The sequence below is a fragment of the Amycolatopsis sp. NPDC003861 genome (assembly GCF_053605405.1).
On the sequence record NZ_JBSGJD010000021.1, the window covers coordinates 1 to 56,080 of the forward strand.

The 56,080-nt window shown below is 70.5% G+C and carries 53 protein-coding genes (1 of these 53 cut by a window edge); 34 read left to right on the plus strand and 19 right to left on the minus strand.

Annotated features, from left to right (window positions below; translation table 11 throughout):
• Window positions 1-73: 73 nt before the first annotated feature.
• Entirely contained in the window at window positions 74-1,681 is a 1,608-nt protein-coding gene (gene aceB / locus ACWEVN_RS08280) for a malate synthase A (protein ID WP_449681565.1), read from the plus strand.
• 181 nt (window positions 1,682-1,862) lie between these two features.
• On the opposite strand, the gene ACWEVN_RS08285 is transcribed toward aceB, so the two are convergent.
• Complete coding sequence (locus ACWEVN_RS08285; RefSeq protein ID WP_452050729.1) at window positions 1,863-2,396, minus strand: TetR/AcrR family transcriptional regulator; 534 nt, start codon at window positions 2,394-2,396, stop codon at window positions 1,863-1,865.
• Window positions 2,397-2,486: 90 nt separating this feature from the next.
• Here ACWEVN_RS08285 and ACWEVN_RS08290 point away from each other — a divergent pair, with 90 nt between their 5' ends.
• A complete protein-coding gene (locus ACWEVN_RS08290) occupies window positions 2,487-2,945 on the plus strand; it encodes a nuclear transport factor 2 family protein (protein WP_449681563.1) in 459 nt (152 codons plus the stop codon).
• A 45-nt stretch (window positions 2,946-2,990) separates the two neighbouring features.
• On the plus strand, window positions 2,991-3,782 hold the full coding sequence (locus ACWEVN_RS08295; protein ID WP_452050730.1) for a class I SAM-dependent methyltransferase: 792 nt from the start codon (window positions 2,991-2,993) through the stop codon (window positions 3,780-3,782).
• 4 nt (window positions 3,783-3,786) lie between these two features.
• On the opposite strand, the gene ACWEVN_RS08300 is transcribed toward ACWEVN_RS08295, so the two are convergent.
• Entirely contained in the window at window positions 3,787-5,064 is a 1,278-nt protein-coding gene (locus tag ACWEVN_RS08300; protein ID WP_452050731.1) for a glycosyltransferase family 4 protein, read from the minus strand.
• A gap of 112 nt (window positions 5,065-5,176) precedes the next feature.
• On the opposite strand from ACWEVN_RS08300, the gene ACWEVN_RS08305 reads away from it, so the two are divergent.
• Complete coding sequence (locus ACWEVN_RS08305) at window positions 5,177-6,940, plus strand: glycoside hydrolase family 2 protein (protein ID WP_452050732.1); 1,764 nt, start codon at window positions 5,177-5,179, stop codon at window positions 6,938-6,940.
• Between the two features lie 163 nt (window positions 6,941-7,103).
• Here ACWEVN_RS08305 and ACWEVN_RS08310 read toward each other — a convergent pair whose 3' ends face one another.
• Genes ACWEVN_RS08310 through ACWEVN_RS08320 form a run of 3 tightly spaced genes read right to left on the minus strand, consistent with a single transcriptional unit; the run spans window position 7,104 to window position 9,879 of the window.
• Window positions 7,104-7,592 carry a glutathione peroxidase gene (locus ACWEVN_RS08310; protein ID WP_452050733.1) on the minus strand — a complete coding sequence of 163 codons (489 nt, stop codon included), beginning with the start codon at window positions 7,590-7,592 and terminating at the stop codon, window positions 7,104-7,106.
• Between the two features lie 11 nt (window positions 7,593-7,603).
• The gene (locus ACWEVN_RS08315; protein WP_452050734.1) at window positions 7,604-9,109 is read right to left on the minus strand and encodes a 1,4-alpha-glucan branching protein domain-containing protein; all 1,506 of its coding nucleotides are present in this window, start codon (window positions 9,107-9,109) and stop codon (window positions 7,604-7,606) included.
• Window positions 9,106-9,879: a methyltransferase domain-containing protein gene (locus tag ACWEVN_RS08320; protein WP_452050735.1), complete on the minus strand. Its 774-nt coding sequence runs from the start codon at window positions 9,877-9,879 to the stop codon at window positions 9,106-9,108. Before ACWEVN_RS08320 ends, ACWEVN_RS08315 begins: the two co-directional genes overlap by 4 nt.
• A 53-nt stretch (window positions 9,880-9,932) precedes the next feature.
• Between ACWEVN_RS08320 and ACWEVN_RS08325 the strand changes: the two genes are divergently transcribed.
• Window positions 9,933-10,358, plus strand: coding sequence for a hypothetical protein (locus tag ACWEVN_RS08325; protein WP_452050736.1), 426 nt, complete (start codon window positions 9,933-9,935; stop codon window positions 10,356-10,358).
• On the opposite strand, the gene ACWEVN_RS08330 is transcribed toward ACWEVN_RS08325, so the two are convergent.
• The gene (locus ACWEVN_RS08330; protein WP_449681556.1) at window positions 10,336-11,181 is read right to left on the minus strand and encodes a DegV family protein; all 846 of its coding nucleotides are present in this window, start codon (window positions 11,179-11,181) and stop codon (window positions 10,336-10,338) included. The two genes, ACWEVN_RS08325 and ACWEVN_RS08330, sit on opposite strands and share 23 nt — an antisense overlap.
• A gap of 243 nt (window positions 11,182-11,424) precedes the next feature.
• On the opposite strand from ACWEVN_RS08330, the gene ACWEVN_RS08335 reads away from it, so the two are divergent.
• From ACWEVN_RS08335 to ACWEVN_RS08350, 4 genes are all read left to right on the plus strand, one after another.
• The gene (locus tag ACWEVN_RS08335) at window positions 11,425-12,210 is read left to right on the plus strand and encodes an electron transfer flavoprotein subunit beta/FixA family protein (protein ID WP_449681555.1); all 786 of its coding nucleotides are present in this window, start codon (window positions 11,425-11,427) and stop codon (window positions 12,208-12,210) included.
• Window positions 12,211-12,238: 28 nt separating this feature from the next.
• Complete coding sequence (locus ACWEVN_RS08340; protein ID WP_452050737.1) at window positions 12,239-13,198, plus strand: electron transfer flavoprotein subunit alpha/FixB family protein; 960 nt, start codon at window positions 12,239-12,241, stop codon at window positions 13,196-13,198.
• A gap of 159 nt (window positions 13,199-13,357) precedes the next feature.
• A complete protein-coding gene (locus ACWEVN_RS08345) occupies window positions 13,358-14,140 on the plus strand; it encodes a GNAT family N-acetyltransferase (protein WP_449681553.1) in 783 nt (260 codons plus the stop codon).
• The gene (locus ACWEVN_RS08350; protein ID WP_449681552.1) at window positions 14,137-15,021 is read left to right on the plus strand and encodes a lysophospholipid acyltransferase family protein; all 885 of its coding nucleotides are present in this window, start codon (window positions 14,137-14,139) and stop codon (window positions 15,019-15,021) included. The genes ACWEVN_RS08345 and ACWEVN_RS08350 overlap by 4 nt, the downstream gene beginning before the upstream one ends.
• A 51-nt stretch (window positions 15,022-15,072) precedes the next feature.
• Here the strand turns inward: ACWEVN_RS08350 and ACWEVN_RS08355 are convergent, their stop codons facing one another.
• The gene (locus ACWEVN_RS08355) at window positions 15,073-15,975 is read right to left on the minus strand and encodes an NADP-dependent oxidoreductase (RefSeq protein WP_452050738.1); all 903 of its coding nucleotides are present in this window, start codon (window positions 15,973-15,975) and stop codon (window positions 15,073-15,075) included.
• A 155-nt stretch (window positions 15,976-16,130) separates the two neighbouring features.
• Here ACWEVN_RS08355 and ACWEVN_RS08360 point away from each other — a divergent pair, with 155 nt between their 5' ends.
• The 4 genes from ACWEVN_RS08360 (at window position 16,131) to mnmA (ending at window position 21,180) form a co-directional block, all read left to right on the plus strand.
• Window positions 16,131-17,411: a helix-turn-helix transcriptional regulator gene (locus tag ACWEVN_RS08360; protein ID WP_452050739.1), complete on the plus strand. Its 1,281-nt coding sequence runs from the start codon at window positions 16,131-16,133 to the stop codon at window positions 17,409-17,411.
• Between the two features lie 44 nt (window positions 17,412-17,455).
• Window positions 17,456-18,823 carry an MFS transporter gene (locus ACWEVN_RS08365; RefSeq protein ID WP_452050740.1) on the plus strand — a complete coding sequence of 456 codons (1,368 nt, stop codon included), beginning with the start codon at window positions 17,456-17,458 and terminating at the stop codon, window positions 18,821-18,823.
• 64 nt (window positions 18,824-18,887) lie between these two features.
• Window positions 18,888-20,084, plus strand: coding sequence for a cysteine desulfurase family protein (locus tag ACWEVN_RS08370; protein WP_452050741.1), 1,197 nt, complete (start codon window positions 18,888-18,890; stop codon window positions 20,082-20,084).
• Between the two features lie 4 nt (window positions 20,085-20,088).
• Window positions 20,089-21,180: a tRNA 2-thiouridine(34) synthase MnmA gene (mnmA, locus tag ACWEVN_RS08375; protein ID WP_452050742.1), complete on the plus strand. Its 1,092-nt coding sequence runs from the start codon at window positions 20,089-20,091 to the stop codon at window positions 21,178-21,180.
• Here mnmA and ACWEVN_RS08380 read toward each other — a convergent pair whose 3' ends face one another.
• The 5 genes from ACWEVN_RS08380 to ACWEVN_RS08400 all read right to left on the minus strand — a co-directional run bounded on the left by ACWEVN_RS08380 (window position 21,181) and on the right by ACWEVN_RS08400 (window position 25,555).
• On the minus strand, window positions 21,181-22,449 hold the full coding sequence (locus ACWEVN_RS08380) for a DUF222 domain-containing protein (RefSeq protein WP_452050743.1): 1,269 nt from the start codon (window positions 22,447-22,449) through the stop codon (window positions 21,181-21,183).
• Between the two features lie 192 nt (window positions 22,450-22,641).
• A complete protein-coding gene (locus ACWEVN_RS08385; protein ID WP_452050744.1) occupies window positions 22,642-23,094 on the minus strand; it encodes a GNAT family N-acetyltransferase in 453 nt (150 codons plus the stop codon).
• 10 nt (window positions 23,095-23,104) lie between these two features.
• Window positions 23,105-23,506 (minus strand): GNAT family N-acetyltransferase, encoded by a 402-nt coding sequence (locus ACWEVN_RS08390; RefSeq protein WP_452050745.1) that lies wholly within the window; start codon window positions 23,504-23,506, stop codon window positions 23,105-23,107.
• A gap of 76 nt (window positions 23,507-23,582) precedes the next feature.
• Window positions 23,583-24,626, minus strand: coding sequence for an MBL fold metallo-hydrolase (locus tag ACWEVN_RS08395; protein WP_452050746.1), 1,044 nt, complete (start codon window positions 24,624-24,626; stop codon window positions 23,583-23,585).
• A 104-nt stretch (window positions 24,627-24,730) separates the two neighbouring features.
• On the minus strand, window positions 24,731-25,555 hold the full coding sequence (locus tag ACWEVN_RS08400) for a phospholipid scramblase-related protein (protein ID WP_452050747.1): 825 nt from the start codon (window positions 25,553-25,555) through the stop codon (window positions 24,731-24,733).
• A gap of 121 nt (window positions 25,556-25,676) precedes the next feature.
• Here ACWEVN_RS08400 and ACWEVN_RS08405 point away from each other — a divergent pair, with 121 nt between their 5' ends.
• The 4 genes from ACWEVN_RS08405 (at window position 25,677) to ACWEVN_RS08420 (ending at window position 29,977) form a co-directional block, all read left to right on the plus strand.
• Window positions 25,677-26,714, plus strand: a complete 1,038-nt coding sequence (locus tag ACWEVN_RS08405; RefSeq protein ID WP_452050748.1) for a methionine synthase — start codon at window positions 25,677-25,679, stop codon at window positions 26,712-26,714.
• 85 nt (window positions 26,715-26,799) lie between these two features.
• Window positions 26,800-27,504, plus strand: a complete 705-nt coding sequence (locus ACWEVN_RS08410) for a hypothetical protein (protein WP_452050749.1) — start codon at window positions 26,800-26,802, stop codon at window positions 27,502-27,504.
• Window positions 27,505-27,515: 11 nt separating this feature from the next.
• Window positions 27,516-29,696, plus strand: coding sequence for an NAD-dependent DNA ligase LigA (gene ligA / locus ACWEVN_RS08415; protein WP_452050750.1), 2,181 nt, complete (start codon window positions 27,516-27,518; stop codon window positions 29,694-29,696).
• A gap of 149 nt (window positions 29,697-29,845) precedes the next feature.
• Complete coding sequence (locus ACWEVN_RS08420; RefSeq protein WP_452050751.1) at window positions 29,846-29,977, plus strand: hypothetical protein; 132 nt, start codon at window positions 29,846-29,848, stop codon at window positions 29,975-29,977.
• Between the two features lie 66 nt (window positions 29,978-30,043).
• Here ACWEVN_RS08420 and ACWEVN_RS08425 read toward each other — a convergent pair whose 3' ends face one another.
• Window positions 30,044-30,697, minus strand: a complete 654-nt coding sequence (locus ACWEVN_RS08425) for an ACT domain-containing protein (protein WP_043781008.1) — start codon at window positions 30,695-30,697, stop codon at window positions 30,044-30,046.
• Between the two features lie 236 nt (window positions 30,698-30,933).
• Here ACWEVN_RS08425 and gatC point away from each other — a divergent pair, with 236 nt between their 5' ends.
• The 8 genes from gatC to ACWEVN_RS08465 all read left to right on the plus strand — a co-directional run bounded on the left by gatC (window position 30,934) and on the right by ACWEVN_RS08465 (window position 38,899).
• Window positions 30,934-31,233: an Asp-tRNA(Asn)/Glu-tRNA(Gln) amidotransferase subunit GatC gene (gene gatC, locus ACWEVN_RS08430; RefSeq protein ID WP_086842257.1), complete on the plus strand. Its 300-nt coding sequence runs from the start codon at window positions 30,934-30,936 to the stop codon at window positions 31,231-31,233.
• Window positions 31,230-32,747, plus strand: a complete 1,518-nt coding sequence (gene gatA / locus ACWEVN_RS08435; RefSeq protein ID WP_452050752.1) for an Asp-tRNA(Asn)/Glu-tRNA(Gln) amidotransferase subunit GatA — start codon at window positions 31,230-31,232, stop codon at window positions 32,745-32,747. Before gatC ends, gatA begins: the two co-directional genes overlap by 4 nt.
• Window positions 32,744-34,249, plus strand: a complete 1,506-nt coding sequence (gatB, locus tag ACWEVN_RS08440) for an Asp-tRNA(Asn)/Glu-tRNA(Gln) amidotransferase subunit GatB (RefSeq protein WP_452050753.1) — start codon at window positions 32,744-32,746, stop codon at window positions 34,247-34,249. The genes gatA and gatB overlap by 4 nt, the downstream gene beginning before the upstream one ends.
• Window positions 34,246-34,776 (plus strand): hypothetical protein, encoded by a 531-nt coding sequence (locus ACWEVN_RS08445; RefSeq protein ID WP_452050765.1) that lies wholly within the window; start codon window positions 34,246-34,248, stop codon window positions 34,774-34,776. The genes gatB and ACWEVN_RS08445 overlap by 4 nt, the downstream gene beginning before the upstream one ends.
• Window positions 34,777-35,044: 268 nt before the next feature.
• Window positions 35,045-36,115, plus strand: a complete 1,071-nt coding sequence (locus tag ACWEVN_RS08450) for a Gfo/Idh/MocA family protein (protein WP_452050754.1) — start codon at window positions 35,045-35,047, stop codon at window positions 36,113-36,115.
• Entirely contained in the window at window positions 36,112-37,032 is a 921-nt protein-coding gene (locus tag ACWEVN_RS08455; protein ID WP_452050755.1) for a DUF6807 domain-containing protein, read from the plus strand. The genes ACWEVN_RS08450 and ACWEVN_RS08455 overlap by 4 nt, the downstream gene beginning before the upstream one ends.
• The gene (locus ACWEVN_RS08460; protein WP_449681534.1) at window positions 37,029-37,757 is read left to right on the plus strand and encodes a cupin; all 729 of its coding nucleotides are present in this window, start codon (window positions 37,029-37,031) and stop codon (window positions 37,755-37,757) included. Before ACWEVN_RS08455 ends, ACWEVN_RS08460 begins: the two co-directional genes overlap by 4 nt.
• On the plus strand, window positions 37,757-38,899 hold the full coding sequence (locus ACWEVN_RS08465) for a Gfo/Idh/MocA family protein (RefSeq protein WP_452050756.1): 1,143 nt from the start codon (window positions 37,757-37,759) through the stop codon (window positions 38,897-38,899). The genes ACWEVN_RS08460 and ACWEVN_RS08465 overlap by 1 nt, the downstream gene beginning before the upstream one ends.
• Window positions 38,900-39,009: 110 nt before the next feature.
• On the opposite strand, the gene ACWEVN_RS08470 is transcribed toward ACWEVN_RS08465, so the two are convergent.
• Complete coding sequence (locus ACWEVN_RS08470; RefSeq protein WP_449681532.1) at window positions 39,010-40,218, minus strand: PQQ-dependent sugar dehydrogenase; 1,209 nt, start codon at window positions 40,216-40,218, stop codon at window positions 39,010-39,012.
• 65 nt (window positions 40,219-40,283) lie between these two features.
• Here ACWEVN_RS08470 and ACWEVN_RS08475 point away from each other — a divergent pair, with 65 nt between their 5' ends.
• Window positions 40,284-41,192: a 2-hydroxyacid dehydrogenase gene (locus ACWEVN_RS08475; protein ID WP_449681531.1), complete on the plus strand. Its 909-nt coding sequence runs from the start codon at window positions 40,284-40,286 to the stop codon at window positions 41,190-41,192.
• 37 nt (window positions 41,193-41,229) lie between these two features.
• Complete coding sequence (locus ACWEVN_RS08480) at window positions 41,230-41,805, plus strand: DoxX family membrane protein (RefSeq protein ID WP_449681530.1); 576 nt, start codon at window positions 41,230-41,232, stop codon at window positions 41,803-41,805.
• Between the two features lie 265 nt (window positions 41,806-42,070).
• On the opposite strand, the gene ilvD is transcribed toward ACWEVN_RS08480, so the two are convergent.
• Together ilvD and ACWEVN_RS08490 are read right to left on the minus strand one after the other, a co-directional pair.
• Window positions 42,071-43,915 carry a dihydroxy-acid dehydratase gene (gene ilvD, locus ACWEVN_RS08485; RefSeq protein ID WP_452050757.1) on the minus strand — a complete coding sequence of 615 codons (1,845 nt, stop codon included), beginning with the start codon at window positions 43,913-43,915 and terminating at the stop codon, window positions 42,071-42,073.
• A gap of 126 nt (window positions 43,916-44,041) precedes the next feature.
• Complete coding sequence (locus ACWEVN_RS08490) at window positions 44,042-44,482, minus strand: PH domain-containing protein (protein WP_449681528.1); 441 nt, start codon at window positions 44,480-44,482, stop codon at window positions 44,042-44,044.
• A 335-nt stretch (window positions 44,483-44,817) separates the two neighbouring features.
• Here ACWEVN_RS08490 and ACWEVN_RS08495 point away from each other — a divergent pair, with 335 nt between their 5' ends.
• From ACWEVN_RS08495 to ACWEVN_RS08510, 4 genes are all read left to right on the plus strand, one after another.
• The gene (locus ACWEVN_RS08495; protein WP_449681527.1) at window positions 44,818-46,710 is read left to right on the plus strand and encodes an acetolactate synthase large subunit; all 1,893 of its coding nucleotides are present in this window, start codon (window positions 44,818-44,820) and stop codon (window positions 46,708-46,710) included.
• Between the two features lie 2 nt (window positions 46,711-46,712).
• Window positions 46,713-47,219: an acetolactate synthase small subunit gene (gene ilvN / locus ACWEVN_RS08500; protein ID WP_003080760.1), complete on the plus strand. Its 507-nt coding sequence runs from the start codon at window positions 46,713-46,715 to the stop codon at window positions 47,217-47,219.
• Between the two features lie 34 nt (window positions 47,220-47,253).
• Entirely contained in the window at window positions 47,254-48,267 is a 1,014-nt protein-coding gene (ilvC, locus tag ACWEVN_RS08505; protein ID WP_191309919.1) for a ketol-acid reductoisomerase, read from the plus strand.
• A 71-nt stretch (window positions 48,268-48,338) separates the two neighbouring features.
• Entirely contained in the window at window positions 48,339-48,587 is a 249-nt protein-coding gene (locus ACWEVN_RS08510) for a DUF397 domain-containing protein (RefSeq protein WP_452050758.1), read from the plus strand.
• Here ACWEVN_RS08510 and ACWEVN_RS08515 read toward each other — a convergent pair.
• The 3 genes from ACWEVN_RS08515 to ACWEVN_RS08525 form a co-directional block, all read right to left on the minus strand.
• On the minus strand, window positions 48,584-49,450 hold the full coding sequence (locus ACWEVN_RS08515) for a nuclear transport factor 2 family protein (protein WP_452050759.1): 867 nt from the start codon (window positions 49,448-49,450) through the stop codon (window positions 48,584-48,586). The genes ACWEVN_RS08510 and ACWEVN_RS08515 overlap by 4 nt on opposite strands.
• Window positions 49,451-49,520: 70 nt before the next feature.
• Window positions 49,521-50,837, minus strand: a complete 1,317-nt coding sequence (locus ACWEVN_RS08520; RefSeq protein ID WP_452050760.1) for an ankyrin repeat domain-containing protein — start codon at window positions 50,835-50,837, stop codon at window positions 49,521-49,523.
• A gap of 146 nt (window positions 50,838-50,983) precedes the next feature.
• Complete coding sequence (locus ACWEVN_RS08525) at window positions 50,984-51,796, minus strand: TIGR03620 family F420-dependent LLM class oxidoreductase (protein ID WP_452050761.1); 813 nt, start codon at window positions 51,794-51,796, stop codon at window positions 50,984-50,986.
• 124 nt (window positions 51,797-51,920) lie between these two features.
• Here ACWEVN_RS08525 and ACWEVN_RS08530 point away from each other — a divergent pair, with 124 nt between their 5' ends.
• The 3 genes from ACWEVN_RS08530 to ACWEVN_RS08540 all read left to right on the plus strand — a co-directional run.
• Entirely contained in the window at window positions 51,921-52,484 is a 564-nt protein-coding gene (locus ACWEVN_RS08530) for a TetR/AcrR family transcriptional regulator (RefSeq protein ID WP_452050762.1), read from the plus strand.
• A gap of 125 nt (window positions 52,485-52,609) precedes the next feature.
• Window positions 52,610-54,208 carry a phosphoglycerate dehydrogenase gene (gene serA / locus ACWEVN_RS08535; RefSeq protein WP_452050763.1) on the plus strand — a complete coding sequence of 533 codons (1,599 nt, stop codon included), beginning with the start codon at window positions 52,610-52,612 and terminating at the stop codon, window positions 54,206-54,208.
• 230 nt (window positions 54,209-54,438) lie between these two features.
• Window positions 54,439-56,080 carry the 5' portion of a S8 family peptidase gene (locus ACWEVN_RS08540; RefSeq protein ID WP_452050764.1) on the plus strand. Its footprint extends 1,721 nt past the window's final position, so only the first 1,642 of its 3,363 coding nucleotides appear in the window; it begins with the start codon at window positions 54,439-54,441; the stop codon falls past the right edge of the window.

The following is a 56,080-nucleotide window of genomic DNA, read 5'->3' on the forward strand; positions in this document are numbered from 1 at the left end:
GCAACCCCCACCGTCGTCAGGCCGCGACCTTCCCCCTCTTTCCTTCCCTGCCCACAGCTCGCGGAGGCACCCCATGGTTGATCGGCTGAACTACCGCATCGAGGTCACCGGCCCGGTCGAGGGCCGGTTCGCGGAAATCCTGACCCCGGCGGCACTCGACTTCCTGGCCAAGCTGGACAACACGTTCGCCGGTCGCCGGCGCGAGCTGCTCGACGCCCGCCGCGTGCGGCGCGAGGAACTGCAGTCCGGCGAGAAGCCGCTCGGCTTCCTGCCCGAGACCCGCCGGATCCGCGACGACGAGTCGTGGCACGTCGCCCCGACCGCGCCCGGTCTGGAGGACCGCCGCGTCGAGATCACCGGCCCGACCGACCGCAAGATGACGGTCAACGCGCTGAACTCCGGCGCCAAGGTCTGGCTGGCGGACTTCGAGGACGCGACGTCGCCGACGTGGCACAACGTCATCGACGGCCAGCTCAACCTGTTCGACGCCATCCGCCGCAACATCGACTTCACCACCGAAGCCGGCAAGCGCTACACCATCGGCGACGACCCGGCGACGATCGTCGCGCGGCCCCGCGGCTGGCACCTGGTGGAGAAGCACATCCGCATCGACGGCCGCCCCGTGTCGGCCAGCCTGGTCGACTTCGGCCTGTACTTCTTCCACAACGCGCGCCAGCTGCTCGCCCGCGGCGTCGGCCCGTACTTCTACCTGCCGAAGCTGGAGAACCACCTCGAAGCGCGGCTGTGGAACGATGTCTTCCTGCTGGCCCAGCGCGAACTGGGCATCCCGCGCGGCACGATCCGCGCGACCGTGCTGATCGAGACGATCACCGCCGCGTTCGAGATGGACGAGATCCTCTACGAGCTGCGCGAGCACGCGGCGGGCCTCAACGCCGGTCGCTGGGACTACATCTTCAGCCTCATCAAGAACTTCGCCGCGCACGGCGCCGACTTCGTGCTGCCGGACCGCGCGCAGGTCACGATGACCGTGCCGTTCATGCGGGCCTACACCGAGCTGCTGGTGAGCACCTGCCACAAGCGCCGCGCCCACGCCATCGGCGGCATGGCGGCGTTCATCCCGAGCAAGGACCCGTCGGTCAACGAGATCGCCGTCGAGAAGGTCCGTGCGGACAAGGAACGCGAGGCCGGCGACGGTTTCGACGGCTCGTGGGTCGCGCACCCCGGCCTGGTCCCGGTCTGCCGCGAGGTCTTCGACAGTGTGCTCGGCGGCTGGCCCAACCAGCTCGGCAAGCTGCGCGAAGACGTCCACGTCACCGCCGAGGACCTGTTGGACGTGGCCAGCGCCGGCGGCGAAGTCACCGAGGCGGGCGTGCGCGCGAACATCAACGTCGCGCTGCGGTACGTCGACGCGTGGCTGCGCGGCACCGGCGCGGCGGCGATCCACAACCTCATGGAGGACGCGGCCACCGCGGAGATCGCGCGCTGCCAGGTGTGGCAGTGGATCCGCAACGGCACGAAGCTCGAGGACGGCACGGCGCTGACCCGCGAGCTGGCGGTCGAATTCCTGGACGACGAACTCGCCTCGGTGCGGGCCGACCTCGGCGCGGGCAACCGCCTCGACGACGCCCGCGAGATCTTCACCGAAACCGCGCTGGGGGAGAAGCTGCCGAGCTTCCTCACCACGGGTGCCTACGCGCGGTATCTCACGGACGCCCGGTAGCAGGGGCCCCGGCCTCCCCTACCTGACGAGGGGAGGCCGGATTCCACACTGTTGGGATGGTGTGGGTCCGGACCGGTCCGGTGACGGCGGCTCCCCGTCACCGGACCGGTTCATGTCCGTCGGAGCACGAAGACCCGCCGCGTCATGAAGGCCGCGGGCGATTCGCAGCAGGAGTCGTCACTCACAGGTGTGCTTTCAGCAGGACTTTCGCGGCCTCGCCCGCCGTGTCCGCCTCGCGCGGGTCCCCGGTGATCGCGGCGAGCACGGTCGCGCCTTCCATGAGTGAGAACAGCTGGTCCGCGACGCTCCGGTCCGGCACCAGACTGTGCAGGTAGGCCCGGACCTCATCCTTGTGCTGGCGGATCGCGGCGGCGATCCCGGGGGTGGGCTCGCCGAATTCGCCGAAGGAATTGATGAACGCGCAGCCGCGGAAGCCCGGCTCGGAGAACCAGTTCTTCAGCCAGGCGAACACGGCTAAGGGGTCGTCGCCGCGGGCGTGGACGAAATTGCGCAACGAGCCGCGCCAGCGTTCGTCGCGGCGCAGCAAGTAGGCCTCGACCAGGTCGTTCTTCGCCGGGAAGCACTGGTAGAGCCGCTTGAGCGAGACGCCGGAGCGTTCGCGGACCGCGTCCATCCCGACTGCCTGAACGCCGTGGGCGTAGAAGAGGTCCTCGGCGGCCTCCAGTAGCCGGTCGGTCGCCTCCGTTGAATCCATGTCACCTGCCCCTGGCGCTGAGAATGATCGTTCTCTAGTCTAGCGGGAGCAGCGGAGAACGCACGTTCTCCGCGCCCGGAAGGAGCCCCCATGAGCCCGCGCCCGCCGTTCCCGCCGTTCGACGAGGACACCGCCCGCCAGAAGGTCCAGGCCGCCGAAGACGCGTGGAACACCCGCGACCCGGAGCGCGTCTCGCTCGCGTATACCGAGGATTCGGTCTGGCGCAATCGCGACCAATACGTCGTCGGGCGGGCCCGGATCGTCGAGTTCCTGACCGCGAAATGGGCGCGCGAACTGGACTACGCCCTGCGTAAGGAGCTGTGGGGCTTCCGCGGGAACCGCATCGGCGTCCGGTTCCAGTACGAGTCCCGGACCGCCGAGGGGCAGTGGTTCCGCAGCTACGGCAACGAGCTCTGGGAGTTCAGCGACGAAGGCCTGATGCGCCGCCGCGAAGCGAGCATCAACGACGTCCCGATCGCCGAAGCCGACCGCCGCATCTTCGGCCCGCGACCGGAGTCGGAGCACGGCGTCCTGCTGCCGGTCTTCTAGGTCCGCCCTGAGCGGAACCGGCCGCGGCCGGCCAGGTCGGCGGGCATGGTCGGAAAAGTGACGACATCGGCGTTCGGCGGCGAAGTGAGCGAGTTCTACCAGCGGTTCCGCCGCGGCTACCCGCCCGAGGTCGCGGACGAGCTGGCGACGGCGTTCGCGCTGACCCGCGACGACCTCGTCCTCGACCTCGGCTGCGGCACCGGCCAGCTCACCCGGGCCCTGGCGCCCCGCGTCGGGGCGGTGCTGGGCATGGACCCGGAGTCGGCGATGCTGGCCGAGGCCCGGAGGGCGACGGCGGAGCCGAACGTCGCCTGGCTGCTCGGCGCGGACTCCGACGTCGCCGCGCTGTCGGCCGCCCTCGGGCCGGGGCACCTGGCCGCGGTGACGGTGGCGCAGGCGTTGCACTGGATGGACCACGAGCGGCTGTTCGCGGCGGTCCGTCCGCTCCTGCGGGCCGGCGGCGGGGTCGCGGTGGTGACCAATGGCGAGCCGCTGTGGCTGCAGGACACGGCGTGGTCGGCCGCGCTCCGGGACGCCCTCTCCGCCTACCTCGGCACCCCGCTGCACCGGACCTGCGGCACGGACGACGCGAGCCAGGAGCGGTACGTGCACGCCCTCGCGGCCGCTGGCTACGCCGTGAGCTCGACGGTCGTCGAGTACTCCGCGCCGCTGAGCGTCGAGGAAATCGTTGGTGGCGTTTTTTCGGCAATGAGCCCCGACCAGCTGCCCGGCCTCGGCGCGAGGCCGGAGTTCACCGAGCGCGTCCGGGCGGCGGTCGCCCCGCACGGTCCGCTGCGGGAACGCGTCCGGGTCCGGCTCCTGACCGGAACCCGGTGAGGACCTAGACCTCCGGGATCTCGGCCGGGACCGGCTCGAAGGCGTTGCCGGTGGCGATCTTGGGCCGGGGCAGCTCGACCGGTTCCCCCGGCTTCGTCCGCCGGTAGACCTCGGCGGTCGCCTCGGCGATCCGGCCCCAGTCGAAGTCGGCGGCCAGCCGGGACTGCGCGGCCCGCGCCCGTTCGGCCGCGGCTTCGGCGTCGGAAAGCACCGTCGTCACCGCGTTGGCCAATTCCGCGACATCGCCGGGACTGAACGCCAGCCCGGTCTCGCCGTGCACGACGACCTCGCCGAGCCCGCCGGCCGTCGACGCCACCAGAGGCGCCTTCGCGGCCGCGGCCTCCAGGGCGACGATCCCGAACGGCTCGTACCGGCTGGGCAGCACCACGGCGTCGGCCGCGGCGAGCGCCGCGCGGAGGTCGCGGTCGGAGAGGTGCCCGACGAAGTCGACCGCGCGCCGCACCCGCAGCTTCCGCGACTGTTCGACCAGCTCGTCGAAGTGTCGTCCTTTTCCGGCAACGATCACGCGGGTGCCCGGGTGACGGCGCCGGATGCGGGGGAGGGCGGCCAGCAGGTCCTGCACGCCCTTCTCCCACTCGAGTCGGCCGAAATAGAGCAACAGCGGCGCACCGGCTGGGCTGTAGACCTCGCGGGCGCGCGCGATCTCGTCCGCGGGCACCTGCCAGCCGCGCTCCTCGATGCCGTTGTGAATCACCGTGACGTCGTCCGCTTCGACCTCGAAGAGGTGCGCGACCTCGCGGCGCATCGCCTGCGAGCAGGTGATCAGCGCGTCGGCCCGGTTCGCCAGCCACCACTCGACCGAGTGGACTTGCTGGTTCAGCGGGTGCGACAGCCAGCCGGAGTGCCGCCCGGCTTCGGTCGCGTGGATCGTGCCGACCAGCGGCACGCGCGCGGCCTCGGCGATCGCGATGGCCGGATGGGCGACGAGCCAGTCGTGCGCGTGGACGACATCGGGCTGCCAGGTGCGCAGCAGGTCCTGCGCCGCGCGGATCATGGCGTGCCCCATGGCCAGCGTCCAGGCGACGAGGTCCCGTTCGAAGGTCACGTGCATCGGGTCCTCGGCGACCCGGATGATCCGCACGCCCTCGACGACGCGGTCGGTGCGCGGGTGCGTCCCGGCGTCGGTGCCCGCCGCGTGCCGGCAGAGCACCACGACGTCGTGGCCCTGGCGGGCGAGGTGGGTGGCGAGCGCGTGGACGTGCCGGGCCAGGCCCCCGATGGCCACGGGCGGGTACTCCCAGGACAGCATCAGCACTCGCATGGGCAGAGGTTACTCGCGAGTCAGAAGGCGTCGGCGCGCCCGTGCTCGCGAAGTGTTCACATGTGATCTCGATCACTGATCCGGGTGTGGATCTCTGCCACCATCGACCGGGATGACACCTCCCGAGGACCCCGGCTGGCGCCGGCTCGACCCGCCCCTGCCGACCCCGTGGAGCGGCGACGTCGCTCCGGACAACGCCCTGCCCGAGTACCCGCGGCCCCAACTGACGCGGCCTCGCTGGCTCAACCTCAACGGGGTCTGGGAGTACGCGGGTTGGCCGTCGTCGCCGGACGAACCACGGCCGTCCGGTTACGCCGAGCGCATCCTGGTCCCCTTCCCGCCGGAATCGGCGTTGTCCGGAATTCGACGACGCGACGAAGTCCTCTGGTACCGGCGCTTGTTCGAAGTCCCCGCCGACTGGCGCGGCTCGCATGTCCTCCTGCACTTAGGCGCGGTCGACCAGACGGCGAAGGTCTGGGTCAACAACCAGCTCGTCGCGACCCACGAGGGCGGCTACACGGCGTTCAGCGCGGACGTCACCGATGTCCTGCGTGCTTCGGGGCCGCAGGAGCTGACCGTCCGCGCCGAGGACCGCACCGACATCGAGCCCTTCCCGGTCGGCAAGCAGCGCAACGCGCCCGGCGGGATCTGCTACACGCCGTCGTCCGGAATTTGGCAAACGGTGTGGCTGGAGCCGGTCCCCGAGGTCCGGATCGAGCGGCTGGACCTGACCCCCGACCTGACCGGCGTGACAGTGTTCCCGCAGGTCACCGGCGGTGCCGAGGTTGTTGTCGTCATTTCGGCAAACGACGTCGAGGTCGCGCGGGCCTCGGGCGCGGCCGGGACGCCGGTGCGCGTGGACGTTCCTTCCCCACGCCTCTGGACCCCCGACGACCCGCACCTCTATTCGCTGCGCGTCCGGCTGCTCGACGAGCGTGGTTCGATTTCGGACGAGGTCGGCAGCTACGCCGGCCTGCGGACGATCGGCCTGGTCCCGGACGCGCAAGGCCGCCCGCGGATCGCGCTCAACGGCCGGGTCACCTTCCTGCACGGGCCGCTCGACCAGGGCTACTGGCCGGACGGCATCTCGACCGCTCCCACCGACGACGCCCTGCGGTTCGACCTCGAGAGGACGAAGGAACTGGGCTTCAACTTCGTCCGCAAGCACGTCAAGGTCGAGCCGGCCCGCTGGTACTTCTGGGCCGACACGCTGGGCTTGGTCGTCTGGCAGGACATGCCCTCGCTGACCGTGTCGTTCGACGGCCCGCCCGGGATCGCGCCGGACCCGGTCCCGCGGGCGCGCGAGCGGTTCGAGGCGGAGCTCGCCGAAATGGTGACCCAGCTGCGCGCGGTCCCGTCGATCGTGGCCTGGGTCCCGTTCAACGAGGGCTGGGGCGAGTTCGACACCGAGCGTGTCGCGGAAATGGTCAAAACCCTCGACCCGACGCGGTTGGTGATCGCGAACAGCGGCGTCAACTGCTGCTTCTCACGGCCGGACAGCGGCGCGGGCGACGTCTACGACGACCACACGTACGTGGGCCCGGGTACGCCGTCGGTGCGCGACGGCCGCGCGATCGTCGACGGCGAGTACGGCGGTCTTGGTTTGATTTTGGACGACCACCGCTGGCCCGGCCCGCCGAACGCGTACGAAATGACGCCTACCCGGGAGCGGCTCACCGAGCGCTACGCCGAGGTGAGTGCCGCCCTCGAGCGGGTGGTGGCCGAGCGCGGTTTGTCCGGTGCCGTCTACACCCAGACGACGGATGTCGAAAACGAGGTCAACGGGCTGCTGACCTACGACCGTCGCGTGGTCAAGGTGGATCCGGTGGTGGTCGCGAAGTGCGTGCGTGCGGTGATCGAAACGGGTTCGTCCTGATTTCGGCAATTGCGTGACGGTGCCGGGGCGGCGGCCGGCCCGGCACGGCCGGGACCTATAGGGACAACCGGAGGTGAAGGCCCAGGAGGCGGAGGTGCCGCTGTTTTCCGTCGATCCGGTGAATTTCGGCGACGGCGGGGGAACGGCGTCCCCCGCCGTGGTTTCACGCCGGCAGCGCGGCCTCGATGGCCTTGACGACCGTCTCGTCCTCGGGCTCGGTGCGCGGCCGGAACCGCGCCAGGACCTCGCCATCGGCGCCGACGAGGAACTTCTCGAAGTTCCACTGGACGTCGCCCGCGGTGCCCTCGGCGTCCGCAGTCTCGGTCAGTTCGGCGTAGAGCGGGTGCCGGCCCTCGCCGTTGACGTCGATCTTCTCGAACAGCGGGAACGTGACGCCGTAGGTCGTCGAGCAGAACGTCTGGATCTCGTCCGCGCTGCCCGGCTCCTGCCCGGCGAACTGGTTGCAGGGGAACCCGACGACCGAGAAGCCCTGCTCGCCGAAGCGTTCCTGCAGCCGCTCGAGACCGGAGTACTGCGGGGTCAGGCCGCACTTCGACGCGACGTTGACCACGAGCAGCGCCTTGCCGGCGAACTCGCCCAGCGAGCTGTCCCGCCCGTCGAGGGTCTCGAGCGGAATTTCGTGGATCCCCATGAAGGTCCCTTTCAGTCGTGCTTCAGCGCCCGGGCGTCGAGGTGCCCGAACGGTCCGTCGTCGGCGCGGTAGGCCGTGGCGAGTTCCTCGGCCCGCGCGCGATCGTCTCGGCGCAGCAGCCCGGCCAGCGCGTCGAAGCGCTCGGTGTGGACCGCCGCGCGACGACGGGCGTAGTCCGCGGCCGAGTCCTTGGTGACCATGAACGCCCAGTCGCTTTCCAGCGCCAGCATCGCCTCGGCGACGGCCTGGTCGGCGACGGTGTCGCGGGCCGTGGTCGCCAAACCGGCAACGAGGTCGAGCAGCCGCTCCTGCAACGCGCTGTTGGCGGCGACCATGTCCTTGACCTGCTCGCCGTCCCACACGCGCCAGTCCTTGCCGGATCCCCACGACGAGGCGGGCAGGTCGATCGGCTCGCCGACGTGGCCGGCTTCCATCGCGCCCTTCAGCGTCGTCACCCGCACCCCGGCCTCGGGGAGCGCGCGCAGCACGCCCTCCAGCCACGCCGGGCCTTCGTGCCACCAGTGTCCGAACAGCTCCGTGTCGTACGCGGCGACCACGAGCGCCTCACGCCCGTGTTGCCGCTTCAGCGACCGCAGCCGCGTCACCACCGTCTCGACGAAGTCCTTGACGTGCGTCCCCAGCACGTCCGCGGCGAGCGCCGGGTCGTACGGCGCCTTGTCCTGCGGCTCGACCGTCTTGCCGGTGACTCGCGCCGCCTTGAGGCCGACCTCGTGCTGCCAGGTGTGGAAGTCGCGGTAGGCGGCGTGGCCGGGGTAGCCGGCTTTCGGCGACCAGACGCGGTAGGTGACCTCGAGGTCCCGGCCGAACGCGAGGACGTCGGAGCCGCCGACCGGCCGCGCGGCCCAGGTGTCGCCGCGCAGCGACGGGCCGTCGACCAGGAACCGCCGCACGCCGGCGGCGGCGTAGTCGTTTTCCATACCAGGCGCGTAGCCGCACTCCGGCGCCCAGATTCCCTCGGGCCGCGTGCCCAGCCGCAGGGCCGTGTCGGCGAGGCCGGCGTTCAGGGCGAACGCCCGCACCCGCGGGTCCAGCAGCGGCTGGAACGGATGCGCGAGGGGCCCGCCGAGCAGCTCGATGGTCGAATTGTCGACCAGGGACCGCAGGACCGGGGAGAAGCCGTGCCGCCACCGCGTCCCGAGCTCTTCGGCCGCGCGGACGGCGGTCCGGTGCTCGGCCGCGGCGAGCTCGCGCAAAAGCGGGTCGCCGCGCCACAGCGTCGCCGCGTGCTGGGCGCGCAGCTGCCAGTGGCCGAGCCAGTCGTGGAACGCGCGGATGCTGTACGGGTCGTCGAGCTGCGCGGCGAGCACTGGCGTCACGCCCAGCGTGAGCACGTCGCGGCGGCCTTCGTCGGCGAAGCGCTCCAGGAGCTCGACCATCGGCAGGTAGGAATGCGCCCACGCCTGATAGAGCCACTCCTCACCGACCGGCCAGCTCCCGTGGTGCGGCAGCCACGGCAGGTGGCTGTGCACGACGAGGCAGAAGGTGCCCTCGCTCATCGGCGCACCGCCACGGCGATCAGGTCGAGGCACGCGTCGAGGTTGTCGCCGTGGATGTCGAACCCGGTGGCCTCGATCGCGGCGACGTCGGCGAGCAGCGCGTCCGGCCACTCGGCCTGCCCCGGCAGCTTGCCCATGACCACGTCGAGCTGGGCGTCGATGATCGAGCCGCCGTACCGCTCGTCGAGCGCGCGCACGGCCTCGCCGTGGTGCAGCCCGTGCAGGGTCTCGACGTCGAAGCCGGCGTCGGTGAGCAGCCCGGCCAGCTCGGCCGGCGCGAGCTCTCGGGTGTGGAACGGGTTCAGCGGCGTGTCGCTGTCCGGGGTGAAGGTCAGCCGGTTCGGTGTCGTGACCAGCAGTTTGCCGTTTTCGGACAACACCCGCCGGCACTCGGCGAGGAACCCGGCCTGGTCCCACAGGTGCTCGATGACCTGGAAGTTCGCCACGACGTCGACCGCGCCGTCCCGGACCGGGAGGAAGGCCAGGTTCGCCCGCGCGACGGCGACCTCGGGGTAGCGGCGGGCGACGTGTTCGGTGGTCGGGACGTCGTAGTCCAGCGCGAGCACCCGACGGGCCGTGGCCGCGAGGAGACTCGCGCCGTAGCCCTCACCGCAGCCGGCTTCGAGCACCGTCGCGTCCGCGCAGTGGGGGAGCAGGGCGGCGTACGCGGCTTCGTGGCGCCTGAACCAGTAGTTCTCCTCGGCGATGCCGGGGACGGTCCGTTCGCCGGTCAGGTGCAGCGCCTCGGCCCGGGTGGCTGGGGTGGTCACCTCCGCGACCCTAGCGGGTGTCACATCCGGTCCGGCCCTCTCGTTCCGTGGTCATGCAACGGACCATCACCCGCGTACTGCTCGTCTTCTTCGGCCTGGTCGAGGCCGTGGTCGGAATTTGGCCACTGGTCTCACCCACCGGCTTCTACCAGGACTTTCCCGGCTTCCGCACTGGCTGGGTGGCGATGGACGGGCCGTTCAACGAGCACCTCCTGCGCGACTTCGGCGGCCTCAACCTGACGCTCGCCGCGCTCCTGATCGGCGCCGCCGTGATCGGCACCACAGCGGTCGCGCGGCTCGCCGGCGTGGCGGGGCTACTGTTCGGCCTGCCGCACTTTCTCTACCACCTCGGCCACGTGTCGCATTTCGAACCAATCGACCAGGTGCTGATCATCGCGACGACCGCGCTGGGCGTCGTGGTCCCGCTGGTCGTGCTGGCGGTCCCGGGACGCCGGGTCAGCCCACCGGCGACACCGTGATGCCGAGCGCACCGGGGCCCAGGTGCGCGCCGATGACCGTGCTCGCTTCGACGACCATGCTCTCGGCCATCGCGGGTACCCGGCGTTCGATCTGCCGGCCGATCTCCAGTTCGTGGTCGCTGGCGCCGAACCGGGTCACGGCGATGTCGGCGCGGAACCCGCCGGACTTCTTGACCGCGAGATCGACCATTTTGGCCAGGGCGCGCCGCGTACCGGGGACGCGGGCGAGCGGCGCGACCTCGCCGTCCTTGACCGTGAGCAGCGGTTTGATCGAAAACGCACTACCGAGCATCGCCTGCGCGGCGCCGATCCGGCCGCCGCGGCGGAGGTACTCGAGGGTGTCGACGTAGATGAACTCGGTGCTGGTCGCGCACCGGCGTTCGGCGGCCTCGATGACCCGGCCGGCGTCCCCGCCGGCCGCGGCCGCCCGTGCGGCGGACACGGCGGCGAAGCCGAGGCTCATGCCGGTGGTCCGGCTGTCCAGGACGTGCACCGGGATGCGGACCTGCTGGGCGGCCTCCCGGGCCGCGCGGACGGTGTCGGACATGCTGCCGGAGATGTGGATGCTGACGATCGCGGTCGCGCCGGCGGCGGCAGCTTCCTGGTAGGTCCAGAAGAACGCCCCCGGGTCCGGGGGCGCCGTGGTGATCACCTGCCCGGCTCTCATGGCGTCGATCACTTCGCCGCGGTCGAAGCGGTTTTCGTCGTCGTAGTGGCTACCCAGGCTCAGCTGGATCTGGACGACACCGATGGCCCAGCGAGAAGCGACGAGGTCGGGCAGGCAGGAGCTCGAGTCGGTGATGACGGCGATGCGCGCGGGCATGGTGGGGGAGGTTAATGCCTGACACCCACCACCAGTAGGCCGTGGTTGGTCCGATCGGACGAACGGCAGTTCGGGTGGGGTAACCGGTCGACTACCGGGACGATGGTCCCAATAGATTGCGCATCCAGGTGAATGGCGTCACCTCGACGGGTCCTGCGCGCCGATTGGCCCTAATCTACCGGCCAGTAGAGCACTGTCCCGTGGTCGACCGCGGGCCACGAACCGGGAGGTCGAAGCAGACCCATGACCAACATCGTCGTCCTGGTCAAGCAGGTACCGGACACCTACTCGGAGCGGAAGCTCAACGGGTCCGACCACACCCTTGACCGCGAATCCGCCGACGCCGTGCTCGACGAGATCAACGAGAAGGCCGTCGAAGAGGCGCTGAAGATCAAGGAAGCCGGCGAGGGCGAGGTCACCGTGATCTCGGTGGGCCCCGACCGCGCGACCGACGCCATCCGCAAGGCGCTGTCCATGGGGGCCGACAAGGCCATCCACGTCTCCGACGAGGCCCTGCACGGCTCCGACGCGATCGCCACCGCCAAGGTGCTCGCCGCCGCGATCGGCAAGGTCGAGGGCTTCGACCTGGTCATCGCCGGCAACGAGTCGTCCGACGGCCGCGGTGGCGCCATCCCGGCGATCCTCGCCGAGCTGCTGGGCCTGCCGCAGGTCACCTACGTGCGTGAGCTGACCGTCGACGGCTCGACGCTCAAGGCCACCCGCGAGACCGAGGACGGCCTGACCCACCTCGAGGCGAGCCTACCCGCGATCGTGAGCGTCGGCGAGAAGATCAACGAGCCGCGCTACCCGTCCTTCAAGGGCATCATGGCCGCGAAGAAGAAGCCGGTCGAGACGTTCACCATCGCCGACCTCGGCGTCGACGCGGGCGAGGTCGGTCTCGCCAACGCCTGGTCCGCGGTGACCGAGTCCTCGCCGAAGCCGCCGCGCACCGCCGGCGAAAAGGTCGAGGACGAGGGTGACGGCGGCACCAAGGTCGCCGAGTACCTGGTCGGCCAGAAGCTCATCTGACAACGGCTCTTCGAGGAGGAACAAGAACATGGCTGAAGTACTCGTCCTCGTCGACCACGTCGACGGTGAGGTCAAGAAGGTCACGCTCGAGCTGCTGACCGCCGCCCGCGCGCTCGGTGAGCCGTCGGCCGTCGTCGTCGGCCCGACCGGAACCGCCGCCAAGGCGAAGCAGTCGCTGGCCTCGCACGGCGCCGCCAAGGTCTATGTCGCGGAAGGCGACGACGCCGCGAACTACCTGGTCACGCCCAAGGTCGACGTGCTCGCCGCGCTCGCGCAGCAGGCGTCCCCGGCCGCCGTGCTCGTCACCGCCAGCGGTGAGGGCAAGGAGGTCGCAGCCCGCCTGGCCGTGCGCCTGGGCTCCGGCCTGATCTACGACGCCGTGGGCGTCAACGGCGACGGCGTCATCGACCAGTCCATCTTCGGTGGTGCGTTCTCGGTCAAGTCCAAGTCCGCCAAGGGCGCGCCGGTCGTCTCGATCCGCCCCGGCGCGGTCGAGGCCGAGCCGGCCGAGGGCGCGGCGGCCGAGGAGACCGTCGAGCTCCCCGCGGTCGACGCGGCCAAGGCCACTCGCATCACGGGCGTCGAGCCGGTCACCGGCGGCGACCGCCCGGAGCTGACCGAGGCCTCGATCGTGGTCTCCGGTGGCCGCGGTGTCGGCTCGGCGGAGAAGTTCGACGTCGTCGAGAAGCTGGCCGACTCACTCGGCGCGGCTGTCGGCGCCTCGCGTGCCGCTGTCGACTCGGGCTACTACCCGGCGCAGTTCCAGGTCGGCCAGACCGGCAAGACCGTGTCGCCGCAGCTGTACCTCGCGCTCGGCATCTCCGGCGCGATCCAGCACCGCGCCGGCATGCAGACGTCGAAGACGATCATCGCCGTCAACAAGGACCCGGAGGCGCCGATCTTCGAGATCGCCGACTTCGGCATCGTCGGCGACCTGTTCAACGTCGCGCCGCAGCTGACCGAGGCGGTCGAGAAGCGCAAGGGCTGATTCCCCAGCTCGCAGGGGCCTTCCGGGACTTCCCGGGAGGCCCCTCGCGCGTTTTCAGGACCTGAGAGGAGCCTGAGAACCCGCCATTAACTGAACGTGCACTAATCGGTCATCGGATGGCACTCTCCGCGGCTTCCAACGCGCAGGTACACCTTGACCATGACGACGTCACAGCTCCTCGTCAGCACTGATCAGGCGGGTGCCGAGCTCCCCGCCGACGCCCCCCGGTACTCGCTTCTCGTCGCGCACGCGAACGACGAAGTGGTCGCGGCGCAGAAACTGCGCCACCGGGTTTTCGCCGAGGAAATGGGTGCGCGCCTCCACTCCCCGCGGCCCGGTCTCGACGTCGACGAGTTCGACGAGTTCTGCGACCACCTCGTCGTCCGCGACGACAACACGGGCGACATCGTCGGCTGCTACCGCATGCTGCCGCCGGAGCGCGCCGCCCAGGCCGGGAAGCTCTACGCCGACAGCGAATTCGACCTGACGGCGATCGACGGCCTCCGCCCGTCACTGGTCGAAACCGGCCGATCGTGCGTGCACCCGGACCACCGCAGCGGCGCCGTCGTCAGCCTGGTCTGGGCCGGGATCGCCCGCTACATGCTCTTGTCCGGCCACCGCTACCTCGCCGGCTGCGCGTCCGTCCCGCTGGTGGACGACGGCTCCTTCGCCGCCGGCGTGTGGGACGTCCTGCGCGCCAAGCACTACTCGGACGAGGGCACGCGCGTCACGCCGCTGATCCCGTGGGACGCCTCGGGCATCGAACGCCCGGCGCGGCCCACGCTGCCGCCGTTGATCAAGGGCTACGTCCGCCTCGGCGCCAAGGTCTGCGGACCGCCCGCGCTCGACACCGATTTCGGCGTCGCGGACTTCTTCGTCCTCCTGGACCTGCACAACGTCGACGAGCGGTACCTCAAGTTCTTCCTCGGGACCCAAGGATGAGCCACGCCTGGATGCCGGCCTCGCCGTGCGGCGACGGCTGCCTGACCACCGACGACCCGGTGGTCGGCCTTCCCCGACGGATCCTGCGCTTCGCGGCGGCGATCTCGGTCGTCGTCGCGGCGCTGGTCTCCGCGCCGCTGCTGCTGGTCGCCCCGGGCCGCCAGCGCCTGCTCCGGCTGATCTTCCGCGGCATGCTGCGGGCGTTCGGCGTCCGGTTGGACATCCGAGGGGGCGCCGACTTCCTGACCGCGCCCGCCGGCCGTGGCGCGCTGGTGGTCAACAACCACATCTCATGGCTGGACATCGTCGCGATCAACGCCCTGCGGCCGATGCGCGCACTGGCCAAGAAGGAGATCGCGGGCTGGCCGGTGCTCGGCGGCCTCGTCCGCCGAGGCGGCAGCATCTTCCTCGACCGCGAGCGGCTCACGACGCTGCCCGCCACGATGGCGGCGCTGGCCGACGCCCTCCGGACGGGTTCCCTGGTCAGCGTCACCCCGGAAGGCACGACGTGGTGCGGCCTGGCCTCGGGTCGCTTCACGACGGCGACGTTCCAGGCGGCCATCGACGGCGGCGTCCCGGTGCGCCCGATCGCGCTGCGCTACCGCCTCGCCGACGGCCGCGAGACGAGCCGCCCGGCGTTCATCGGACCGGAGTCGCTGATCGCGTCCCTGCGCCGGGTCGCGGCCCTGCGTGGTCTCGTGCTCGAGATCCACGTCTGCCCGGAGATCGCCCCGGGCCGCGCGGAAACCCGCCGCGAACTGGCCGCCCTCGCCGAGTCGGCGGTCCACTCCGCGCTGGGCACGGTGCAGATCCCGGTCCAGCAGCGCCGCCGGACGCCGCGCCGCCAGGCGGCCCCACTGGCTTCGCCTCCCGCGAAGTGATCCGGGCCCTGTCGCCGCGATCCGGCGACAGGCCCGGATTGGCCCCTTCGCTCACCCGACGGCGATGGTCAATTTTCCGCCAGGGTGCCCGCCCTCGCTTTCGACCTGCGCCGCGGCCGCCTCGGCCAGCGGATAGCTCTTGCCCTGCGCGATGCCGACCCCGCGATCGGTCACCCAGCCGGCGATCCCGGTGAGGACCTCCCGGGTCTGCTCGCCCCCGCTGGAGAACGGGATCCCCAGCTCGAACGCGGCGGCATCGGCGATGGTGACGACCCGGTCCTTGCCACCCCGCAGCTCGACGGACCCCGGCAGCACCCCGTGCCCGGCCGCGTCGAAAACGGCGTCGATCGGCCCGGACGCCGCCTCGCGGACCCGCTCCACCCAACCGTCGCCGTAGAGGACGGGCACGACGCCCAGCGACTTGAGGTCGTCAAGGCTCCGGCTTCCCCCGGTCCCGACGACGGTCACCCCCTGCGCGACGGCCACCTGAGCGGCGAACCGCCCGACCGTGCCGCTGGCGCCGTGGAGCAGCAGCGTCTCGCCCTCACGGACCCCGAGCAGCCCGAGGACGCGAAGCGCGGTCTCGCCGGCGACAGGCAGCGCGGCGGCATCCGCCCACGAAAGGCTCGCGGGCTTCGGCGCGATCGTCTGCGCGAGCGCGTACTCGGCGTAGGCGCCGGTCTCCGACCAGCCGAACACTTCGTCGCCCACGGCGAAGTCCGCGCCCTCCCCGACGGCGTCGACGACGCCGGCGACCTCGAGGCCCGGGATGTGCGGGAACGGGACCTGGAAGTTCTGCTGCATGGCGCCGTTGCGGATCTTCCAGTCGATCGGGTTGACCCCGGCGGCCCGCACGGCCAGCCGAACCTGCCCCGGGCCCGGCTCCGGCGTCGGGACGTCGGACAGCTGCAGGACTTCCGGCCCGCCGTATGCGGAGAAGGTGATCGCTCGCATGGTGATGTCTCGCTCCTTGGTTCGTGACCTTCGGTTCGAATGTCCTCCCCGGGAAGTCAACTCGCCCGCCGGAGCCGCCGAACCGTCCGGACGAGCAGTGTTCACTAGCCGGACGAGCAGGTCGCCGGAGCCTGGTCGCGCCTACCTTGGAGGCCATGGACGCTTCCTGGTCGGATCCGCGACACGTGCTGGACGTCGTCGAGCACCTCCTGTCGGCACCGCGGCCCCAGTTCCTCAGCCGGTTCACCGCCGAGCTGGGCAAGCTGATCCCGCACCGAGCGGCGGCGATGCAGACGGGCGACTGTCCCCGCAGCCCGCTCAAGTCCATCGGCGACGAAGCGATCACCCAGGCCGTGACGAGTGTCGAGCTGCAGCGGCTGGCCGACCGCAGCGAGCCGGACAAGGCCCTGCTGATCGACGGCGTCCTCGGTGGCGTCGAGCGCCGCCTGGTCCTGCTCGCTTCGACACCGGCGGTCGGCCAGGGCGCGGTGATCGCCGTGGTGCCGGAGGCCGCCGAGCCGCCGTCCGCCGACCTGGAGCTGGCGGCCCGGCTGTGGCACATCGTCAGCACCGACGCGGGCCAGCGGGCGACGGATCCGGGGCCGGACGTCCTGGCCAGCAGCCTCGCCGCGGCGTCGGCACGCGCTCAGGCGATCACCGACCTCGGCCAGACGCACGCGGCAACCCTGGTGACACTCCTGTCGGTCCTCCGCTCCGGCCGGCTCTCCGACGCCGTCGCCCGCCGCACCGCGGTCGACCTCGCCGCCGACGCCCTGCTCGAGCTCAAAGGCGTCGTCAACCGTGACCAGGCCCTGTCCGCGGAAGAGACGGCCGCGGCGTTCACCGTCCTCAAGACCCAGCTGGTCGACCTGATCCGGCACACGGAGGTCGACGTCGACCTCATCGACCCGATCGGCGACGCGTCCCTCCCGCAGGACATCGCCCACACGGCACGCACCCTGACCCGCGGCCTGGTGCTCGCGGCCTTGGACCGCCCCGCGACCACCCGCTTGAGGGCGTCTTGGCGCGTGGACGGCACGGTGTTGCGGATCACCGTCCGCGACGACTGTCCCGAAGTCGCCGACGCAGTCCCGCCCCGAGGCCTGACCGAGCGGCTCACGGCCTTGGGCGGCCACTGGGAGGTCGACGCCGTGCCGGCCTGGGGCACGACGGTCACCGCAGTCCTTCCGCTCGGCGTGGCCGAACCGCCGGAGCTGCGTCGGCTCGACCGGCTCAACCCGCGCGAACTGGAGGTCCTGTCGGGCATCTCCCAGGGCTTGCGCAACCGGCAGATCGCCGAACAACTGCAGCTCAGCGAGCACACGGTGAAGTTCCACGTCCGCAACATCCTCGACAAGCTGGACGTGACTTCCCGCGGCGAAGCGGCTGCGCTGGCTCGCGACCTGCCGCTGGAGCCGGTGCACCGGTCAGCCTGAGCCGCCTTGACCTCCAGCGGACTGGAGGTTGCACGCTGCTGATCATGGCCTCGACGATCGACTCCGCACCCCGTCGCCGCAGTGTGCTCTGGAGTGCGGAACACCGGCTGACCACGATCGCGCTGCTGCTCGTGGTCACTTTGGTCGCGTTCGAGAGCATGGGCGTGGCGACGGCGATGCCCACCCTGGTCGCCGACCTCCACGGGCTGTCGCTCTATTCGTGGCCGTTCACGATCTTCCTGATCTCCAGCGTGGTCGCCACGGTGCTTTCGGGCCGAATCGGCGACCGCCGCGGCCCGGCGCCGGCCCTGCTCGCCGGGCCGTTACTCTTCGCGGCCGGTCTCGTAGTCGCGGGGACGGCGACCGGAATGCCGATGCTCCTCCTCGGCCGTGCGCTGCAGGGCTTCGGCTCAGGGCTGCTCCTCGTCTCGGTCTCGCTTTTGATCGCGCTGACGTTCACCGACCACGAACGCCCGGTCATCTACGCCGCGAATGCGGCCGCCTGGGTCCTGCCTGCGGTCATCGGGCCGTCGGTGGCCGGAGTCGTGACGGTCAGCATCGGCTGGCGCTGGGTCTTCCTCGGCTTGGTCCCGCTTGTGGCCGTCGGCGTGCTCATGCTGGTCGTGGTCGTCCGGCGCTTGCCCGCGCACGAACCTGCCCCGGGCGGCCGACGGGCGAGCGTGGCCCAAGCGATCATCGCCGCACTCGGCGTCGCGGCGTTGACCTGGGCGGCTCAGCACCAGTCGCTGGTCGCGCTCGGCTATGGCGCGGTCGGGCTGATCGCGCTGGGTTACGCGCTCCGCACCCTGTTGCCAGCCGGGACGTTAACTGCCCGCCCCGGCCTGCCGACGGTCATCGCCTCCCGAGCCCTGATCGCCGGGGCTTACGCCGGGATGGAGGCATACCTCCCGCTGACGATGAGCGCCGTCCACGGTTACAGCCCCGCCCTAGCGGGCCTGCCGCTGACGATCACGGCTTTGGGCTGGTCCGCGGCGTCGGCGGCCCAAGGCCGCTATCTCGGCTGGTCGAGGGAGGCATCGCTGCGCACCGGATTCTGGCTGGTCGCGGCAGGCCTGGTCTGCTTCGGCCTGGTTTCGCAGCCGTGGTTCCCCGGGTGGGTCGCATTCGTGGCCTGCGCGGTGGGCGGCACGGGCATGGGGATCGCGATGCCCGCGATTTCGGTCCTTCTCCTCCGCTACTCGCCCGAAGGCGAGCGAGGATTCAACACGTCAGCGATGCAGCTCGCGGACTGGGTCGGCTCCGCCCTGCTCGTCGGCCTGGGTGGTGTGCTGCTCGGGGTGGTCGGCTCGGTTCTCGACCCGTCGCCGGCGATGGCCCTGCTCACGGTGGCATTGGTCGCTCTCGCGATGGTGGGTGTCCGGCTAACCGGGCGGTGGCCGTCAAAGGTGTGACAGCCCACTTCCAGAGCCAGGGTGGACTTCGTCACGCGCTGGAGCGGACTACCCTGGAACAGCGATGACCTATCTCGACCATGCGGCAACCACTCCGATGTTGCCCGAAGCCATAGCGGCGATGACCGAGGCGCTGTCCACCGTGGGCAACGCCTCGGCGCTGCACTCTTCGGGCCGGAGAGCTCGGCGGATGGTCGAAGAAGCCCGCGAAACCATCGCCGAGGCACTGGGGGCTCGGCCCTCCGAGGTGATCTTCACCGGTGGAGGCACCGAAAGCGACAACCTCGCGATCAAGGGCATCTACTGGGCCCGCCGCAGCGAGCGGGAGCAGCGTCGCCGCATCCTGTGCGGTGCCGCAGAGCACCACGCCGTGCTCGACACCGTGGAATGGCTCGAGGCCCACAGCGGCGCCGAGGTCACTTTGCTCGACGTCGACAGCCAGGGCCGGGTGTCGCCTGAAGTCCTCAGGGCGGCCATCGCTGCGGATCCCGAGGCTGTGGCGTTGGCCACCGTGATGTGGGCAAACAACGAGGTCGGCACGATCAACCCGATCGCCGAGCTGGCGGCAGTGTGCGCCGAGTTCGACATCCCGTTCCACACAGACGCCGTCCAGGCCGTCGGGGCTGCTCCGGTGGATTTCGCCGCCACTGGCGCCGCCGCACTCACCCTGACCGGACACAAGCTCGGCGGCCCATTCGGGGTGGGAGCGCTTCTGCTCGGACGTGACGTGCCTTGTGCCCCTTTGCTGCATGGCGGAGGCCAGGAGCGCAACGTCCGCTCAGGCACCTTGGACGTCCCGGCGATCGTGGGATTTGCCGCTGCTGTCCGAATCAGCGTCGCGACCCGACCTGAGTACGCGAAGCGCGTCGAGGAACTCCGGGACGAGCTCGTCGAGGCTGTCCAACGCGAGGTTCCCGATGCCGTACTGAACGGTGGAGACGGCGAAAGGCTGCCCAGCCATGCCCACTTCACTTTTCCCGGGTGCGCTGGAGACAGCCTGTTGATGCTGCTCGACGCCAAAGGCATCGAATGCTCGACAGGATCCGCGTGCACAGCTGGCGTCGCCCAACCGAGCCACGTTCTGCTCGCCATGGGGGCCGACCCGGCGGCGGCTCGTGGTTCCCTCCGGTTCTCTCTCGGCCACACTTCCACCGCCGCGGACGTCGAGGCCGTGGCTGCGGAGATCGGTGGCGTCGTCATGCGCGCCCGGCAGGCCGGCCTCGCCGGAATGCGCAAGCAGACCCAGAAGCAAGAGGTGTAAGACAATGCGGGTTTTGGCCGCGATGAGCGGAGGAGTGGACTCGGCGGTCGCCGCGGCGCGCGCGGTCGACGCCGGGCACGACGTCGTCGGCGTGCACCTGGCCCTGTCGGCCAAGCCGGGGACTCTGCGGACCGGCTCGCGCGGATGCTGCACGATCGAGGACTCGCATGACGCCCGGCGGGCCGCTGACATCCTCGGAATCCCCTTCTACATCTGGGATTTCGCCGAGCGCTTCACCGAAGAGGTTGTCGAAACCTTCGTCGGCGAGTATGCCGCTGGGCGCACCCCGAACCCTTGCGTCACCTGCAACGAGAAGATCAAGTTCGAAGCACTGCTCGAAAAGGCGATGGCGCTCGGATTCGATGCGGTCGCGACAGGCCACTACGCGCGTCTCGCCGTGGTCGACGGTGTGCCTGAGTTACGTCGTAGTGCGGACAGCGGCAAGGACCAGTCCTACGTGCTCGCGTCGCTCACACCGGAACAGCTCAGCCATGCGATGTTCCCCCTGGGCGGCTCATGGAAGACCGACGTGCGGGCGGAAGCGGAGCGGCGAGGCTTGTCCGTCGCCAATAAGCCGGATAGCCATGACATCTGTTTCATTCCGGACGGCGACACCAAGAAGTTCCTGGAAAATCGGCTGGGGCAGCGTCCCGGCGAGCTCGTTGACGCCGAAACGGGTGCGGTGCTCGGCCGGCACACCGGGGTGCACGGTTTCACGGTCGGCCAGCGCAAGGGTCTGGGCATCGACGCTCCGGCGCCGAATGGTCGTCCTCGATACGTTCTTTCGCTCGAACCGGTGTCGGGTTCCGTAAAGGTCGGCTCCGCGGCCGGGCTCGGCGTCAAGGTGATTGAAGCTGACCGCGCGATCTGGCCCAGCGGCCGGCCGCTGACCGAACCCACCGAATGCGTCGTCCAGGTCAGGGCTCACGGAGGCATCGTGGATGCGGTCGCCGACGTGGACAACGACACCATGACCGTGCACTTGCGCGAGCCGCTGCGCGGAGTTGCTCCGGGGCAGGTCGTCGTTCTCTACCGACCCGATCCCGACGGTGGAGACGTCGTTCTCGGCAGCGCGAAGATTTCAGGCACCCGCTGATCACTTCCGCGGCCGGTTCGACCGTCGGCCGGGGTGCATTGACGGCGGCGTTGTCGATTGGACCTGGCCCGTCGGCGTAGCGACGTTGACAGTGCCGTCTGGCGTGACTTCGTAGTCCCAGCCAGGCAGTCCCGTCAGCTTGCTGTGCCGCGAGCAGAAGGTAATTGCCTGGTCTGCAATGCCTTCGGCCTCACCCTTCGCGCGAGTCGCTCTGACCCCGCAACTCTGTGCAGGACGGGTGCATCCCGGGTGGCGGCACTCTTGGTCGCGAACCCGGATGAACTCGTTCTGATCGACCGGGTAGCGCGTCGGCGACAGTTCGGCCGCGTGACCGGTTCGCGGGTCGGTGAGCACCCGGCGCAGCGTCGTGCCAGGGCCGCCGATGATCTGTCGAGCCAGCGCAGCCGCGATGGGTCCGCGACCGGACAACGCTGCCGGAGTCTGGTTGAGGCCGAGATAGGTGGCCAGGTCGATGTGCAGGAAGACCTCGGTGCGTTCGCTCGGGCCCCCGGTACCGCTGAGCAGCAGATCGATGGCCACGTCTGCGCGGAGCTGGTCCAGTGTTCGCGGTTCGTCCGGCGTCTTCAACGCCCGGGCGGCCTGGTCGACGCGAGCGTAGGCGGCGGTCGCCTTCTCTGTCGGTGCGTTGTTGACCGACAGATGGGTCACGCCGGTGTCCTGATGGTGCAGGGTGAGCCGCCGCTCGACGAGCTTTCGCTCGTTGCGGAGCGCTGCACCCTCGGGGTCGGCCTGTGCAGCTGCGTAGGCCGCGGCACGGCGGACCTGGGTGGCATTCCGGCCCGGAACGCGGTCCTCGAGCGTCTCGTCGACGACGCGCACATGGTCTCCAGACAGCCATGACGTCGCGTCGGTGACCTTCATGGCGCGGTAGAGGTCGAGCCGGCCGTCGTCCATCAGGTTCAGCATGCGGGGAAGGCGGGCGATCAACGCGTTCGCCGCAGAAACGATGGCGCTGGCGCGGTGCTCCGTTATGGACAAGGCCAACGCGACTTCGGATGACGCGCTGGGTGCCCGTCTCCGGCGCACGCTCAGGTCGGCGATCGCTCTCAACTGAAGTGCTTGCAGCTTCGAGATTTCCGCGTCGGTGTCGCGGATCAGATCGACGACCTGTTCGTCTTTCATGCGCTGCAACGTGTTCGGGTTGGCGCGAATCGATCGCAGCACGAAGGGGAGTACGAAGGGAAGTTCGCCGTCAGCGCTTCGGGTGGGTGCGGGGACGAGGTTGCGGATCGGTTGTGAAGATGTCATGAGCACGACGGTACGACGGCTCGCAAGGAAAGTCATCGAAAGGGAGCGAACGGTCCATTCGTGCCATTCGCTTGACGAATCGCCGTTGCTTCGGGATCGTGCGCAGGTATGGACATCCGCTTCGCGAACGAAGGAGTACCAGTGTCCAAAGTGGATGAGCGCAGCCGCTGTGTGCTTGATAGTCGTTGCTGCCTAGAGCTTGAGCTTGAATCCTGTGTGGCTGGGTACGAATCCGAGGCGCTCGTAGAACCGGTGCGCTTCTGCCCGGGACGTGTCCGACGTGAGTTGCACGAGGGCGCACCCGCGCCGCCGCGATTCGTCGATCGCCCAGCGGACGAGATCGGCTCCCAGTCCGGTGCCCCGATGGTCGGCGTGGATTCGGACGGCCTCGATCTGGCCTCGGAGCGCGCCGCGCCTGGCGAGGCCTGGAATGATCGTCAGCTGCAAGGTGCCGACCGGCTTGTCGTCGAACGCGACGACGATCAAAAGCTGATGGGGATCTGCGTCGATCTCGTCGAAGGCGCGTAGGTATGGGTCGAGGTCGCCGGGGTCGTCCCGGGTGGCGCCGAGTTGGTCGTCCGCCAGCATGTGCACGATGGCGCCGATGTCTTCACGCTGTGCCTTGCGGATGGTGTAGTCGGCCACGACGCCAGTATCACAGGACGCGGGTGAATCCCTGATAGTTGTACTCGAAACCGAAGCGTGCGTAGAAGTCTCGTAGGTCGCCGCGGTTCAGCCCGGAGTCGAGATGGATGCGCGTGCAACCGCGTCGACGGGCTTCGTCGATGCCCCAGGTCAGGAGCGCGCTGGTCACTCCGCGTCGGGCGGCGCGGATGCCTTCGAGCAGGCCGCGGGGCGCGCCGTCCCAGGCGAGGCCCCGGAGCAGCGTCAGCTGTGCAGTGCCCGCGACGCCGTTGTCGTCCTCGGCGACGACCAGCGTGACGTGCGGAGTGTTCATAAGCTCCTGGAGCGCGGCCGCCAATGGTTCGCCCGGAGCGCCGAACAGGCGTACGAGCGCCTCGATGTCCGTTGCCCGGGCGCGTCTGATGACCTCCATTTCACCCAGTATGCAGCAGGTTGGAGGGTGGGCCTAGCTGCAACGGGGCGGCTACGCGCAGTGCTGACGGCGTGTCTCAGGGCAGCGCGTAACGGCGGATGCCGTCGACAACCTGGGCCTTCAGTTCTCCTTGCGACACTAGGAGGTCGAGGTGCGCCGCGGTTTCCAGGACCGCGAGCATCTGATTGAACGAGTCCATTTCGGACAGTTTGCGGTGGCGGCGGGTCCAGCCGATGCGGTGTGCGGCCTCGTACGCGCTGGTCGCGCCGGCCACGATCTGCGAGGCGATCGTCTCGAGCCGCTGCCGGTGGTGTTCCAGCAGTTCGTCGATCCGAGTGTGCACGCTTTCGGACACCGGGCCGTGCGCCGGAAGCATGCGGCGGTCCGGCATGGCCCGCACCAGGCGAAGGGAGTCGATGAAGTCGTTGAGCGGTAGCTCGGCCGGCACCGGCTGGAACCCGATCGAGGGCGTGATGTGCGGCAGCACGTGGTCGCCGGAGAACAAGAGGTCGGCAGTGTCGTCGACGAAGACGACGTGCCCGGAAGTGTGTCCCGGGGTGGCGACGACGTCGAATTCGCGCCCGGGCAGGATTGACCTCGGCCCTGGCGTCAGCCATTCGTCAGGAGCCTCCCAAAGGTCGGCTTCCGTGTGTCGGCGGTTTGTGCCGAACTGCTGGGCCAGCGCTTCCACGACTTCGCCGGCCCCGGCCTGGAACAACAGGTCGACCTGGGCTTCCATCGGCAGGCGGTCGGGATTGCCGGACGCCTTGAGCGATGGCTCTTCGTCCTGGCCGAGGGCGATCTTCGAGCCGAAGTCACGACGGAGGACCACTGCCTGCGAATAGTGGTCCCGGTGCACGTGGGTGACGAGGAACTCGCTGACGTCGGCCAGTTCGGCGCCGATCCCGCTCAGGGCTTCGGCGAGCTGTTGCCGCGCCACGGTCAACGCCCAGCCGGAGTCGACCAGGACCAGTTTCTCGCCGTTGGTGACCGCGTAGACGTTGACCGCGCGCAGGGCGTCGTTGGGCAGCGGCAACGGGATCCGGTAGACGCCGGACGAGACCTCGTAGATCCCGGGCTCGGTCCAGTTCCTGTCGCTGCTTTCCGGCAACGGTTCCACGGTGACCTCCGTCCCGGCGAGACTGCGGCGTCCCGGCCTTTCTTCACCCTGAGCCGTGCCGGGCCTGCTGTCCACCGGGAGGAGATGAGACGCCGGTCACTTGCTCAGTCGGTGTCCTGCTTCAGGGCGGTGTCGATCGTCAAGGCCGCGGCGACCACCATGCTGGCGAGCGGATCCGGCAGCGGGTGGGGGATCTCCACGACGTAGTTGTCGGCCGTGGTGAAGGCGGCTTTGAGGAACCCGCCCCAGGTCTTGGTCACCCGGGCGACCTCGGTGCCGGCGTGGTCGCGAATCGAGAAGTTCCAGGCGCGCCAGTTCTCGGCGAAGATGCCGCCGACCGTCTGGCCGTCGACGATGAAGCCGAACCGGATCTTGCCGAAGACGTTCTCCTGGACGATCTCGCCGATCGGCGTCTCGTCAGCGCGGGTGACCAGGAACCGCGACTTGAACACCTTCGCCGGCCGGGTCACCTTGAGGACGGTGCTGTGGTTGGCGTCGCGGACCTCGAACTTGTGGGTCAGGAACTGGTCGTAGTTGGTCAGCAGCCGGATCGCCTTCTTCAGCGTGCTCTGGCCTACCTCGACGACCCCGCCGAGCTGGTTGCCGTGCTGGTCGAAGACGCCGAATTCGTTGGCCATCTCGATCAGCTTGGCGCGCTGGTTGACCACGAGCACCGGTTCGCTGAACAGGGTCCCGCCCCCGGCGCGCGTGCCGCCTCGGCCGCGTGTCGCGCGATTGACCTGGTTCTGGATCCGGGCCGGGTCGTGGGCGCGCTCGATGTCCAGCTCGATCGGCTCGGAATCGCTCGGTGGTGGGAAGGCATGAGCCGGCCGGGTGCCGGCCGTCCAGGCCTGGCCGTCCCACCATCGGTGCAGACGGGGGTCCCGCGCGTCCGGGTACCAGCCCGGCTGCGGTGGCGAACTCGTCATGGCCGGTCAGCCTAACGTCGCGGACGCGCTCATGGTGCCGGTCAAGGGAAATGCGGTGAATGTCCGCATCGCGGTGCCCCGGCCGGTGTTCGTCCTCGGAGATCGACCAGAATCGGTGGTCGTGAGTGAGCGAATCTGGCCCAGCGGAGCCGCGACGGCGATCGGCTCGATGCCGGGCACCGATCCCGCCGAAGCGGCTGCGGTCGTGTTCGGGGAACTGCCCGACTTCCCGCACCTGCCCGAGCTGCCGGCTCGCGGCGTCGGCGCGGACATGCTCGGCCGCACCGCCGCCCTGCTCGTCGACCTGGCCGTCGACGTCGTGCCGAGTGGTTACCGCGTTGCCTCCCGGCCAGGGCACGAGCATCGCCGGGCCGTCGATCTGCTTCGCTGGGATCTCGACGCCGTGCAAGAGGCGCGCGAAAAGGCCGGTATCACGCCGCCGGTCTTCAAGGTCCAGGTGGCCGGGCCGTGGACCCTCGGAGCCGGAATCGAGCTGCCCCGGGGGCATCGGGTGCTCACCGACCGCGGGGCCTTGCGAGACTTCACGTCGTCCCTGCTGGACGGCCTCGCGGAGCATGTCGCGGAAGTCCGAGCCAGGACCGGCGCGCCGGTGGTGGTCCAGTTCGACGAACCGTCGTTGCCCGCGGTGCTGGCCGGCAGCCTTTCGACGCCGTCCGGATACGGGAACGTCGCCGCGGTGCCGGCGCCCGAGGCTCGTCAGCTGCTCACCACGGTCATCGACGGCGCCCGGCGGATCACCGATCGCCCGGTGATCCTGCACTGCTGCGCCGCAAAACCGCCCCTCAGTCTGCTGCGCGAGGCCGGAGCGGACGCTCTGGCCTTCGACCTCGCCGCGCTCGACGGTGCCTCCGCCGCGTTCCTCGACGAGATCGGCGAAGTATGGGACGGCGGGGCAACGCTGTTCCTCGGCGCGGTGCCGGCCACGGCGTCCGGGGCCGCACCGAGTCTGAAGGACGTCGGTGAGCCGGCGTTCGGGCTGGCCGACCGGCTCGGATTCAACCGCAGCGTCCTCGCCGAACGGGCGGTGCCGACGCCCGCCTGCGGTCTCGCCGGTGCGACTCCGGAATGGATGCGCCGTGCCCTCTCGCTCACAAGGGACCTCGGCAAAGCCTTCGTGGAACCGCCGGAGGGCTGGTGACGAAATCCGGCGACTCACCGACGTTCGCCTTGGCCGGCAAGTAGCGTTGGCGAGGTAGCCGACCGAACGAGGACCACCCGAAACCATGCGTCTGTTCCGCCGCAAGAACGCTCCCGCCGATCCGCCCGACCCGCGCACAGAGTGGCCCGAGCAACCCGTGCCCGATGACCCGGCCGCCGCCGCGGAGGCGTTCTGGCACGGTTGGTTCGAGCTGCTCCCGATGGTGAGCGCGGCTCTCGGCGAGGGGGAGCCGCACCGCGTCGAGTATGAGCTCTGCCAGCTGGTCGAGGCGCTGCACCCGCGGCTGCACTTCTCGCTCGAACGTGGTCGCCAGGCGATCTACGCCCTGGTCGTGACCGGTCAGGAAGACCCCGAAGTACGGCCGTTCACCGACGCGTGGCGCGCTGCCGCGCCGCCGGACGACGCGATCTGGGAGTACCACGACTCGGTTCCACCCGTGCCCGATCCGACCGAAGTCACGGTCAACCTCGGCGAGCACCGGATCGCGCTGGCCGACGTCCGGGTCGTCGCGCAGGTGGACGACGACGAGCACGTGGTCGACGTCGCCGTTTTCCACCCACGCTTCGGCGACCTCGACGACGCGACCCGGCGGACCATGACCTTTCTGCCGCTCGACGCGACATTGGGTGAACGGCTCGCCGCCGAACGGTTACGGCGCGTCGAGACCGCGGAGGCCGAACCGGCCGGCTCCATCACCCTTCTGGAGTTCCGTGAACTGGTCCGCGGACTGGGCAGCGGACCGGACGAAAATGTCGGTACCTCCGGCTAGGGTTACCACCCGTGAGCAGCACCGAACTTCCCCAGGACCAGGTTGCGGCGGTCGACGCCCCGGTGGCCGCGGAGGACGTCACCGACGTCCCGGCCGACGTGCGCGAGCGGCACAGCGCTCTCGCCGAGGAGTTGCGCGACCACCAGTTCCGCTACTACGTCCTGGACTCGCCGATCATCTCGGACGGACAGTTCGACGAGCTGCTGGGCGAGCTGCAGCGGCTCGAGGACGAGCACCCGGCGCTGGTCACGCCCGATTCGCCGACCCAGCGGGTCGGGGGCACGTTCTCGACGGAGTTCACCGCGCACGACCACCTCGAGCGCATGCTCAGCCTCGACAACGTATTCGACCCGGACGAGTTCCTGGCATGGGTGGAACGCGTCGAGAAGGAAGTCGGGCGCACCGAGTTCCTCGCCGAACTGAAGATCGACGGCCTGGCGATCAACCTCCTGTACGAAAACGGCCACCTGACCCGGGCGCTCACGCGCGGTGACGGCCGGACCGGCGAGGACGTCACGCTCAACGTCCGCACCCTCGACCAGGTGCCGCTGACGCTGGCAGGCACCGACGAGTTCCCGGTGCCCGCCCTGGTCGAGGTGCGCGGCGAGGTCTTCTTCCGCGTCGAGGACTTCCTCGAGCTGAACGCGAAGATGGTCGAAGCCGGCAAGCCGCCGTATGCGAATCCGCGCAACACCGCGGCCGGCTCGCTGCGGCAGAAAGACCCCAAGATCACTCGCGAGCGTCGGCTGCGGCTGATCTGCCACGGACTCGGCAAGCGCGAGGGCTTCGAGCCGCAGCGTCAATCGGAGGCCTACGACGCGCTGGCCGCGTGGGGGCTGCCGGTGTCGCCGCACAGCAAGGTTCTGACCTCGGCTGACGAGCTCACCGCGCACATCGCCTACTGGGGCGAGCACCGGCACGACGCCGAGCACGAGATCGACGGCGTCGTCATCAAGGTCGACCAGGTGGCGTTGCAGCGGCGGCTGGGCACGACCTCGCGCGCGCCGCGCTGGGCAATCGCCTACAAGTACCCGCCGGAAGAGGCGATCACCACGCTGCTCGACATCCAGGTCGGCGTCGGCCGCACCGGTCGGGTGACGCCGTTCGCCGTCACCGAGCCGGTGACGGTCGCGGGGTCGACCGTGGCCAGGGCCACCCTCCACAACCAGGAGGAGGTCAAGCGCAAGGGCGTGCTCATCGGCGACCGGATCGTCATCCGGAAGGCCGGCGACGTCATTCCCGAGGTGCTGGGCCCGGTGGTGGACGCGCGGACGGGCGACGAACGCGAGTTCGTCATGCCCACCCACTGTCCGGAATGCGGTACCGAGCTCGCCTATCAGAAGGAAGGCGACAAGGACATCCGCTGCCCGAACACGCGGTTCTGCCCCGCGCAGCTGCGGGAGCGCCTGTTCCACCTGGCCGGGCGCGGCGCCTTCGACATCGAGGTCCTCGGGTACGAGGCGGCGGTCGCGTTGCTCGACGCGCGGGTCGTCGCCGACGAGGGCGACGTCTTCGACTTGAACGAAGACAGCCTCGCCGAAGTCGAACTGTTCCGGACCAAGGCGGGGGAGCTGTCGGCGAACGCGCGGAAGCTGCTCGCCAATCTCGATGCCGCGAAGGACAGGCCGCTGTGGAAGGTGCTGGTCGCCCTGTCGATCCGGCACGTCGGGCCGACCGCGGCGCAGGCGCTGGCCCGTGAGTTCGGTTCGATCGAGCGGATCGAGCAGGCCACCGAGGAGGAGCTTTCGGCGGTCGACGGCGTCGGCCCGACCATCGCCCACGCGACTCTGGAGTGGTTCGAGGTCGCTTGGCACCGGGAGATCGTCGAAAAATGGCGACGGGCCGGCGTGCGGATGGAGGAGGAGCGCGACGAGTCGATCCCGCGCCACCTCGAGGGGCTGTCGATCGTGGTGACGGGCTCGCTCGACGGTTTCTCCCGCGACGAGGCGAAGGAAGTCATCATGGCGCGCGGTGGCAAGGCCGCCGGGTCCGTGTCGAAGAAGACGGCGTTCGTCGTCGTCGGGGATGCGCCTGGTTCGAAATACGACAAGGCGGTTCAGCTCAAGGTACCGGTGCTCGACGAGGCCGGCTTCCGCGTCCTGCTGGAGCAGGGCCCCGACGCGGCGTGGGAGGTGGCGCTGCCGACCGGCGAGGCGACCGCCGCAGAAGAAGCTGGGGGAGCTGAGGGGTGAGTCGAGGTCCTCGTCGCAGTGGACGGAGCGGGTGAGGTGCTCGGCATCGTGGCCGTCGTGCACCCGGGATCCGAGTACGCCGAGATTCCGCGTCCGGGAGGAGTCAAAGCCGTGTTCGACCTCGCACGCGCCTGGGGCTCCGGAAGGTGGTGCTGAGCAGCCTCGACCGGATGCACAGCGCGCACCGGCTCGACGAGCGTCTCGGGTTCACGCGCCTGGCCGAACGGGACTGGCGGCCGTTCCCGAACATCACGCTCATCGCCTCTCAAATCGACGTCTGACCTGGGCCTTGTCGAAAAGGGACGAACCCATGAAGGGCTCGTCCCTTTTTCGACGACGCGCGAGGGCTAACCGTCGAGGACGACCGCGACGATGCCGGCGAGGTGGGCGAGCCGGGCGACCTCGGCGGCGCGGAAGTTCGGGCCGCCGGGCCGGGCGACGAGCAGCGCCTTGCCCGGCTTGCCGAGCGGGGTCGCGGCGAGCTCGGTGCCGAGCTCCTTCCACGTCTCCGGAATCCAGGCTTCCTCGCTGTCGAGGACCGTCGCGCGTTCCAGCGGCAGCCAGGGCAGGTCGGTGATCGGGGTCTCCGGGGCCGCGCTGGACGACGCCAGCCGGACCGCGCCGGTCTCCGAATGCTCGACGATCATCGCCCAGCCGGCGCGCACGATGCGGGGGACGCCCTCGGCGAGGATGTCGAGCCCGGACTTCGGCTGCGCGGCGATTTCCTCGACGAGCTCGAGCTCGCGGTGCGTGTCCAGGACGCCCGCGTAGGGACGGACCGCGTCCACTTCGACGCCCTCGACGCTCTCCGCGGCCGTGATCAGCGCGTCGGGCAGGCGGCCCGACGGGAGCTCGACCACCAGGTCGTCGACGGCGACCCCGCTGCCGCGCTCGACGACGTCCACGCTGAGGATGTCGGCGCCTACCGTGCCGAGCGCCGTGGCGACCGCGCCGAGGGTCCCCGGGCTGTCCGGAAGGAGGACCCGGATCAGGAACGACACCACGCGCCCCTCTCACCTCTGGCGTCCCAGCCTTGCCGTGGGACGCTCGATGCCGGTCGCCGATTGTGACAGACCCACCCGGCTCGCGGGACCTGCTGTCCGCCGGGCGGGATGTGAGCGTCGCCGGACGGCAGCCGGCCTGCGCCGGGCGTAACCCAGTCGAGTCCGCCCGCGCCGCCACCATAGACTTGCAGCTTCCGAGACAACCCGCACAGCACAACCCGGGAGTCACCCGCGTGCCCAACATTTCCCGAGACGAGGTCGCGCACCTCGCGAAGCTGGCCAGGCTGGCCGTGACCGACGACGAACTCGACGTCTTCGCCGGCCAGCTCGACCAGATCCTGGACTCGGTGGCCAAGGTGAGCGAGGTCGCCGCCGCCGACGTGCCGCCCACGTCGCACGCCGTGCCGCTGACGAATGTCTTCCGACAGGACGTCGTCGTCCCCGGGCTCACGCAGCAGCAGGCGCTGGCCGGTGCTCCGGCCGCCGAAGAGGGCCGGTTCCGGGTGCCGCGGATTCTGGGGGAAGAGCAGTGACCGAGCTCATCAAGCTGACCGCCGCCGAGCTGGCGGGCAAGATCCACGCGCGCGAGGTGTCCGCGGTCGAGGTCACCCAGGCCCACCTGGACCGGATCGCCGAGGTCGACGACCACATCCACGCGTTCCTGCACGTCGACACCGAGGGCGCGCTGGCCGCGGCCAAGGCCGTCGACGAAGGCCTCGCCGAGGACAAGGCGCCCGCGTCGCCGCTGGCCGGCGTGCCGCTCGCGCTCAAGGACGTCCTGACCACCGAGGGCGTGCCGACGACCTGTGGTTCGAAAACGCTCGAAGGCTGGCTGCCCCCGTACGACGCGACGGTGACGCGCAAGCTGCGCGAGGCCGGTGTCGTCATCCTCGGCAAGACGAACATGGACGAGTTCGCCATGGGCTCGTCGACCGAGAACTCGGCGTACGGCCCGACGCACAACCCGTGGGACCACGCCCGCATCCCAGGCGGGTCGGGCGGCGGCTCGTCGGCGTCGATCGCGGCGTTCGAGGCCGCCATCGCCATCGGCACCGACACCGGCGGGTCGATCCGGCAGCCCGGCTCCGTCACCGGCACCGTCGGGGTCAAGCCGACCTACGGCGGGGTGTCCCGCTACGGCCTCGTCGCTTTTTCGTCCTCGCTCGACCAGGCCGGGCCCTGCGCGCGGACGGTGCTCGACGCCGCCCTGCTGCACGAGGTCATCGCCGGGTACGACCCGCGGGATTCGACGTCCATCGACGCGCCGGTGCCGCCCGTCGTCGCCGCTGCGCGCCAGGGCGCGAACGGTGACCTGAAGGGTGTCAAGGTCGGCGTCGTGAAGGAGTTCGGCGGCGACGGTTACCAGCCGGGCGTGCTGCGGTCGTTTGAAGCCGCGGTCGAGCAGCTGCGGACGCTCGGCGCCGAGGTCGTCGAGGTCTCTTGTCCGCATTTCGTCTACGCGCTGCCCGCTTACTACCTGATCGCGCCGAGCGAGTGCTCGTCGAACCTCGCGCGGTTCGACGCCATGCGCTACGGCCTGCGCGTCGCCGACGACGGCACGCACAGCGCCGAAGAGGTCATGTCGCTGACGCGCGAGAAGGGCTTCGGCGCCGAGGTCAAGCGGCGGATCATGCTGGGCACCTACGCGTTGTCGTCCGGCTACTACGACGCCTACTACGGCTCGGCGCAGAAGGTGCGCACGCTCATCACGCGTGACTTCGACGCCGCCTTCGAGCAGGTCGATGTCCTCGTTTCACCCACGACGCCGACCACGGCGTTCAAGATCGGCGAGCGCGTCGACGACCCGATGGCGATGTACCTCGCCGACCTGTGCACGATCCCGTCGAACCTCGCCGGCAACGCCGCCATGAGCGTGCCGAGCGGGCTGTCCGACGAGGACGGGCTGCCGGTCGGGCTGCAGATCATGGCCCCGGCGCTCGCCGACGACCGGCTCTACCGGGTCGGTGCCGCCTATGAGGCCGCTCGCGACGCCGCCGCCGGCGGGGCGCTCATCCACAAGGTCCCGGAGCTGGGAGGAACGAAGTGACTGCCGTGGCCGAGTTGATGGACTACGCCGACGTCATCGAACGCTTCAACCCCGTCCTCGGGCTCGAAGTGCACGTCGAGCTGAACACCAACACGAAGATGTTCTGCGGCTGCCCGAACGAGTTCGGCGGCGAGCCGAACACGAAGGTCTGCCCGACCTGCCTCGGCCTGCCCGGGGCGCTGCCGGCGGTCAACGGCAAGGCCGTCGAGGGGGCCATCCGGATCGGTCTTGCGCTCAACTGCGAGATCGCCGAGTGGTGCCGGTTCGCGCGGAAGAACTACTTCTACCCGGACATGCCGAAGAACTTCCAGACGTCGCAGTACGACGAGCCGATCGCCTTCAACGGCTACCTCGACGTCACGCTCGACGACGGCGAGGTCGTGCGCGTGGAGATCGAGCGCGCGCACATGGAGGAGGACACCGGCAAGTCGCTGCACGTCGGCGGCGCCACCGGCCGGATCCACGGTGCCGAGCACTCGCTGCTCGACTACAACCGGGCCGGCGTGCCGTTGATCGAAATTGTGACGAAGCCGATCGAAGGCACCGGTGAGCGGGCGCCCGAGGTCGCGCGGGCCTACGTGAGCGCGTTGCGCGACCTGCTCCGCGCCCTCGACGTTTCGGACGTCCGAATGGACCAGGGTTCGCTGCGGTGCGACGCGAACGTCTCGCTGATGGCGAAGGACGCGACCGAGTTCGGGACGCGCACCGAGACGAAGAACGTCAACTCGCTGCGCAGCGTCGAGCGCGCCGTCCGCTACGAGATGACGCGGCAGGCGGCGATCCTCGCCGAGGGCGGTTCGATCAAGCAGGAGACGCGGCACTTCCAGGAGGCCGACGGCACCACGTCGTCGGGCCGAACGAAGGAGACCGCCGAGGACTACCGGTACTTCCCGGAGCCCGACCTGGTCCCGATCGCGCCGTCGCGTGAATGGGTCGAGGAGCTCCGCGGGACGCTGCCGGAGATGCCCTCGGAGCGGCGGAAGCGGATCCAGCAGGAATGGTCACTTTCCGACGAAGCCCTGCGTGACCTGCTGAACGTCGGTGCGGTCGACCTCGTCGCGGCCACCGTCGTGGCCGGCGCGTCGCCGGACGAGGCCCGCGGGTGGTGGGTCAACACCCTCGCCCAGGAGGCCAACGCGCGCGAGGTCGAGCTGACCGACCTGCCGATCACGCCGAAGCAGGTGGCCGAGGTCATCGGGCTCGTGTCGTCCGGTGAGCTGACGAACAAGCTCGCCAAGGAGGTCGTCCAGGGCGTGCTCGCCGGTGAGGGCGAGCCGCGGGAGGTCGTCGAGAAGCGCGGGCTGAAGGTCGTCTCGGACGACTCGGCGCTGCTCGCGGCGATCGACGAGGCCCTGGCGGCGCAGCCGGACGTCGCGGACAAGATCCGCGGCGGCAAGGTCGCCGCGGCGGGCGCCATCGTCGGCGCGGTCATGAAGGCGACCAAGGGGCAGGCCGACGCCAAGCGCGTGCGCGAGCTGATCATCGAGCGCGTCGGTTCCTGACGTTGCCGGGATTCGTCAAAAGCGTCACCTGGCGCGAGTGGCTCGGCCTGGCGGCCGGGCTGCTCGCGCTGGGGTCGACGTTCCTGCCGTGGACCACGCTGACCGCCACCAGGCCGGACATCGAAGACATCCTCGCGCAGCTGCCCCAGGGCGACGTCGTCCGCGACGCGTGGCACTCGAGCTTCTTCGCCTGGTGCCCGCCGCAGCCGTTGCTGCTGGCCGGGCTGGTCGTGGTCGTTTTCGGGCGAATCCGGACCGTGCGCGTCAGCGGCCTGCCGCAGCTGTGGCTGGTCGTCGCCGCGGCTTCGCTGCTGCTGATGGTGCTGGGCTGGGTCACCCTGGACTGGGAGTTCGACGCCGACCAGCGCGGCATCTTCGAGGCCGCGGGGGTCGCCATCAGACCCGGACTGGGCCGGTTCGTCGGGTTGTTCGCGGCGCTGGTTTCCGGCGTCGTCGCTTTCCTGGACATGCGGGCGATGCGGGCGGAGAGCCGGCAGCCGCGGAAGACTCGCAGCAAGAGCGGCTGATCTTCGCGTCCCCTTCGGTAAGAATCCTGCCGCTGGAGAATTTTCGACCGGGTTCGGGAGTCGTCCGACCGGTGGATCGCGCTCGTTGACAACGTTGACATCGTGGTCGGCCGTTGCGTGAGAAAGCGCTTTCTGGAACGGTCGGAGAGGCGCAGCCCCGCCGCGGAGATCGCCGCCTCCGCAGGTGGCCGGGCTGCGCGGATCGGCGCTGCTGGGGCGTCGGAACCGTGGAGGGAGACCCCGGTTGGCTCAGGGAAAGCGCTTACGGGTGGCCGTCATCGGGACCGGGGCCATCGCGGAAAGCCACCGGACCGCCTTCGAGGTCCACCACGAAGACGTCGACATCGTGGCCGCCGCCGACGTCGACGAGGCGCGGGTCGCCGCTTTCTGCACCGGGACCGCGCACGCCAAGCCCTACCACGATATGGGCACCTTGCTGGCCGAGCAGGAACCGGACCTCGTGTCGATCTGCACGCCGCCGAGCCTGCACGTCGGGCAGACGAAGAAGGCCCTTGGCAGTGGCGCCTGGGTCTGGTGTGAGAAGCCGCCTTGCCGGTCGCTCGCCGAGTACGACGAGATGACCGTCGCCGAGCGGGATGGTGGGCCTTACGCGGCCTTCGTCTACCAGCAGCGGTCCGGATCGGCCGCCGCTCACGTCCGGGAGCTGCTTGCCGACGGAGAGCTGGGGCGTCCGCTCGTCGCGCACTGCCAGACCACCTGGTACCGCGATGCCGCCTACTACTCGGTGCCGTGGCGGGGACGCTGGGAGACCGAGGGCGGCGGGCCGGCCATGGGGCACGGCATCCACCAGATGGATCTGCTGCTCCACCTGCTCGGCGACTGGGCCGAGGTGCGGGCGATGACCGCGCGGCTCGTGCACGACGTCGAGACCGAGGACGTCTCCACCGCGCTCGTCCGGTTCGAGTCGGGGGCGCTGGCGACTGTCGTCAACAGCGTCCTCTCGCCGGACGAAGTCAGCCGGATTCGGATCGACTGCGAACGCGCCACCGCCGAGCTCAGTCACCTCTACGGGTACGGCGTCAAAGACTGGCGCTACACGCCGGCGCCGCATGTCGCCGAAGTGGACGTCGAGCGGTGGCACACCCCGGCCGCCGACGTCGACAGCTCGCACGCCGCCGCTTTTGCGCCGATCCTCGCCGCCTATCGGGCCGGGCGGCGGCCGCCGTGCAGCGGGGATGACGGGCGGCAGGTGCTGGAGTTCATCGCCGCGCTCTACAAGTCCGCCGCCACCGGGCTCGGCGTGCGCCGCGGGGAGATCGGGCCCGGTGATCCCTTCTACCGCTCGATGGCGGGCGACCAGGCAGGAGGCCGCGGATGAGCGCGCCGATCACGGTGACCCACCGGCATGGCGAGAGCGTGTCCGTCGAGGCGGGCGGCGTCCAGCTGATGTCCTATGTGTACAAGCCCGACCCGGTGGCCTTCGAGTCGCGCAAGCCCTACGCCCACCCGCTGCGGACCCTCGGCGGCCGGCGCGTCAGCGGGTACCGGCCCGCCGACCACCGGTGGCACAAGGGGCTGCAGATGACGTCGAGCCACCTGTCCGGGCAGAACTTCTGGGGCGGCCACACCTACGTCCCCGGCGACTGGTACCAGGAGTTGCCCGACCGCATCGGCTCCATGCGGCACGACGGATTCGCCGCCTTCGCCGTCGAACGCGATCGGCTGGCCTTCACCGAGGACCTCACCTGGGTCGCCAACGGCGGGGACGAGTGGGCGCGGGAGCGGCGGGACATCGTCGTTCACTCGGTCGAGCCGGACGACGGGTCCTGGGCACTCGACTGGGCGATCGAACTGACCAACCTCCGTGACGTCCCGCTCGTCTTCGGCAGCCCGACCACCGCCGGCCGTGAGCTGGCCGGGTACACCGGCCTGCACTGGCGCGGGCCGCGGGACTTCGGCGGCGGGCAGGTACTGGGCCCCGGGGATCTCGAGGGCGAGGCGATGATGGGCGCCCAGGCGCCGTGGCTCGCGTTCGTCGGCGAGCACGACGACGTCGATGCGCATTCGACGCTCGTCTTCGCCCATGCGCCCGAGAACGACAAGGCGATCCACGAGTCGCACTGGTTCGTCCGGGCCCAGGAAGCGCCCATGGTCGCCTTCTCGTGGGCGTTTTTCGAAGAATTCGACGTGCCGCCGGGCGAAGGCTTCGCCTACCGCTACCGGATCGTCGTCGCGGACGGGGCTTGGGACCGCGATCGGGTGACCGGCTACCTCGACGGGCACGGCTGGTCATGACCTACTTTCCGCTCCCGGGTGGCGTCGGCATCTCGCACCTGCGCGCCTACGACTGGGCGGCCGAGGACGGCGTCTGCGGCGGCAGCCCGCACGTCCACCTCGCCTGTACCGAGGCCTATGTCGTCACCGGGGGTCACGGGGCCGTCCAGACGCTGAGCGCCGGCGGCTACGCGGAGACGCCGCTGGAGCCTGGCGTGATCGCGTGGTTCACGCCCGGCACCGTGCACCGGATGGTGCAGGGCGACGGCCTGCGCGTCACCGTCCTCATGCAGAACAGCGGGCTGCCGGAGGCCGGGGACGCCGTCTTCACGTTCCCGCCCGATGTGCTCGCCGACCCGGCCGCCTACGCCGAGGCCGCGGCGTTGCCGAAAAACGACGACGCCGCTCGACAACGCCGTGACCTGGCCATTCGTGGGTATCTGCCGCTGCGTGACGCTCTGCGGGATGGCGATCCGGAGCCGCTGCGGGCGTTCCACCGGGCGGCCGTCGCGCTCGTCGCGCCGAAAGTCGCAGAGTGGGTACCGCGCTGGCAGGCCGGGGCGTTGCGGGCCGCCGAACTGACCGGTGCCCATCTCAAGGCGCTCGCCGACGGCGACGGGAGCCACCTCGACCGGTCCGGCCTGCGGGTCACGACTCCGTCGAACCCGGACGGTTACGGCATGTGCGGGCGCCGGGCCGAATACGACATCCCATGGGACGGATCCGACCAGGAAGGCTTGCAGTGATGAACCAGTCCAGCATCGGAGTGCTGCTCAACGGGGTGACGGGCCGGATGGGCTACCGGCAGCACCTGCTCCGGTCGGTCCTGGCGATCCGCGAGCAGGGTGGCGTCACCCTGCCGGACGGCAGCCGCGTGCAACTCGAGCCGATCCTCGCCGGGCGCAACGCCGCGAAGCTCAAGGACCTCGCCGACCGGCACGGCCTGACCGCGTGGACCACCGACGCCGATTCCGCGCTGCAGGACGTCGACGTCTACTTCGACGCGCAGCTGACGTCGGCGCGCGAGCCGTCGGTGCGGGCCGCGATCGCCGCGGGCAAGCACGTCTACGCCGAGAAGCCCCTTGCCGAAAAACTGACATCGGCACTGGAGCTGGCCGGGCTCGCGCGGGACGCCGGGATCTGCCACGGCGTCGTGCACGACAAACTGTTCCTGCCCGGGCTGCTGAAGCTGCGGCGGCTGGTCGACGGCGGGTTCTTCGGGCGGGTCCTGTCGGTGCGCGGCGAGTTCGGCTACTGGGTGTTCGAGGGCGACTGGCAGGAGGCGCAGCGCCCGAGCTGGAACTACCGCGCCGAAGACGGCGGCGGGATCGTGCTCGACATGTTCTGCCACTGGAACTACGTGCTCGAGAACCTCTTCGGCCGGGTCGAGGCCGTGACCGCGAAAGCGACAACGCACATCCCGCGCCGCTGGGACGAGCAGGGCGAGGCGTACGCGGCGACGGCGGACGACGCCGCGTACGGCATCTTCGAACTCGAATCGGGGGTCGTCGCGCAGATCAACTCCTCCTGGTCGACGCGGGTCTTCCGCGACGAACTGGTCGAGTTCCAGGTCGACGGCACCGAGGGCAGCGCGGTCGCCGGGCTGCGGCGCTGCCGCGTCCAGCACCGGTCGGCGACGCCGAAGCCCGTCTGGAACCCGGACCTGCCGGCCACCGAGCCGTTCCGCGACCAGTGGCAGGAGGTGCCGGACAACGCCGAGTTCGACAATGGCTTCAAGGCGCAGTGGGAGGAGTTCGTGCGGGACGTCGTCGCCGGACGGCAACACCGCTACGACTTCTTCTCGGCCGCCCGGGGGCTGCAGGTCGCCGAAGCCGGGCTGACGTCGTCGGCCGAGGGGCGGCGGGTGGAGCTGAAGCCCCTCGCCTGAATTGAGCTGTCACGCGCTCGGCCGGAGCCACGCGGATCGGCCGGCCGGGCGCGCGACGACCGGTGCGGTTTTGCCGTTGTCGAATATCGGCGACGGCGGAAAACCGCAGGTCAGTCCTTGCCGTTGCCGCCGCCGGACGTGGCCGGGGTGATCAGCACGACACGGTCGTCGCTGGAGACCGGGGTGCCGCCGTCCTTGTTGACCGTGCCCGCCACCGCCAGCTGCGGGTTGATCATGCTCATGCCGGCGAGCCGCCCGTACGTCACCGGCGGCTTGCCGGTCTTGCCATCGAGACTGACCGTCGGCTTGCCGCTGATCGCGCCCTCCGGGGTCACCGGCAGGTTCTGCAGGCTGCCCGCCAGTGACGTGCCGATCGAGAGCGAGCCGTTGGCGTCGACGAAGTCGGCGCAGCCCGCGACACCCGGCTTGTCCGGCCACGTCCACGCCGGCGTCGTCAGCGGCTGGCCGCCCTGGACCCGGTAGAGGGCGTCCTTGTCGGCGAGGTGGTCGGTGACCCAGACGCGCCCGCCGTCGGCCGACGCGCACACCCCGCCCGGCGAATGCAGGCCGGTCGCCACCACAAGCGCGCCGTTCGGGTTGCCCGCCGCGGCCTTGCCGGAGGTGTCGATCCGCAGCAGCTTGCCGGCGAGGGAGTTCGGGTCGGCCGCCGCGCCCGGGTTGCCCGCGTCGCCGGTCGCGACCAGCAGCGCGCCCCGGTTGTCGGTGCCGATCGTGCCGCGGTTGCCGGACGCGCCCTTCGGGATGCCGGTGACGACCGGCTTGGGCGCCTGGCCCTTGGCGAAGCGCACGACCCGGTTGTCGGTCGCGGTCGTGATGTAGGCGAAGACCAGCTGGTCCTCGACGTACGACGGCGACAGAGCGAGCCCGGTCAGGCCGCCGTCGCCGGCCGCCTGGACGTCGAGCTTCGCGAAGTCCGTCGCGTCCTTGCCGCCGGTGGCCAGCAGGACGCGGCCGCTCTTGCGCTCGCCGGCCAGCGCGCTCGGCGCGGAGCCGTCGCCGGGCAGGCCGGCCACCGCGGCGACGGTGTCCAGGCACGTCGCGATCACCGCCGGGTCGAAGTCCTTGCAGCCCTGCGGCGGCGGCACGGGCGCGGCCGACTGGCCGGGCCGCGCCTGCTTGCCGTCGCTCCCGGAGTCCGCGCCGGGGCCCTGGACCTCGGGCGGCGACTCGGGGCTCGGCACGGGGGCGGGGCTGAACGTCTGGCCCGCCGCGGTGTCGTCGAACCGCGCGCACCCGGCGGGCAGCAGGACGCCGCAGGCCAGGATCGCCAGCAGGGCCGAGCGGTAGCGGGTGCGCATGATCCCCCAGCCTAGGGGCCGGTGCGTGAACCATGGGTGAGTACTCCTCGATTACGTTGGGGATCATGACGCTGACCGTGCTGGTGCCCGACGACGAGGGCCTGACCGTGCTCGCCGAGGTTCCGCGGGTCCTGCCCGTGCGCTACCAGTGGGGCGAGCCGGTGCCGCCCGAGGCCGCGAAGGCCGAAGTGCTCATCCCCGGCAAGCACCCGCCGGGGGAGCAGCTGTGGCGGACGGTGCCGAACCTGAAGCTGATCCAGCTGCTGTCCGCCGGCGCCGAGGACTGGGTCGGCAAGGTGCCCGACGGCGTCCTGCTCTCCACCTGCCGCGGCGCGCACGGCGGGAGCACGGCCGAGTGGGTCGTCGCCGCGCTGTTGTCCATTTACCGGAAATTGGACGTCTTCGCCGCGGCGCAGCGCGAAGGCCGCTGGGACCGGCAGACGGCGGACACGCTGCAGGGCAAACGCGTGCTCGTCATCGGCGCCGGCGACCTCGGACGGCACCTGCGGCGCCGGCTCGAGCCGTTCGACGCGCGCTGCACGATGGTCGGGATGACCGCGCGGGAGGGCGTGCACGGCGTGCGGGAACTGCCCGGCCTGCTGGAGCTGCACGACGCCGTGGTGCTGATGGTGCCGCTGACGTCCCGGACCCGCGGGATGGTCGACGCGGAGTTCCTGGGGCGGATGCGCGACGGCGCGGTGCTGGTCAACGTCTCGCGCGGCGCCGTCGTGGACACGGACGCTTTGGTCGCGGAATTGACCACGGGCCGGTTGCGGGCCGCTTTGGACGTCACCGATCCCGAGCCACCGCCGGCGGGGCACCCGCTGTGGACGGCGCCGGGGCTGCTGCTGACGCCGCACGTCGGCGGGGCGGTGCGCGGGGTGCGGGGGCGTTCCTACGCGGTCGCCGCGGCGGAGATCGCCCGGTACGCCGGTGGCGAGCTGCCGGACAACCTCGTCCACGGTGAATACTGAGCTCGCCAGGCCCGCGCGATTCCCCTAACCTGCGCGGGTGAGCAGTGGAGACGACTTTTCGCAGCAGCCCACCAGCCTCCTGTCGGGCGTCGAGGACGATCGGTCGGACGACACGCCGCGCCAGGGCGGGCTCGGCCTTGGCCTGCTGATCCTGCGGCTGGCGCTCGGCGTGACCATGGGCGCGCACGGGCTACAGCACCTGTTCGGATTGTTCGGCGGGCCGGGCATCGGCGGGTTCGCGCGGGTGCTGGAGACGTTCGGCTACCACAAGCAGACGACGTTGCTGTCGTGGATCACCGGCATCACCGAGGTGGCCGGCGGGGTGCTGGTGGTCGTCGGGCTGTTCACGCCGCTGGCCGCGGCCGGGCTGCTCGGGGTGGCGGCCAATGCGGTGTACGCGAAGTTCCACGGCGGGTTCTTCGAGGGCTCGGGGCAGGGGTTCGAGTTCGAGCTGCTGCTGGCGGCTTCGGCGTTGAGCCTGCTGTTCACCGGGGCCGGGCCGATTTCGCTGGAGCGGAACACGCCGTGGCGGAAGCGGCCGTTGCCGCTGGGGCTGGTTTCGCTGCTCCTGGCCGCCGCGGCGGCCGTCGTGGTCATTGTTTTGACGAGGTAGCGACCCTGGGGACAACTCGGCGGCCTCGGGCAGCCCTGTGGACAACTCGGCTTCGGCGGGCGGGAACTGTCGGTCGGCTTCGGTAACGTTGAAATCGGGGGTCCCCCGAGCGGCGGGGGTGTGCTGGACGTGGAAAAGGCCGCCCCGGTGAGCCGGGACGGCCGTTTCAGGAACCTCGAGAACGTCGCCCGGGCGGACCGGGAGGGCCTTTTCGGGAACCTCGAGAACGCCGCCCCGGCGGACCGGGACGGCCTTCTCAAAAGACTTACTTGTTCACGTCCCGGACCGCGCCCGTGTCCGCCGAGGTGGCCATCCGGGCGTACGCGCGCAGGGCCGCCGTCACCGGGCGGTGGCGGTCCTTCGGCTGCCACGGCCTCTCCGACGCCTCCATCTTCGCGCGGCGCTCGGCCAGGATCGCGTCGTCCACCAGGAGCTCCAGGCGGCGCTCGTGGATGTCCAGGAGGATCCGGTCGCCGTTCTCGACCAGGCCGATCAGGCCTCCCGCCGCCGCCTCGGGGGAGATGTGGCCCACCGAAATGCCCGAGGAGCCGCCCGAGAAGCGGCCGTCGGTGATCAGGGCGCACTTCTTGCCCAGGCCCGAGCCCTTCAGGAACGCCGTCGGGTGGAGCATCTCCTGCATGCCCGGGCCGCCCGCCGGACCCTCGTAGCGGATCACCAGGACCTCGCCCGGCTGGATCTCCTTCTTCAGGATCGCCGACACCGCTTCCTCCTGGCTCTCCAGGACCCGGGCCGGGCCCTCGAAGTGCCACAGGTCCTCGTCGATGCCCGCGGCCTTGATCACCGCGCCGTTCTCCGCCAGGTTGCCGCGGAGGATCGCCAGGCCGCCGTCCTTCGTGTACGCGTGCTCGACGTCGCGGATGCAGCCCTCCGCGGCGTCGGTGTCCAGGGACGACCAGCGGTTCGACGTCGAGAACGCCTGCGTCGTGCGCACCCCGCCCGGCGCCGCGTGGAAAAGCTCCACGGCGGAAGCGGAAGGCGACGATGCCCGGATGTCCCACGCGGAAAGCCACGACTCGAGATCACGCGAGTGGACCGACCACACGTCCGTGTTGAGCAGGCCGCCGCGGTAGAGCTCGCCGAGGATCGCCGGGATTCCGCCCGCTCGGTGGACGTCCTCCATGTGGTAGTCGGAGTTCGGCGCCACCTTCGACAGGCACGGGACCCGGCGGCCGATCGCGTCGATGTCGGCGATCGTGAAGTCGACCTCGCCCTCCTGGGCGGCCGCGAGGATGTGCAGCACCGTGTTCGTCGAACCGCCCATGGCCATGTCCAGCGCCATCGCGTTCTCGAACGCCGCCTTCGACGCGATCGAGCGGGGCAGGACCGACTCGTCGTCGTTTTCGTACCAACGGCGGCACAGCTCGACGACCGTGCGCCCGGCTTCCTCGAACAGCGCCCGGCGCGCGGCGTGCGTGGCCAGCGTCGAGCCGTTGCCGGGAAGCGACAAACCGAGGGCTTCGGTCAGGCAGTTCATCGAGTTCGCGGTGAACATGCCGGAGCACGACCCGCACGTCGGGCAGGCCGAACGCTCGACGACGGCCAGCCCGTCCTCGTCGACCTCGGGGCTCGCCGACGCCGCGATCGCGGTGATCAGGTCGGTCGGGGCCTGCGCGACGCCGCCCACGACCACGGCCTTGCCGGCCTCCATCGGGCCGCCCGAGACGAAGACCACCGGGATGTTCAGCCGCATCGCCGCGTTCAACATGCCCGGGGTGATCTTGTCGCAGTTGGAGATGCACACCAGCGCGTCGGCCTGGTGCGCGTTGACCATGTACTCCACCGAGTCGGCGATGATCTCGCGCGACGGCAGCGAGTAGAGCATGCCGGAGTGGCCCATCGCGATGCCGTCGTCGACGGCGATCGTGTGGAACTCGCGCGCGACGCCGCCCGCTTCCTTGACCGCCTCGGCGACGATCTCGCCGAGGTCCTTCAGGTGCACGTGGCCCGGCACGAACTGCGTGTAGGAGTTGGCGATCGCGACGATCGGCTTGCCGAAGTCGCTGTCGGTCATGCCCGTGGCGCGCCAGAGCGAGCGGGCGCCCGCCGCGTTGCGGCCGTGGGTGGTGGTCCGGGAACGGAGAGGCGGCACGGGAACTCCCAGGTCAAAGGGTGGCCGGCGAAACTGGTAGAACCAATTTACGCTGCCGGGCGAAGCCCGTCCGTTGAGGGTGGGGGCGGGGACCGGGTTACGGCCGCGCCCGGCCCGCCGCGAGGGTTACTCGGCCGCCGGCGTCCCGGGCTTGATGTCCTCGTCCTGCAGCACCCCGCTCGGGTCCGCGACCAGGCCCTCGCTGACCAGCGACAGCACCGGCAGGTGCCGGGTCCGCACGGTCGGCAGCGGCACCTTCGTGTCGTCCTGCAGCACCGCCTGCACGCGCGCCCTCTTCGTGATCGCGAGCCCCTTCAGCGCCGACCACGGGATGTCGCGGTGGCCGAACACCGTGCGGACCGCCAGGCCCGAGCGCGTCGCGACGGTGCGGTGGCGGACCACGAACACCGCCAGCGCGATCGGGAAGATGTAGAGCCACTGCAGGTACGGGATCTCCCCGAGCGCGATCGGCGTCACGCAGATCGTCAGGAGGGCGATCGCCATGAAAGACGTGCGGGGGACGCGGAAGACGGCCTTCCGGCCTTCGTCCTGCTGTTTTTCGGCCACCCGGAAATGGTGCACCGCGCCGCGGAGCGCCCCGGACCCGGGTCGCGCCGGTGTGACCCGCGTCCACCATGCGGACACACCATCCCGCAGAGTTGACACCCGGCGGGCGTTCGGTCTAGCGTCATCGCCGTGACACCGCTGACCGGCCTCGTACTTCCCAAGCGCGTCGACGCTTAGGGAAGACTTTCCGCTGCGTCGACGCGCGAACCCTCGTGCGACCTTACGGTCGGCGAGGGTTTTTTGTTGCCCTAGGGAAGCAATTCCCCGCCCCACCGCACCGATAGAGCTCAAAAAAGACCCGAACGAGTGACACCGAGACCCACGAGGCAGATCCGATGACCAGTGCGACGTCGCGCAGCGACGCGAAGCCCGGGCCGACGCCCGGAACGCCCGGAGCACGTCCGAAGCCGGCCCCACCGGCGGGAACGCCGGTGCGCGTCACCGGCGCCCAGTCCCTCGTGCGCTCGCTCGAGGCCGTCGGCGCCGAGGTGGTCTTCGGGATTCCGGGCGGCACCATCCTGCCCGCCTACGACCCGCTGCTGGACTCGACGAAGGTCCGGCACGTCCTGGTCCGCCACGAGCAGGGCGCCGGCCACGCCGCCACCGGGTACGCGCAGGCCACCGGCAAGGTCGGCGTCTGCATGGCCACCTCGGGCCCGGGCGCGACCAACCTGGTCACCCCGCTCGCCGACGCGAACATGGACTCGGTCCCGGTCGTGGCCATCACCGGGCAGCAGTCCCGCGCGCTGATCGGCACCGACGCGTTCCAGGAAGCCGACATCTGCGGCATCACCATGCCGATCACCAAGCACAACTTCCTCGTCACCGACCCCGCGGACATCCCGCGGACCATCGCCGAGGCGTTCCACCTGGCCGCGACCGGCCGCCCCGGCCCGGTCCTGGTGGACATCCCCAAGGACGTGCTGCAGGAGATGACCTCGTTCTCCTGGCCGACGGAGCTGCGGCTGCCGGGCTACCGCCCCACGCTGCGCCCGCACGGCAAGCAGGTCCGCGAAGCCGCGAAGCTGATCGCGAAGTCGCGGCGCCCGGTGCTCTACGTCGGCGGCGGCGTCATCAAGGCCGAAGCGCACGAGCAGCTCAAGCAGCTCGCCGAGCTGACCAACATCCCGGTCGTCACCACGCTGATGGCGCGCGGCGCGTTCCCCGACTCGCACCCGCAGCACCTCGGCATGCCAGGCATGCACGGCTCGGTCGCCGCGGTCGCCGCCATGCAGCGCGCCGACCTGCTGATCGCGCTCGGCGCCCGGTTCGACGACCGGGTCACCGGCCAGCTGTCCTCGTTCGCGCCGGACGCCGCGATCGTGCACGCCGACATCGACCCGGCCGAGATCTCCAAGAACCGCAAGGCCGACGTCCCGATCGTGGGCGACTGCAAGGAGATCATCGGCGAGCTCATCACCGCCGTGAAGGCGGAGTTCGACCACGGCGGCCGGCCGGACCTGGCCGACTGGTGGACCCAGGCCGACGACTGGCGCAAGACCTACCCGGCCGGCTACGAGTGGCCCGACGACGGTTCGCTGTCGCCGCAGTACGTCATCGAGCGGATCGGCGAGCTCGTCGGCCCGGACGCCGTCTACGCCGCCGGTGTCGGCCAGCACCAGATGTGGGCCGCGCAGTTCGTCAAGTACGAGAACCCGCGCACCTGGATCAACTCCGGCGGCCTCGGCACCATGGGCTTCGCGGTGCCCGCGGCGATGGGCGCGCAGTTCGGCGTCCCGGACACGCAGGTGTGGGCGATCGACGGCGACGGCTGCTTCCAGATGACCAACCAGGAGCTGGCCACCTGCGCCATCGAGGGCGCGCCGATCAAGGTCGCCGTCATCAACAACGGCAACCTGGGCATGGTCCGGCAGTGGCAGAACCTCTTCTACTCGGAGCGGTACTCCAACACCGACCTCGGCACGCACAAGCACCGCATCCCGGACTTCGTCCTGCTGGCCGAGGCGCTGGGCTGCGCGGGCCTGCGCTGCGAAACCAAGGAAGACGTGGACGCCACCATCCGCCGCGCGATGGAAATCAACGACCGCCCCGTCGTGATCGACTTCGTCGTGGGGAAGGATGCCCAGGTGTGGCCGATGGTCGCGGCCGGCACCGGCAACGACGAGATCATGGCGGTCCGGGGCATCCGGCCGCTGTTCGACGACGACGAGGTGTCGGTCGAGACGACCGAGGCCGCCGCGGAAGCCGCCGGAGAGGGTGAGCGCTAGAGATGAGCGTCCACACGCTGAGTGTCCTGGTCGAGAACAAGCCGGGTGTGCTCGCGCGCGTCTCGGGCCTGTTCTCCCGCCGCGGGTTCAACATCGAGTCCCTCGCCGTCGGGCCCACGGAGAACCCCGAGGTGTCCCGCATGACGATCGTGGTCGCCGTGGAAGAGCTACCGCTCGAACAGGTGACGAAGCAGCTCAACAAGCTGGTCAACGTGATCAAGATCGTCGAGCTGGAGCAGTCGACCGCCGTGCAGCGCGAACTGCTGCTGGTGAAGGTGCGCGCCGACAACACCGTGCGCAGCCAGGTCCTCGAAACCGTCCAGCTCTTCCGGGCCAAGGTGGTGGACGTCTCTCCCGAGGCACTCACCGTCGAGGCCACCGGAACGTCCGACAAGATCGGTGCGCTGCTGCGGATGCTGGAGCCGTATGGCATCCGCGAACTCGTGCAGTCCGGCATGGTCGCGGTCGGGCGTGGCGCCCGGTCCATCACCGCGACCTCCCCGCGCTAAAAGCAAGTAAGTCAGGAAAGGAAGCAGTACCCCCATGGCAGTGGAAATCTTCTACGACGACGACGCCGACCTCTCGATCATCCAGGGGCGCAAGGTCGCTGTCATCGGCTACGGCAGCCAGGGCCACGCCCACTCGCTGAGCCTGCGCGACTCCGGCGTCGACGTCCGCATCGGCCTGCCCGAGGGGTCCAAGTCGCGGGCGAAGGCCGAGGAGCAGGGCCTGCGCGTGCTCACCCCGGCCGAGGCGTCGGCCGAAGCCGACCTGATCATGATCCTGGCGCCGGACACCAAGCAGCGCTTCATCTACGAGCAGGACATCGCCCCCAACCTCAAGGACGGCGACGCCCTCTTCTTCGGGCACGGCTTCAACATCCGCTACGACCTGATCAAGCCGCCGGCGAACGTCGACGTCGCGATGGTCGCCCCGAAGGGCCCGGGCCACCTGGTCCGCCGCCAGTTCGTCGACGGCAAGGGCGTCCCGGCGCTCATCGCCGTGGAGCAGGACGCCTCCGGCAACGCCCAGGCGCTCGCGCTGTCCTACGCGGCCGCCATCGGTGGCGCCCGCGCCGGTGTCATCAAGACGACGTTCACCGAGGAGACCGAGACCGACCTCTTCGGCGAGCAGGCCGTGCTCTGCGGTGGCGCGTCCGCGCTGGTGCAGACCGGCTTCGAGGTGCTCACCGAGGCCGGCTACGCCCCGGAGATCGCCTACTTCGAGGTGCTGCACGAGCTGAAGCTGATCGTCGACCTCATGTACGAGGGCGGCATCGCGCGCCAGCGCTACTCGATCTCCGACACCGCCGAGTACGGCGACCTGACCCGCGGCCCGCGCGTCATCTCGCCGGCGGTCAAGGAAGAGATGAAGAAGATCCTCGGCGAGATCCAGGACGGCACGTTCGCGCGTGAGTGGGTCGCCGAGGACGAGGCCGGCCGGCCGAACTTCACCAAGCTCGAGGAGCAGGGCAACCAGCACCCGATCGAGGCGACCGGCAAGAAGCTGCGCGACCTGATGTCGTGGGTGGACCGGCCGATCACCGAAACCGCCTGACCTTTCCCCCCAAGGCCGAAGGGGACGCTCGCTGCCGGGCGTCCCCTTCGGTGTCTCGTTACGCTGACCGCATGACCGATGACAAGGAGCACATCCGGCACCACCTCGACCTGTCGCGGGCCGAGTGGATCCGGGGTGAACCTGCGGGCGTCACCCTCGAAGAGGTCGTCGAGTACGCCTTCGTGCCGCACGCCGACGGCGTCACCTACGTCGCGATGCGGAAGTCGACGGATCCGGACGGCGTCGTCCTGGTGTTCACCCCGTCGGAATGGGACGCGTTCCTCAAAGGCGTCGACGACGGCGAGTTCGACCTGCCCTAGGAAAGTTTCGCGGCCAGCTCGGGGATCCGCCCGAGGTCCCCGGCGATGCCGAGGTGGTCGCCGTAGTCGCGCGATTCGACGACCAGGCCGTTCCGGATCCGCATGGCGAAGATGTTCGCGATCCGCACCGGCCTCCCGCCATGATTGCCCTGGTAGGCGAACTCGCCGATCAGCACCTCGGGATCGGTGCCCTGGTAGGTGACCAGGTCCGCGACCGAGAACCCCGGGTTCAGCGCCTTGCCCGCCGCGAAGTGGGCCCGCAGCTCGGCGCGGTTGCGTAGCACCTCCGAGCCCGGCTGGAACGGGTGCGTGACGTGCGTTTCCTCGGCGTACAGCTCCGGCAGCTCGTCCCAGCGGCCACCGGCGACGCCGTGCACGAGCCGCTCGAACACCGTGCCCGAGCTTTCCGGCGTGACCGGGGTCAGTTCCCGCGGCGGCGCCTGCTCGTAGGCCTTCACCAGCTGGTCGACGCCGTCGCGGATGACCGCGAGCCGCAGGTAGTCGTGGTAGTCGCGGGAGTGGACGATCAGGCCGTCGCGCACGCGCAGCACCTGGATGTTGGCCGCCGGGATGGTCCGCCCGGTCTCGACGGATTCGGCGTCGTAGTCGTATTCGGCGACGATCACCTCCGGGTCCGTGGTCTCGTGCACGACGACGTTCTTGCGCTTGAGCCGCAGGGTGCGGGCGAGGGCGCCGGTGAACCGTTCGTGGATCGCCGCGCGGCCGGTGAGGCGGGTGGGCCGCGGCACGGCCTGGGGGTGTTCGACGACGGCGTCTTCGGCGTAGAGCGCGGAGAGGTCTTCCCAGCTCCCTTCGCCGATGCCGTCCGACAGCGCGGCGAAGACCTCGCGGGGTGTGGTCACGAATCCTCCCAGTGGGCAAAACGGAGTCAGTAGTCCGCCTACGACGATACGGACTACTGACTCCGGTTGTCTACCGGAGCAGGTCGCGCGCGGCCGGCTGCCCGCACACCTCCGCCCACGTCTCGGGGGTGCTGCCGAAGATCGCGTCCCGCGCGCCGAGGTCGGCCCCGTTCTCCACGAGCACGCGGATGACGTCGAGGTGGCCGGACTGGGCGGCCAGGTGCAGGGCCGTGACCTCCTCGCCGTGGTTCGGGCCGCCGAACGTGCCGGGGAAGTTCACGTCGGCGCCGAGCTCCAGGAGCGTCCGGACGGCGGCGAGCTTGCCCGACGCCGCCGCCCAGGCCAGCGCCGTGCCGCGGTAGACGTCGGCGTTCACCTCGGCGCCCCGCGCGACGAGTGCCCGGAGAGCGTCGGCGCGGTCGTTGCGGGCGGCCCAGGACAGGGCTTCGTTCCGGACTTCGGCGGGGTCGTCGGTCGGCTGCCAGGCCGGAAAACCGCTGTGGGGCCGGTAAAAGCCCCGGTGTTCGCCGCCGCGGCCGGACGTCAGGAGGTCGTCGACGGCGTCGACGTCGCCGAGCCCGGCCGCGACCCGCAGGTTGCCCGGCGCGCGGCTGTGCCCCGCCAGTTTCTCCGCGGCCGCGCGGTGGCCCCAGAACAGGGCGACCACCAGGGGAGTGCCACCGTCGCCGCGAGCGGAGACGTCGACCGGCGCGCCGTGCTGCAGGAGCAGGTCGAGCAGGAGCGGCAGGTTGCTGTAGGCGGCCTGGTGCAGGGGTGTCCAGCCGTGGACGTTGCCGCGAGCGGGGTCGGCGCCGTGGTCGAGCAGGATCCGGCTGAGCCGCTCGTCGTGCGTGGCGCCGGCCATGCCGAGCAGGTCGTTCCCGTTGGTGCCGCGCGCCTCGACGAGCCCGGGGAACTCACGCAGGAGCGTTTCGAGGCGCTCGGGATCCCGGTCCTCGATCGCCCGGTACGCGCGGGCGAACGGCTCTCCACTGTCCACAAGAGACTTGACGTGCTCGCGGAGTGCTTTCCAGGAACCGAAACCGTGCTCGTGGGCGACGACCGCGCGGGCGCCCTCCCGGGTGAGCGGCCGGCTCCACCGGTCGAACGGCTCCCTCGCGCCAGGCGTGTCGTCTTCGGCCGAGGCGAGCAGGCCGAGGGCTCGCTCGGCGTAGTACTCGACGTCCTGGTGGTACGGGTGCTGCAGGTGCTCGCCGTGTTCGGTGACGCGCCGGACGTACGCCCGGAGTTTCGGCCAGCTCGGGAAACCGTGGTCCCGCGCGATCCGGAACTGCGCTTCGGCGAGTTTGACGCCCTCGGCGCGCGCGAGTTCCTTCGCGCGCTTGCGCAACTGCTCCAGGCTGGGGTTGGCGGGCAGCGTGCCCATGGTGCCTCCTTCCCTCGTCGCCCGTGGTCCGCCGGCACCGGGCAGGAAAGAAGGTGCGGAGCTGGTGGTGCGGTGAAGCGAGGGTGGGCTCGGCCCTTTCCGCGGACGGGACGCGGCCCCGGCCGCGCCCCGCCAGCGTACCCCGGTCAGGGCAGCAGGTCCGCCAGCCTGCGGTAGGACTTCTCCGTGCGGGCCAGGACCTGGACGCAGACGTGGTCGGCGCCGGCGTCGAGGTGGGCCCGGATCCGGTCCGCGATCGCCTGTTCGCCGGTCACGACGATGGCGCCGACCAGCCGGTCGCTGCCGCCGTCGGCCAGGTCGTCGTCGGTGAACCCGAGGCGGCGCAGGTTTTCCTGGTGGTGCTTCGCGAGCCGCACGTACCCGTCGACGTGCTCCCGGGCCGCGTCGGGTGCCGGATCGAGCAGGACCGCCTGTTCGACGGCGAGGTACTTGCCCGGCCCGAGCCGCTCGCGCGCCATCGCGGTGTGCTCCGGCGGGACGAAGTACGGGTGGGCGCCGTCGGCGCGTTCGGCCGCCAGGTCCAGCAGCTTCGGGCCCAGTGCCGCGAGCACCCGGCGCGGCCGCGGCGACGGCTGCGGCAGGCCCGGCAGTTCGGCCGCGTCCATTCCGTCGAGGTATTCGCGCAACGCCGTCAGCGGCCGCGCGCCCGGCCGGTGCCCGCCCAGGCCGGCGATGAACCGGCCCGGGTACGCCTCGCCCAGGGCCCGGACGGCGCCTTCCGCGGCGAGCGGGGAGCGCTGATCGAACCGCGCGACCCCGGTGGCGACGGTCAGCTTCTTCGTCGCCGCGAGCAGCAGGGCCGCCTGCGTGAACGCTTCCCGGCCGGCGTACTCGCCGAACCAGATCGCGTCGAAGCCGAGTTCTTCCACCTCGGCGGCCGTTTCGCGGAGCGCGCCGACCGGGGCGCCGTCGAAGAACCGCCAGATCCCGACGCTCATCGGACGGCCCTCAGACCGTCCACAGTGGATTTCACGAACAAGGTCCCTCCAGTAAGGTGAGGCTGCCTCCGGTTAATATACGGAGGCAGCCTCCGATTGGCTACCCGGTAAAGTCGGGAGCGCGATGACCGACGTCAAACCGATGCGCGCGGACGCCCGCCGCAACTACGAGCGCCTCCTCGACGAGGCCAAACACGCCTTCACCGAGCACGGCGTCGAGGCGTCCCTGGAAGACATCGCGCGCCGCGCCGGGGTCGGCATCGGCACCCTCTACCGGCACTTCCCGACCCGGGACGCGCTGCTCGAGACGCTGCTGCGCGCCCGGTTCGACGCGCACGCCGAGCGGGCCCGCGACCTCCTCACCCACCCCGAGCCGCTGACGGCGCTGCAGAACTGGCTCACCGGCCTCGGGGACGCCACCGGCACCTTCCGTGGCCTGGTCGAGCTCACCGCGGACGCGCTGAACGACGAATCCTCCCGTTTGTACGAGTCGTGCCATCGCATGCGCGAGGTCGGTTCCCAGCTGGTGGAACGCGCGAAGCGCGCGGGCGAACTGCGCGAGGACGTCACCGCGGAGGAGCTGCTTCTGTTGCTGCACGCCGCATCCTGGGCGGGTGGGCACCTGCCCGGCGAAGGGGGCATGCAACGCCTGCTGGCTCTTGTTTTCGAGGGATTACGGGCGAGTTAACGCCGGGGGACGCCAAGGGGCGCCACCGCGCGTTAAACTCCGGCTCGACCGGGGCACAACGACGTGCTTTGACCGTTTGTCGACACAGAGCGTCCTGGAAGTGACCAGATAGTGGGAGCCGCATCGTGAGCAAGCCCAATAAGCCCGTCGTCCTCATCGCGGAGAAGCTCGCCCCCTCCGTGCTGAGCGTCTTCGGTGACGAGGTGGAGGTCCGGCACGTCGACGGCACGGACCGGTCCGCGCTGCTCGAGGCGGTGAAGAGCGCCGACGCGCTCCTGGTCCGCTCCGCCACCCAGGTGAACGCCGAAGTCTTCGCGGCCACCACGCAGCTGAAGGTCGTCGCCCGCGCCGGGGTCGGCCTCGACAACGTCGAGGTGCCCGCCGCGACCGAGCGCGGTGTCCTGGTCGTCAACGCGCCGACGTCGAACATCGTCTCCGCCGCCGAGCACGCCGTCGCCCTGCTGCTGTCGGTCGCGCGCCGCGTCCCGGCCGCCGACCAGAGCCTGCGCGGCGGCGAGTGGAAGCGCAGCTCGTTCTCCGGCGTCGAGCTGCAGGGCAAGACCATCGGCGTGGTCGGCCTCGGCAAGATCGGCCAGCTGTTCGCCCAGCGCCTCGCCGCCTTCGACACGAAGCTCATCGCCTACGACCCCTACGTCTCGGCCGCCCGCGCCGCGCAGCTGGGCATCGAGCTCGTCACCCTCGACGAGCTGCTGACCCGCGCCGACGCCATCTCCATCCACCTGCCGAAGACGCCGGAGACCAAGGGCCTCATCGACGCCGAGGCGCTGGAGAAGACCAAGCCGGGCGTCATCATCGTGAACGCCGCCCGCGGCGGGCTGATCGTCGAGCAGGACCTGGCCGACGCGCTGCGCTCGGGCCACGTCGGCGGCGCCGGCGTCGACGTCTTCGTCACCGAGCCGACCACCTCCAGCCCGCTGTTCGAGCTGGAGAACGTCGTCGTGACGCCGCACCTGGGCGCCTCCACGGCCGAGGCGCAGGACCGCGCGGGCACCGACGTCGCGAAGTCGGTGCTGCTGGCCCTGCGCGGCGACTTCGTGCCGGACGCGGTGAACGTCACCGGCGGCGGCGCGGTCGGCGAGCACGTCCGCCCGTACCTGTCGCTGGTCCAGAAGCTCGGCCAGCTCCTGACCGCGCTCAACCCGACGTCGCCGACGACGGTGACCGTCCAGGTCAAGGGCGAGATCTCCAGCGAGGACACCGGCGTGCTGCAGCTCGCGGCGCTGCGCGGGGTGTTCACCGGCGTGGTCGAGGACCAGGTCACCTTCGTCAACGCGCCGCAGCTGGCGGAGAAGCTGGGCGTGCAGGTCGAGCTGGAGACCGAGCCGGAGAGCCCCAAGTTCCGCAGCCTGGTCACGGTGCGCGCGGTGCACGCGGACGGCTCGGTGCTGACCGTGTCGGGTTCGGTCACCGGCCTCGACGAGGTCGAGAAGCTGGTCGAGGTCAACGGCCGCGGCTTCGACCTGCGCGCCGAGGGCACCGTCCTGCTGGTCGAGTACCCGGACCGCCCGGGCGTGATGGGCCGGGTCGGCACGCTGCTCGGCGAGGCGGGCATCAACATCGAGGCCGCCCAGATCAGCCAGACCACGGACGGCTCGGACGCGGTGATGCTGCTGCGCGTCGACCGCCACATCGACGCGCACCTGCTGGAGCCGATCGGGGCCTCGGTCGGGGCGCACACGATCCGCGCTGTCGACTTCAACTGACGTAACCCTTTCGAAGGCCCCCTACCACCCGGTAGGGGGCCTTCGAGCGCAATCACAACTACATAACGGAGTCCTTTGCCTACGTAAGTAGGTGTTTTGGGGCATTAGGTTCTCTGCGCGAGGTCGAACCACGCGCCGTCGAGGGCACGGCGCTGTGCCGCGCTTCACCGTCGGGGGTGTCCGGAGCGGCAGGCAGGTTCGGGTCCAGACCTCGAGTAAGGGGCCGACTCATGAGCAGATCCCGCCTCCCCGCGCGCGCCACGACGGCGGCCTTCGCCGTCGTTCTGGCGGCCGCGCTCGGGGCGCCGGTCGCGAGCGCAGCCGATGTGCCGCTCGCCGACGGCGTCGCACCCGCCAAGATCGACGACGCGAAGCTGCAGGGCAAGCTTTCGCCGCGCCTGGGGGCCGCGCAGGGCCGGGTCACCGCGTTCGTCGAGCTGGCCAAGAAGCCGGCCGTCGACGCGTTCGCCGCCGCGCAGCCGCAGGGCAAGGAGCAGGCCAAGCGGGCCGCCAAGGCCGCCAAGGCCGACACCGCCGCCGCGGTGGACGCCGTCGTCGGGCAGCTGCGCGCGGCCGACGCCAAGCCGCAGGTCGTCACGCAGACCGCCAACGCCGTTCCCGGTATGGTCGTCACCGCCGACGCCGCGAAGCTGCGCGAGGTCGCGAAGCGGGCCGACGTCGTCGCCGTGCGCACGGTCGTCCCGAAGACCCGCACCAACGCCAGCGCCGAGCAGCTGACCAACACCCTCGCCGCCTGGCAGCAGACCGGGAAGTTCGGGGACAACGTCCGCGTCGGCGTCATCGACGACGGCATCGACTACACCCACGCCGACTTCGGCGGCCCCGGCACGCAGGCCGCCTACAAGAGCGTCGACTCGACCAAGCCGACCCCGCTCTTCCCGAGCGCCAAGGTCGTCGGCGGCACCGACCTCGTCGGCGACGATTACGACGCCGCCACGGCCGGCAAGACCACCCCGAAGCCGGACCCCAACCCGCTCGCCTGCGGTGAGCACGGCACGCACGTCGCCGGCACCATCGGCGGCTTCGGCGTCACCGCCGACGGCAAGACCTTCAAGGGCGACTACAAGAAGCTCGACGCCAAGAAGGTCGACGCGATGCAGATCGGCCCGGGCACCGCGCCGAAGTCGCTGCTCTACGCGATCAAGGTGTTCGGCTGCACCGGTTCGACGAACGTCACCTCGCAGGCCCTGGACTGGGCGCTCGACCCGGACGGCGACGGCGACTTCACCGACCACCTCGACATCGTCAACCTTTCGCTCGGCTCCGACTTCGGCGCGCCGGACGACCCGGACTCGCTGTTCGTGCGCAAGCTCGCCGCGAACAACGTGCTCCCGGTCATCTCCGCGGGCAACGGCGGCGACATCAACGACATCGCCGGCTCCCCGGGCAACACCCCCGAGGCGCTCACCGTCGCCAGCACGCGCGACGCGGGCGTCCTGCGCGACGCCGCCGAGGTCAAGGCCCCGACGACCGCCGCGGGCCAGAAGACCGGCCAGTACAGCCAGAACTACACCGGCTACGACACCCTCGACCTGACCGCGCCGGTCGTCACCCTGTCGGCGGCGAACGCGGCGGGCTGCGGGCCGTACTCCGCCGAGGACAAGGCGAAGGCCGCCGGCAAGTTCGTCTTCCTGGAGTGGGACGACAACGACTCGACCCGCGCCTGCGGCTCGGCCGCCCGCGCCAACAACGCGCAGGCCGCCGGGGCGAAGGGCGCGCTCCTTTCGTCCACTTTGGAGCACTTCAGCGCGGGCATCGCGGGCAACGCGGCGATCCCGATGTTCCAGTTCACCGGCTCCGCCACGAAGACGCTGCGCGCGGCGCTGACCGCGGGCACGCTGCAGGTCCGGC

Bases quoted from the DNA above. Each gene is read 5' to 3' on its own strand.
- aceB (WP_449681565.1), top strand. From the start codon at position 74: ATGGTTGATCGGCTGAACTACCGCATCGAGGTCACCGGCCCGGTCGAG.
- ACWEVN_RS08285 (WP_452050729.1), bottom strand. From the start codon at position 2,396: ATGGATTCAACGGAGGCGACCGACCGGCTACTGGAGGCCGCCGAGGAC.
- ACWEVN_RS08290 (WP_449681563.1), top strand. From the start codon at position 2,487: ATGAGCCCGCGCCCGCCGTTCCCGCCGTTCGACGAGGACACCGCCCGC.
- ACWEVN_RS08295 (WP_452050730.1), top strand. From the start codon at position 2,991: ATGGTCGGAAAAGTGACGACATCGGCGTTCGGCGGCGAAGTGAGCGAG.
- ACWEVN_RS08300 (WP_452050731.1), bottom strand. From the start codon at position 5,064: ATGCGAGTGCTGATGCTGTCCTGGGAGTACCCGCCCGTGGCCATCGGG.
- ACWEVN_RS08305 (WP_452050732.1), top strand. From the start codon at position 5,177: ATGACACCTCCCGAGGACCCCGGCTGGCGCCGGCTCGACCCGCCCCTG.
- ACWEVN_RS08310 (WP_452050733.1), bottom strand. From the start codon at position 7,592: ATGGGGATCCACGAAATTCCGCTCGAGACCCTCGACGGGCGGGACAGC.
- ACWEVN_RS08315 (WP_452050734.1), bottom strand. From the start codon at position 9,109: ATGAGCGAGGGCACCTTCTGCCTCGTCGTGCACAGCCACCTGCCGTGG.
- ACWEVN_RS08325 (WP_452050736.1), top strand. From the start codon at position 9,933: ATGCAACGGACCATCACCCGCGTACTGCTCGTCTTCTTCGGCCTGGTC.
- ACWEVN_RS08330 (WP_449681556.1), bottom strand. From the start codon at position 11,181: ATGCCCGCGCGCATCGCCGTCATCACCGACTCGAGCTCCTGCCTGCCC.
- ACWEVN_RS08335 (WP_449681555.1), top strand. From the start codon at position 11,425: ATGACCAACATCGTCGTCCTGGTCAAGCAGGTACCGGACACCTACTCG.
- ACWEVN_RS08340 (WP_452050737.1), top strand. From the start codon at position 12,239: ATGGCTGAAGTACTCGTCCTCGTCGACCACGTCGACGGTGAGGTCAAG.
- ACWEVN_RS08345 (WP_449681553.1), top strand. From the start codon at position 13,358: ATGACGACGTCACAGCTCCTCGTCAGCACTGATCAGGCGGGTGCCGAG.
- ACWEVN_RS08350 (WP_449681552.1), top strand. From the start codon at position 14,137: ATGAGCCACGCCTGGATGCCGGCCTCGCCGTGCGGCGACGGCTGCCTG.
- ACWEVN_RS08355 (WP_452050738.1), bottom strand. From the start codon at position 15,975: ATGCGAGCGATCACCTTCTCCGCATACGGCGGGCCGGAAGTCCTGCAG.
- ACWEVN_RS08360 (WP_452050739.1), top strand. From the start codon at position 16,131: ATGGACGCTTCCTGGTCGGATCCGCGACACGTGCTGGACGTCGTCGAG.
- ACWEVN_RS08365 (WP_452050740.1), top strand. From the start codon at position 17,456: ATGGCCTCGACGATCGACTCCGCACCCCGTCGCCGCAGTGTGCTCTGG.
- ACWEVN_RS08370 (WP_452050741.1), top strand. From the start codon at position 18,888: ATGACCTATCTCGACCATGCGGCAACCACTCCGATGTTGCCCGAAGCC.
- mnmA (WP_452050742.1), top strand. From the start codon at position 20,089: ATGCGGGTTTTGGCCGCGATGAGCGGAGGAGTGGACTCGGCGGTCGCC.
- ACWEVN_RS08380 (WP_452050743.1), bottom strand. From the start codon at position 22,449: ATGACATCTTCACAACCGATCCGCAACCTCGTCCCCGCACCCACCCGA.
- ACWEVN_RS08390 (WP_452050745.1), bottom strand. From the start codon at position 23,506: ATGGAGGTCATCAGACGCGCCCGGGCAACGGACATCGAGGCGCTCGTA.
- ACWEVN_RS08400 (WP_452050747.1), bottom strand. From the start codon at position 25,555: ATGACGAGTTCGCCACCGCAGCCGGGCTGGTACCCGGACGCGCGGGAC.
- ACWEVN_RS08410 (WP_452050749.1), top strand. From the start codon at position 26,800: ATGCGTCTGTTCCGCCGCAAGAACGCTCCCGCCGATCCGCCCGACCCG.
- ACWEVN_RS08455 (WP_452050755.1), top strand. From the start codon at position 36,112: ATGAGCGCGCCGATCACGGTGACCCACCGGCATGGCGAGAGCGTGTCC.
- ACWEVN_RS08460 (WP_449681534.1), top strand. From the start codon at position 37,029: ATGACCTACTTTCCGCTCCCGGGTGGCGTCGGCATCTCGCACCTGCGC.
- ACWEVN_RS08465 (WP_452050756.1), top strand. From the start codon at position 37,757: ATGAACCAGTCCAGCATCGGAGTGCTGCTCAACGGGGTGACGGGCCGG.
- ACWEVN_RS08470 (WP_449681532.1), bottom strand. From the start codon at position 40,218: ATGCGCACCCGCTACCGCTCGGCCCTGCTGGCGATCCTGGCCTGCGGC.
- ACWEVN_RS08475 (WP_449681531.1), top strand. From the start codon at position 40,284: ATGACGCTGACCGTGCTGGTGCCCGACGACGAGGGCCTGACCGTGCTC.
- ACWEVN_RS08495 (WP_449681527.1), top strand. From the start codon at position 44,818: ATGACCAGTGCGACGTCGCGCAGCGACGCGAAGCCCGGGCCGACGCCC.
- ilvN (WP_003080760.1), top strand. From the start codon at position 46,713: ATGAGCGTCCACACGCTGAGTGTCCTGGTCGAGAACAAGCCGGGTGTG.
- ilvC (WP_191309919.1), top strand. From the start codon at position 47,254: ATGGCAGTGGAAATCTTCTACGACGACGACGCCGACCTCTCGATCATC.
- ACWEVN_RS08510 (WP_452050758.1), top strand. From the start codon at position 48,339: ATGACCGATGACAAGGAGCACATCCGGCACCACCTCGACCTGTCGCGG.
- ACWEVN_RS08520 (WP_452050760.1), bottom strand. From the start codon at position 50,837: ATGGGCACGCTGCCCGCCAACCCCAGCCTGGAGCAGTTGCGCAAGCGC.
- ACWEVN_RS08525 (WP_452050761.1), bottom strand. From the start codon at position 51,796: ATGAGCGTCGGGATCTGGCGGTTCTTCGACGGCGCCCCGGTCGGCGCG.
- ACWEVN_RS08530 (WP_452050762.1), top strand. From the start codon at position 51,921: ATGACCGACGTCAAACCGATGCGCGCGGACGCCCGCCGCAACTACGAG.